Annotated in this window: 44 protein-coding genes (2 of these 44 running past the window's edge); 30 read left to right on the forward strand and 14 right to left on the reverse strand. The window is 35.1% G+C overall.

The window, feature by feature from the left end:
• Positions 1-1,327, forward strand: the 3' portion of a protein-coding gene (locus JOD96_RS02075) for a hypothetical protein (protein ID WP_209562611.1). The gene continues 569 nt to the left of window position 1, outside the view; only the last 1,327 of its 1,896 coding nucleotides appear in the window; the start codon falls outside the window, past its left edge; the stop codon is at positions 1,325-1,327.
• A 174-nt stretch (positions 1,328-1,501) separates the two neighbouring features.
• On the opposite strand, the gene JOD96_RS02080 is transcribed toward JOD96_RS02075, so the two are convergent.
• Positions 1,502-1,903, reverse strand: a complete 402-nt coding sequence (locus JOD96_RS02080) for a helix-turn-helix domain-containing protein (protein ID WP_209562612.1) — start codon at positions 1,901-1,903, stop codon at positions 1,502-1,504.
• A 182-nt stretch (positions 1,904-2,085) separates the two neighbouring features.
• On the opposite strand from JOD96_RS02080, the gene JOD96_RS02085 reads away from it, so the two are divergent.
• Complete coding sequence (locus JOD96_RS02085; RefSeq protein ID WP_209562613.1) at positions 2,086-2,649, forward strand: hypothetical protein; 564 nt, start codon at positions 2,086-2,088, stop codon at positions 2,647-2,649.
• 144 nt (positions 2,650-2,793) lie between these two features.
• Positions 2,794-3,888: a hypothetical protein gene (locus JOD96_RS02090; RefSeq protein WP_209562614.1), complete on the forward strand. Its 1,095-nt coding sequence runs from the start codon at positions 2,794-2,796 to the stop codon at positions 3,886-3,888.
• A 99-nt stretch (positions 3,889-3,987) separates the two neighbouring features.
• Here JOD96_RS02090 and JOD96_RS02095 read toward each other — a convergent pair whose 3' ends face one another.
• Entirely contained in the window at positions 3,988-5,103 is a 1,116-nt protein-coding gene (locus JOD96_RS02095; protein WP_209562615.1) for a PepSY-associated TM helix domain-containing protein, read from the reverse strand.
• A 41-nt stretch (positions 5,104-5,144) separates the two neighbouring features.
• The gene (locus tag JOD96_RS02100; RefSeq protein ID WP_209562616.1) at positions 5,145-7,589 is read right to left on the reverse strand and encodes a TonB-dependent receptor; all 2,445 of its coding nucleotides are present in this window, start codon (positions 7,587-7,589) and stop codon (positions 5,145-5,147) included.
• A 325-nt stretch (positions 7,590-7,914) separates the two neighbouring features.
• Between JOD96_RS02100 and JOD96_RS02105 the strand changes: the two genes are divergently transcribed.
• The 5 genes from JOD96_RS02105 to JOD96_RS02125 all read left to right on the forward strand — a co-directional run bounded on the left by JOD96_RS02105 (position 7,915) and on the right by JOD96_RS02125 (position 11,799).
• Positions 7,915-8,703 (forward strand): SDR family NAD(P)-dependent oxidoreductase, encoded by a 789-nt coding sequence (locus JOD96_RS02105; protein WP_209562617.1) that lies wholly within the window; start codon positions 7,915-7,917, stop codon positions 8,701-8,703.
• Positions 8,704-8,932: 229 nt separating this feature from the next.
• The gene (locus JOD96_RS02110) at positions 8,933-9,739 is read left to right on the forward strand and encodes a phytanoyl-CoA dioxygenase family protein (RefSeq protein WP_209562618.1); all 807 of its coding nucleotides are present in this window, start codon (positions 8,933-8,935) and stop codon (positions 9,737-9,739) included.
• 152 nt (positions 9,740-9,891) lie between these two features.
• Entirely contained in the window at positions 9,892-10,578 is a 687-nt protein-coding gene (locus JOD96_RS02115) for a CDP-alcohol phosphatidyltransferase family protein (protein ID WP_209562619.1), read from the forward strand.
• A 1-nt stretch (position 10,579) separates the two neighbouring features.
• Positions 10,580-11,011 (forward strand): GtrA family protein, encoded by a 432-nt coding sequence (locus JOD96_RS02120; RefSeq protein ID WP_209562620.1) that lies wholly within the window; start codon positions 10,580-10,582, stop codon positions 11,009-11,011.
• Positions 11,012-11,220: 209 nt separating this feature from the next.
• Positions 11,221-11,799: a DUF4833 domain-containing protein gene (locus tag JOD96_RS02125; protein ID WP_209562621.1), complete on the forward strand. Its 579-nt coding sequence runs from the start codon at positions 11,221-11,223 to the stop codon at positions 11,797-11,799.
• A 99-nt stretch (positions 11,800-11,898) separates the two neighbouring features.
• On the opposite strand, the gene JOD96_RS02130 is transcribed toward JOD96_RS02125, so the two are convergent.
• Entirely contained in the window at positions 11,899-12,354 is a 456-nt protein-coding gene (locus JOD96_RS02130) for a hypothetical protein (RefSeq protein ID WP_209562622.1), read from the reverse strand.
• 323 nt (positions 12,355-12,677) lie between these two features.
• On the opposite strand from JOD96_RS02130, the gene JOD96_RS02135 reads away from it, so the two are divergent.
• Both JOD96_RS02135 and JOD96_RS02140 read left to right on the forward strand, forming a co-directional pair.
• On the forward strand, positions 12,678-13,145 hold the full coding sequence (locus JOD96_RS02135; protein ID WP_209562623.1) for a hypothetical protein: 468 nt from the start codon (positions 12,678-12,680) through the stop codon (positions 13,143-13,145).
• A 40-nt stretch (positions 13,146-13,185) separates the two neighbouring features.
• The gene (locus JOD96_RS02140; protein ID WP_209562624.1) at positions 13,186-13,791 is read left to right on the forward strand and encodes a hypothetical protein; all 606 of its coding nucleotides are present in this window, start codon (positions 13,186-13,188) and stop codon (positions 13,789-13,791) included.
• Positions 13,792-14,120: 329 nt separating this feature from the next.
• Here JOD96_RS02140 and JOD96_RS02145 read toward each other — a convergent pair whose 3' ends face one another.
• Positions 14,121-14,675, reverse strand: a complete 555-nt coding sequence (locus JOD96_RS02145; protein WP_209562625.1) for an REP-associated tyrosine transposase — start codon at positions 14,673-14,675, stop codon at positions 14,121-14,123.
• Between the two features lie 516 nt (positions 14,676-15,191).
• Here JOD96_RS02145 and JOD96_RS02150 point away from each other — a divergent pair.
• Positions 15,192-15,695, forward strand: coding sequence for a hypothetical protein (locus JOD96_RS02150; protein ID WP_209562626.1), 504 nt, complete (start codon positions 15,192-15,194; stop codon positions 15,693-15,695).
• 138 nt (positions 15,696-15,833) lie between these two features.
• Here JOD96_RS02150 and JOD96_RS02155 read toward each other — a convergent pair whose 3' ends face one another.
• From JOD96_RS02155 to JOD96_RS02180, 6 genes are all read right to left on the reverse strand, one after another.
• Positions 15,834-16,241: a helix-turn-helix domain-containing protein gene (locus JOD96_RS02155; RefSeq protein ID WP_209562627.1), complete on the reverse strand. Its 408-nt coding sequence runs from the start codon at positions 16,239-16,241 to the stop codon at positions 15,834-15,836.
• A 102-nt stretch (positions 16,242-16,343) separates the two neighbouring features.
• Positions 16,344-17,225, reverse strand: coding sequence for a bestrophin family protein (locus tag JOD96_RS02160; RefSeq protein ID WP_209562628.1), 882 nt, complete (start codon positions 17,223-17,225; stop codon positions 16,344-16,346).
• Between the two features lie 124 nt (positions 17,226-17,349).
• A complete protein-coding gene (locus tag JOD96_RS02165; protein WP_245188321.1) occupies positions 17,350-19,740 on the reverse strand; it encodes an arylsulfatase in 2,391 nt (796 codons plus the stop codon).
• 510 nt (positions 19,741-20,250) lie between these two features.
• A complete protein-coding gene (locus JOD96_RS02170; RefSeq protein WP_209562630.1) occupies positions 20,251-21,723 on the reverse strand; it encodes a serine hydrolase domain-containing protein in 1,473 nt (490 codons plus the stop codon).
• 13 nt (positions 21,724-21,736) lie between these two features.
• Entirely contained in the window at positions 21,737-22,795 is a 1,059-nt protein-coding gene (locus JOD96_RS02175; RefSeq protein ID WP_209562631.1) for a serine hydrolase domain-containing protein, read from the reverse strand.
• A 155-nt stretch (positions 22,796-22,950) separates the two neighbouring features.
• On the reverse strand, positions 22,951-24,093 hold the full coding sequence (locus tag JOD96_RS02180) for a helix-turn-helix domain-containing protein (protein ID WP_209562632.1): 1,143 nt from the start codon (positions 24,091-24,093) through the stop codon (positions 22,951-22,953).
• 187 nt (positions 24,094-24,280) lie between these two features.
• On the opposite strand from JOD96_RS02180, the gene JOD96_RS02185 reads away from it, so the two are divergent.
• The 3 genes from JOD96_RS02185 (at position 24,281) to JOD96_RS02195 (ending at position 27,964) form a co-directional block, all read left to right on the forward strand.
• Positions 24,281-26,689, forward strand: a complete 2,409-nt coding sequence (locus tag JOD96_RS02185) for a glycoside hydrolase family 2 TIM barrel-domain containing protein (protein ID WP_209562633.1) — start codon at positions 24,281-24,283, stop codon at positions 26,687-26,689.
• Positions 26,690-27,019: 330 nt separating this feature from the next.
• Positions 27,020-27,529: a response regulator gene (locus tag JOD96_RS02190; RefSeq protein ID WP_209562634.1), complete on the forward strand. Its 510-nt coding sequence runs from the start codon at positions 27,020-27,022 to the stop codon at positions 27,527-27,529.
• A 243-nt stretch (positions 27,530-27,772) separates the two neighbouring features.
• A complete protein-coding gene (locus JOD96_RS02195) occupies positions 27,773-27,964 on the forward strand; it encodes a cold-shock protein (protein WP_056191739.1) in 192 nt (63 codons plus the stop codon).
• Between the two features lie 315 nt (positions 27,965-28,279).
• On the opposite strand, the gene JOD96_RS02200 is transcribed toward JOD96_RS02195, so the two are convergent.
• Entirely contained in the window at positions 28,280-28,693 is a 414-nt protein-coding gene (locus JOD96_RS02200) for a winged helix-turn-helix transcriptional regulator (RefSeq protein ID WP_209562635.1), read from the reverse strand.
• A 102-nt stretch (positions 28,694-28,795) separates the two neighbouring features.
• Between JOD96_RS02200 and JOD96_RS02205 the strand changes: the two genes are divergently transcribed.
• The 5 genes from JOD96_RS02205 to JOD96_RS02225 all read left to right on the forward strand — a co-directional run bounded on the left by JOD96_RS02205 (position 28,796) and on the right by JOD96_RS02225 (position 35,819).
• Entirely contained in the window at positions 28,796-29,563 is a 768-nt protein-coding gene (locus tag JOD96_RS02205; RefSeq protein WP_209562636.1) for an SDR family oxidoreductase, read from the forward strand.
• Positions 29,564-29,654: 91 nt separating this feature from the next.
• A complete protein-coding gene (locus JOD96_RS02210; protein ID WP_209562637.1) occupies positions 29,655-30,272 on the forward strand; it encodes a TetR/AcrR family transcriptional regulator in 618 nt (205 codons plus the stop codon).
• Positions 30,273-30,327: 55 nt separating this feature from the next.
• The gene (locus JOD96_RS02215; protein WP_209562638.1) at positions 30,328-31,659 is read left to right on the forward strand and encodes a TolC family protein; all 1,332 of its coding nucleotides are present in this window, start codon (positions 30,328-30,330) and stop codon (positions 31,657-31,659) included.
• A gap of 12 nt (positions 31,660-31,671) precedes the next feature.
• Complete coding sequence (locus tag JOD96_RS02220; protein ID WP_209562639.1) at positions 31,672-32,760, forward strand: efflux RND transporter periplasmic adaptor subunit; 1,089 nt, start codon at positions 31,672-31,674, stop codon at positions 32,758-32,760.
• An 8-nt stretch (positions 32,761-32,768) separates the two neighbouring features.
• Positions 32,769-35,819 carry an efflux RND transporter permease subunit gene (locus JOD96_RS02225; protein ID WP_209562640.1) on the forward strand — a complete coding sequence of 1,017 codons (3,051 nt, stop codon included), beginning with the start codon at positions 32,769-32,771 and terminating at the stop codon, positions 35,817-35,819.
• Between the two features lie 512 nt (positions 35,820-36,331).
• Here JOD96_RS02225 and JOD96_RS02230 read toward each other — a convergent pair.
• A complete protein-coding gene (locus tag JOD96_RS02230) occupies positions 36,332-36,694 on the reverse strand; it encodes a winged helix-turn-helix transcriptional regulator (RefSeq protein ID WP_245188322.1) in 363 nt (120 codons plus the stop codon).
• Positions 36,695-36,854: 160 nt separating this feature from the next.
• On the opposite strand from JOD96_RS02230, the gene JOD96_RS02235 reads away from it, so the two are divergent.
• The gene (locus tag JOD96_RS02235; protein WP_245188323.1) at positions 36,855-37,262 is read left to right on the forward strand and encodes a nuclear transport factor 2 family protein; all 408 of its coding nucleotides are present in this window, start codon (positions 36,855-36,857) and stop codon (positions 37,260-37,262) included.
• Positions 37,263-37,982: 720 nt separating this feature from the next.
• On the opposite strand, the gene JOD96_RS02240 is transcribed toward JOD96_RS02235, so the two are convergent.
• Complete coding sequence (locus JOD96_RS02240) at positions 37,983-40,199, reverse strand: T9SS type A sorting domain-containing protein (RefSeq protein WP_209562642.1); 2,217 nt, start codon at positions 40,197-40,199, stop codon at positions 37,983-37,985.
• A 699-nt stretch (positions 40,200-40,898) separates the two neighbouring features.
• Here JOD96_RS02240 and JOD96_RS02245 point away from each other — a divergent pair.
• From JOD96_RS02245 to JOD96_RS02290, 10 genes are all read left to right on the forward strand, one after another.
• Complete coding sequence (locus JOD96_RS02245; protein WP_209562643.1) at positions 40,899-42,884, forward strand: ATP-binding protein; 1,986 nt, start codon at positions 40,899-40,901, stop codon at positions 42,882-42,884.
• A gap of 77 nt (positions 42,885-42,961) precedes the next feature.
• Positions 42,962-43,327, forward strand: coding sequence for a response regulator transcription factor (locus JOD96_RS02250; RefSeq protein WP_209562644.1), 366 nt, complete (start codon positions 42,962-42,964; stop codon positions 43,325-43,327).
• Positions 43,327-44,541 (forward strand): YaiO family outer membrane beta-barrel protein, encoded by a 1,215-nt coding sequence (locus tag JOD96_RS02255; RefSeq protein WP_209562645.1) that lies wholly within the window; start codon positions 43,327-43,329, stop codon positions 44,539-44,541. The genes JOD96_RS02250 and JOD96_RS02255 overlap by 1 nt, the downstream gene beginning before the upstream one ends.
• A gap of 1 nt (position 44,542) precedes the next feature.
• Entirely contained in the window at positions 44,543-45,364 is an 822-nt protein-coding gene (locus tag JOD96_RS02260; RefSeq protein ID WP_209562646.1) for a hypothetical protein, read from the forward strand.
• 11 nt (positions 45,365-45,375) lie between these two features.
• Positions 45,376-46,806, forward strand: coding sequence for a glycosyltransferase family 2 protein (locus tag JOD96_RS02265; RefSeq protein ID WP_209562647.1), 1,431 nt, complete (start codon positions 45,376-45,378; stop codon positions 46,804-46,806).
• A 1,460-nt stretch (positions 46,807-48,266) separates the two neighbouring features.
• Positions 48,267-52,400 (forward strand): DUF5977 domain-containing protein, encoded by a 4,134-nt coding sequence (locus JOD96_RS02270; RefSeq protein WP_209562648.1) that lies wholly within the window; start codon positions 48,267-48,269, stop codon positions 52,398-52,400.
• A complete protein-coding gene (locus JOD96_RS02275; protein WP_209562649.1) occupies positions 52,388-55,999 on the forward strand; it encodes a DUF6443 domain-containing protein in 3,612 nt (1,203 codons plus the stop codon). Before JOD96_RS02270 ends, JOD96_RS02275 begins: the two co-directional genes overlap by 13 nt.
• 12 nt (positions 56,000-56,011) lie before the next feature.
• Complete coding sequence (locus tag JOD96_RS02280; RefSeq protein WP_209562650.1) at positions 56,012-56,347, forward strand: hypothetical protein; 336 nt, start codon at positions 56,012-56,014, stop codon at positions 56,345-56,347.
• Between the two features lie 430 nt (positions 56,348-56,777).
• A complete protein-coding gene (locus JOD96_RS02285; protein ID WP_245188324.1) occupies positions 56,778-57,179 on the forward strand; it encodes a hypothetical protein in 402 nt (133 codons plus the stop codon).
• A 240-nt stretch (positions 57,180-57,419) separates the two neighbouring features.
• Positions 57,420-57,671, forward strand: partial view of a DUF5977 domain-containing protein gene (locus JOD96_RS02290; protein ID WP_209562651.1) — the start only. It continues 3,711 nt past the right edge of the window; only the first 252 of its 3,963 coding nucleotides appear in the window; it begins with the start codon at positions 57,420-57,422; its stop codon lies off the right edge, out of view.

The raw sequence follows: 57,671 nt of genomic DNA on the forward strand, positions 1-57,671 counted from the left end.
AGTTGGACTAGCATCAAAAGATAATTACGGCCAATCGTCTGAAATTAATCAAAGTTATAGCCAAACGAAAGGTTTAAATGTTCAAGAATTTCTAAATAAAATTAGCGATATATTGAAAAAGGCAAAAATTGATGCTACTTATCTATTTCTTGATGAATTTTCAGATATAAATTACAATTATCAAATCAAATTTTCTAAGCTTTTAAAAAGTTTTCTAGGTTCAAAAACAAATTTATTTATAAAAATTGGTGTAATCACAGATAGATTCGATTTTGGAGATAAAATAATAATTGGAAGAGATATTTTTCCAATTCCTTTAGATTTAAATGAACATGTTGAAAGATTAGGGGGACTATCACCCACGATCAAAAAGCTTGAAGAATTTATGCCCCTTTTAATACAAAAACGATTAGATATTTATGCAAATAAAATACAGCTTGAAGCTATTTTAAAGGGTAATAAGGATGAAATTATTTCAAGGATTGCTAGAGAATCTATTGGGGTTACTCGAACTATAGGTTTAATTTTGCAAAATGCATGGAAACAAGCGGAACAGAATGATTCAAAAATTGGACTGAATGAAATTAATTATGGTATTAGGGCTGCAAGAAAGACTTATCAAAAACAGTATGAAGGAGCATTAAAAAGAAAATTAATTCCTGGTTTTTATAATGATTTATGGAATGATCTAATAAAAAAAGCAAACGGAGAAAAAGAAAAACATCCAAGTCGTCCTGCAAGTCATTTTCTTATAGATCCAAATCGAAAAGATTATTTAAATATTTTTAAAGAAAATTTCTTAATTCATCTTTTAGAAGAAGGAAGATCTTCTAAATATGGGGGTAATTATAACTTATACTCATTTGACTATGATATATGTTTAGATTTAAATATAAAATATGCAGAAAACAAAGATGAATATACCGCTGTCAGATTTATTTTCGACTCTGTTTTATCAAATTATGATGGATACTTTACAGATACAAAATTAAAAAGTTATAAATGTCCATCTTGTAGCAAAATATATTCTGAAGATGAAGTTGCAAAATATAAAATTAAAAGATGTTTCGAAGATGACAATATTTTAGAAGAAGTCATACATCAAGAATTTGAAATTACAGCAGGAAACTTTGCTGAAGTTGAAGTTAAAATTTTGGGTTTAATAGCAACATTAACAGAAGAAGAGGCATTAAGCGCTGTTGAAATTGCAAATGCAGTAGGTTGTAGTAGGCAAAAGGTTTCAGGTTGGTGCTCCAGAGTATTAGAACCCAAAGGTGAAATAATAATTGACCGAACGGGTAGTAAAAATCTTTATTACGGAGAATAATATCATCAAAATACCACAACGGATTTTGGCAATTGGTTAATAGGAAAATAGTTTTATTTGAAATAATTGCCAAATCTGATGAATATGCTTATTTAATTCTAAAGCTGTACTTCCAAAACAAAAAAAAGAGACTTTCGAGTCTCTTTTTTGAATTACAATATCTTCTATAAATGTTTATTTATTGATTAATTTCTCAAGCCTCACCATCATTTCATCCTTCTCTTTCAACATCCTTTCATACAAAGCAATCTTTTCTTCATGCAATTGGATAACTTTTTCAATTGGATTATGATTATTAATTACAAACCCAATTGCACTATCATTGTTATTAAACGTATTAGAAATAATATTCACCGCCTGCTCTTCATCAAAATTCTGAAAAGCTTCCACAGGAATTCTCAATGCATCTGAGATTTGTTTAAGCAAATTATCTTCAATTACATATTTTTGCTCCAGCATAGAAATTTTCTTTTGGTTCCAGTCATTTCCCAGATCAAAAGCCAATGCTTCTTGTTTGATGCCAAGCATTTCTCTGAAGCGTTTTACGTTTCTTCCCTGATGTATTTTCTGTTCCATAATGAATATCAATTTTTCTAAAGGCTCAAAGATAAAGCCATTTGGATAAAAATCCTGAATTTCAAAGATAAAAAAATATCCCATAAAACATCACTCTTGTCAGAATATTATATCTGTATTTCCGAATAGATTATCCTTTGCAAAGAATAGAATTTCGCCCGAGAATTTTAAATCCCGGTACTATGAAAAAGAATAAAATATCCTTCGAAACCAGATTTTGGGCAGGATTGCCAGAAGAAAACACATTTAAGGCACTCGATGCCTTTTTTGACTTTGCACATATTGATTATTATTATAAACAGAGTTTAACCGAAGTGGTAATTTACAGCTATAAGAAAGAAATTTACCAAGAGGAAAACCCCTCAGATGCTTTTGTGCTTTATACAGTTGTCCGTTCTTTTCTCAAAGTTTGTTACTGCCTGCAGGAGAAAAGCAAAAAATGGAAAGTTACAGCGTCTTTGCGCTCTGAAACTGTATTTCATCTTTCTTCCCTTACGAAGGAAGAATACGATAATCCTTTTATTGTATTTCAAAAAGCATTTGCCGAAAAAACGCTGGAAGAATTTGAATTGTTTCTATGTCAAATACTGGAGCTTTCATTGTCTCCCAATGCAGAAGATCCTGAATCTGACCTGACGACGCCTTATATTCATTTAATCAAAATGCTCGATGCAGTAGAACTAATCAGAGAAAGGGGAGTGGAGAAAATCAGGAAAAAAAATCCCATTGATGCTGCAACGGAATAAAATATTCTTTTCGGAATGAAAGGGGATTTGATTGTGACGCTAAATCTATATATTTGGTTTCAATTATAGACGATGTTTGTGATACATTACTGCACAAGTAAGGTAGTGCCAGAACATTTGCTGTTATTTAAACGATCCCAAAACATGAAAATTAATCTAGTATTATTATTTATATCATTTGTATCATTATCATTCGGTCAGGAAATGATCGTGAAATCTTCTTTCGAAAACATACAGTATGTTGAAGATGTTGAATGGTACAATGACGATATTTATTGCGCAGGATATTCTTTTAAAACAAAAGTAAATGACGGAAACTCGTCAGATGCTTATTTAATAAATTATGACACAGCATTAAAGCCAAAATGGACTCTCAAAATAAGTGATGAACATTCAAACATAATTTATTCCATAAAAAGACACAAAGACAAGATTTATGCTTTAGTTACACAAGGTAAAGTCCAGCCTTTAACACAAGATGTTAAAATGAGCATATTTGTCATTAATATGGATGGAATTATAGAAAATAAAATAGCAATTGGACGTACATTTTCTCAACCTTCAAACATGTCTATTGACGGAGAAAATATAATTTTCGGGCACACCGTGAGTGAAGGAATTTCGTACTCAAGTAATTCTAAATCCGAAATCATAAAATATAATCTTGATACCAAAAAGATTGTGAGATTTATGAGCAGCCAATATCAGCCAAAGCCCAAAAAAGTACTTCTAAATGGATCTGATATATATTTGTTCGGACAATATATTCATCCTGGACAGACAAATATAATGGCGTACAGAAAGGGAAAATATTCGGAAATCTCATTGAAATCCAAAAAAACTGAATATCTTCTTGATAGTCATATAAAAGATAACACATTGATTGTTATGTGTGTTTTTCCCGGTGTTTATGGAGATATGAAAAAATATTTAAAATATTATTATGTAAATCTAAATACTAAAGCTATTAATTCTGTTGTTATTTCATACGACAAAATGGGCTGGAGTGATGTACATTTCGATGTCTATTCTGCAGGACTTTTATCCTGGATAATTATTAAAGATAAAAAAACAAAAGGATTGAAGTATGTATTAATTGACCAAAATGGAAAAATAAGCAAAACCTTAAACTATGATGAAAGTAATGGTAATGGCTATTGGGAAAACTATATTATTGAAAACGGTAAGCTGCTAAATGCCAATTCCAGTAATATTAAAATATACAAAGTTGAAAATTAAGCAACAGCTATTTTTTTATTCCGGCCTGTTTGCAATCAAAACAAGAAATAAGAATTATTCGATTGAATCCGAAACAACAGCAATGCTGATTCCTATTCTTTATTTAGTTTTTTTCTTCTTCCTTCCCAACCAAATTAGTAAACCGCTCACAGGTAAAGTAAGGGCAAAAAGGCAAACCACAAAGGCGAGTATTTTTGTTGGATATCCAAAAATGCTTCCCGTATGTATTGGATAAATAAGACGCCTTACTTTATCGCCGTCACTGAAAGATTCGTACGGTCTCACCTTTAAAATTTCACCTGTATATTTATCAAAATAAGCCATACTCGAGATATTGGGAATCGATTTTTCGATATCCAGTTTAATGACCATTATACTGTTTATTGTATCAGAGGGAATCCTGATTTGAGTATTTCCTTTGTATTTGTAAATGCTGTCCGTTTTCGAGAATATGTTTTGATAAAAATAAGTTTTGTCCAGATTTGGATCAACTTTGGTTGGGTTTTCAACTTTGGCAGAAGGTTTCTTTGCCGTTCCGTCTGCAAGCAGATAGATCCCGTTTTCAAACCATTTAAAAGACCATGTTAAGCCCGTTAGTGACAATATCAAAAGAAACAAAAAAGAATAAAATCCAAAAGTTGAATGAAAATCCCAATTGACTCTTTTAAACGAAGCTTTCCATTTTACCGTTAACCTTTGTTTTAAGTTTTTCATTTTTTTAGGCCACCATAAAATAAGCCCCGAAAACAGCATAAAAACAAATATAAGACAGCTACAACCCGTAATAAATTGGCCAACATCTCCCATTATTAAGTGACGGTGCAAATCTAAAACGATAGAAAAAAATCTGCTTTTTTCAGCCACTTTTCCCAATATTTTTCCTGTATAAGGATCAACAGAAAAAATCTGATCAGTTTTTTTGTCGGGATCAGTTCCCGTGATAATTACGGTTCTTTGAGGATCTTCAAAAGTTTGTATTCGATCAAATTCTTTTATATTATATTTTTGACGAATCAGCTTAATATGCACATCAACTGGTAATTTTTTTGGGCCAATGGCTGAAACCTTGTAAAACTCCGGATTTATAAAAGAATCGATTTCCTCTTCAAAAACCAGAATGCTACCGGTAAGTGACACAATAAATACAATAAGCCCGGACAAAAGTCCGAGCCATAAATGTAAAAAGCCAATATTCTTTTTAAAGGTTTTATTCATTTTTCAGATTGTATAAAAATGATTTAAATCTAAATTAGCGTTTAAAATGAATAACCAAGTGTTAACAGCCAGTTTGAAGGTGCACCGGGGAACAGACGAATGTAATCGTAACCTCCAACCCAGTACGTTTTGTTCATTATGTTATTGGCATTTACCTGAATTTTAAATTTGTTGATGCTGTAATACAAAGCAGCATTAAATAAAGTATAGCCAGGAAGCGTTTGTGTGGCACTTTGACTTAGATTTCTGGTTGTTACAAAATTGCTCCCTAAGGCAAGACCAAAATCTTTCAAGGCACCGTCTGTAAAGTTATAACGCGTCCAGACATTTCCCTGCTGCACCGGGGTATTTGGTTTTTGTCTCCCAATTTCTTCTGCAAGAGGGCTTTCGGTAATAGCTGCTTCATTATACGAATAGGCTGCGGAAATGCTCCAGTTGCGGGTGATATTTCCGTTAACATCGATTTCAATACCTTTAGATTCTTCCTCTCCAATTGCTCTCATCAAATCCGGGTTTGTTGGATCATTTGCGGGGTATAAAGTGTTTTTCTGCTGAATTTTAAATAAGGCTACAGTCACAAAAAGTTTTTCTTTAAACCAGGAAGATTTTCCTCCAAACTCTATCATATTACTTTCTAAAGGATCAAATGGCCCGCCCGCATTTGGGTTTGATAAAGATGACGCCGTCTGCGGATTGTATCCTTTCACATAAGTTCCGTACAAATTAATGTTTGAATTAAGTGTATAAGTCAAACCAAAACGTGGTAAAAATGAATGTTGTTTTACTTTCTTTTCTGTCGCTTTTTTGTAGTTTTCCTTATCTGTATATTCGTCATAACGAATTCCAATTAAAGCCTGAAAAGCCCCGAATTTAATATGGTCCTGAAGATATATTCCGTACAAGGAGTAATAAGTCGGATCAAAAGGGCGCGCCACATAAAAATATTTGCTTACATCTTTTAACTGCTGTGATGCAGATGGATTTGTCAAGTCAAAATGTGCCACATTGGGAACCGGATTTCCTTTAGAATCCAATAAGTAAGCACTTTTGTTAGCTGGGTTGTAAGTGGCAATAAAGCCTGTATTTGCCGCATTTCTATAGCCGCTTGCCTGCAATTGAGAACCTCCGGCCGGCACTTGTTCCTGTGCATAATCATAACCGGCAATCAAATTATGGTCTATAGGGCCGGTTTTTGCTGCATATTTAAAAAACGTCGAAAGATTATCAATATAACGTTTACGTTTACGCATAAAAACCTGCATTTCTATAGCCGTTGGAATAGTGGTTCCATCTCCTGCAGATGCATATTTATTAGCACCGCGATGTTCTAAAAGATCTTCTGTATAACCCGTACGGATGTATGAGGCAGAAAAAGACAAACGATCGCTGAACTGATGATTTAATGAAGTAGTCACAATATAGGTTTCTTCATTTAAATAATCATTTGTAGAGTTCAGTGAATTTGAAGTTTTTGTTGAATATAAGTTGTTTTCATAAGTGGATTGTCCGCGATCTAAAACACTTTTTGAACCCGTATAAATTAAATCAAAGTTTACACTGGTTTTGTCATTAGGCAGAAAAGAAAGTGAAGGAGCAAAGACAATATTTTTGTCAAACTGTAAATCTCTAAAAGAGTTTGCATTTTCGTAGCCTAAATTTAAACGGTATAACAGCGATTTATCTTCTGTTAAAGGGCCTGTGAAATCGGCTAAAGCTCTTAGAGTATTAAAACTTCCGGTAGAAAAACTTACGCTGTTTGCAGCCTGATCCAGAGGTTTTTTGGTAACTCTGTTTAAAACCCCTCCCGGAGAAGCATTTCCAAACAAAGCTGATGATGGTCCTTTTAAAACCTCAACACGCTCGAGATAATTTGCAAGAGGCTGCTTCCAGAATCCTGTCGAAGTTCTCATTCCGTTAAGCAATTGTGTATTACTTCCACCATTGATTCTAAAGCCTCTAATAGAGATGTCATCGTAAAAAGTGAATTGGCTCACACCGCTAAAGTTTTTTACAACATCGCCTACGCGAATGGATCCCTGATCTGCAATTAACTCTTTGGTCGCATAAGAAACAGCCTGAGGCAAATCTTTTAAGGCGATTTCTGTTTTTGCACCGATAAAAGATTTGGTGTTTCGGTACGATTTCTCTTTACGTCCTGTAATTTCGACGGTCTGCAGCGTATTGATGTTTTCTTGTAAAATTATAGAAAGTTCGAGGTTTTCGTTTTCATGTAGTTCAACCGTTTTTTCCTGAACTGAAAAACCCATGGCAGAGAAGTAAATAGTATAATTTCCGGGTGCCAGGTTGCTGATTTCAAAATTCCCTTTATCATCAGAAATACTATTCTTTTTAAGGCTTTTTATGGAGATTGAAGCATAAGAAACAGCTTCTTTTTTTTCGGAAACTAATCTTCCGGATATTTTTGCATTTTGCGCAATACCAACGTGGCAAAAAGCAATTAGCAGTAATAAATAATTGAACTTCATGGCGGTTATTTAAATTTAAGCTGCAAATCTACATTTATTTAGATTAATTACAAATAATATTTATTATAAAAACATCTTTACTGCTATTTCCTGAAGCTACTGCACTCTTTTTCTTACTGGCAATTACATATTATACTGCTCTTTAAACTTTGGAGAAGACCACTCAAAAAAGTAGCGTTAGAACCAATACCAATTTAAAGAGAGGATTTATTGAACTCAAGGAAAAAGTCCCAAAGGGTGGGAGGGAGTAGGTAACCATTATGCACGCCTGCAAAGCCAACGGTTTACAATAAATCTCTATATTTGGATGATTAAATGAATAAAAATGAGCGAAAAAACGAAACCGTATGCCTTAATAACTGGTGCCAGTAAAGGCATTGGAAAATCTATTGCTTATGAATTGGCCAAACAGGGTTTTCCGTTATTGCTTGTGGCAAGAAGTGATGAGGAATTAAAAGTACTATCTGATGATCTTCATGCTAAATACGGCATCAATGCCGCTATTTTGTCGATTGATCTTTCGATAAATGGTGCATCGCTAAAAGTAACAGATTGGATAAAAACGAATAACTATCCGGTTGGCTTATTAGTTAACAATGCCGGTTATGGGGTGTGGGGTGATTTTAGTCAGTCTTCTCTAACCGATCAGCTTGGCATGATGCAGCTTAACATGAATGTAGTGGTAGAACTTTCGCATTTATTAATACCCATACTTTCACAAGAAAAACAAGCCTATATTTTAAATATATCTAGTACTGCTGCATACCAGGCTGTACCTACACTGGCTGTTTATTCGGCTACAAAGGCTTTTGTTTTATCTTTTACCCGTGCCCTGCGTTTCGAACTTGCCCAAACTTCGATTTCAGTAACCTGTTTTAGTCCGGGCCCGGTTGATACTGGTTTTGCTGCGAGAGCTGGTTTAAGCGCTCTAAACAAAATGGCTGAAAAGTTTAATATGCAGCCAGATGAAGTTGCAAAAATGGCACTAAAAGCCATGTTCAGCAAAAAATCAGAAGTTATTCCAGGTTTTACAAATATCATTTCGGTTTACGCCAACCGTATACTGCCAAAGGCTTTTATAGAAAAAACTGCAGCCGGGATTTATAAAATTTAATTTTTTCAAAAAAAAATAAAAAAAAATTTGTTTGTAAAAAAGAAATTATATTACATTTGTATAAATGTCTATTAATTCCATAGAGTATGTCTAATAAAAGAAATATTTTTAATTTTACTAAAGGCCGAATGCACGCAAACATGCGAATGTGTTGTTGCTGTTGTTGCTGTTGCTAACATTTAGATAAAATTACAAATACTATTATTTCATTTATTAAATCTATATTATCATGGTATCTTCTTATAAAACTTTTACCCTTACTGGGCAATTAACTGCTGAGCAAATTGACTTTTTTAACGAACATGGCTTCATCCATTTCAAAAAATTTATAAATCCGGAAACTGTTTCATCCATCATTGATGCCTCCAAACAAGTGGAGCAAAATTGGATTGACAATGACCTTCAAAAAGTAAATGGTGTTCCAATTAAATATGGAAAAGATTTAGATGGCTCTCCAATAGTACAACGTTTTGCTTTTATCAATCAACATCATCAAACCTTAAGCGGTCTTTTACTTGATCCAAGATTTAATAGCTTATTGCCATTGGCAGGCGAGGGCGCGAGATTAGGTACTGAAGAAAAGGACGGAATGGTTTTTAATCATTATATCAATGGGCCGGAAAGTAAGTTTACTAAAATGGGCTGGCATACCGATGGATTGAGAGATATTTTTTATGGAGGAAAATTAAACCCGATGCTAAATGTGGGAATCCACTTAAGCACTTTACAACCCGAAAACGGCGGGCTCAAAATCATTCCGGGTACGCACAAGCAGAGTATTTATCAAATGCTTTTTCGTAAAAAATACTTTTTAGATAATAAACCCGATCCACAGGAGGTTTCCATCAATCCTGAGGCTGGAGATTTAACCATTCACGATGGCCGTTTGTGGCACAGAGTTGCAGAATCAACTATCCGTGGCGAAGAGAGTAGAAGAAGAGTTATTTATATTCCCATTATAGCAGGAAAATATGCTCCTAAAAATGAGAACAGCCCAACGGTTTTCTATCAACGTTTTGCAAGCATTGTTAAATAATATGCTGTTTATTATCGCATTTAGTTATCTGGTTAGATCAGGTAAACTAAAAAGTACCACCGATTTTTTTAAAAATACACAACGAAAAATAAAATTGAAAATTATAAAACTAGAATTGGCTAGATTATAAGCTTACTAATATCGGGGTATTAATGGGAAAAGAAACACAAATTGAAGGTTATAGTGCAATTGCACAAAGAACATTTTCTGACCGTAAACGAACTAATATTTTAAAAAAAGCAGAACAGTCAACGATTGTGTTTTTGCTTCCAAAGGTGCCTAAATTTATTTCGCCAAACGTACTTACCTTAATTGGTACAGTTGGTTCGGGATTGGTTTTTTTAGCTTTTGTTTTAGGTACTTATTTCGCCAATTGGTATTTGCTTTTGGGAATTATCGGGTTGGCTATAAATTGGTTAGGAGATTCTTTAGACGGAAGATTGGCTTATTACAGAAATATTCCGCGTCGTTGGTATGGTTTTGCACTCGATATTATTGCCGACTGGATTGGTATTGTACTTATAGGCTTTGGCTACTACATTTATGCTAAAAATGGCACACAAATAGTAGCCTTTGCTTTTGTCGCATTGTATGGCTGGTCTATCATTATCAGCCAGTTACGCTACAAAATTACAAATGAATACAGTATAGATTCCGGTTTTGTTGGCCCAACAGAACTTCGGTTTATTATTGCTTTCATTTTAATTACAGAAGTTTTATTTCCTGAATCAATTACCTATTTGGCCGGTTTAATCACTATTGTTCTGTTGATAATCAATATTATAGATAGTGTAAAGCTTTTAAAGTTGGGCGATTTAAAAGACAAAAACCAAGTCTGATATGTTCCCGAAAAAATCGATAATCACTTTTCTACAAGCACAAGTTGCGGCATTTTTAGGCGGTATTACCGATTATGGATTAATGATTTTATTGACAGAAGTATTTAAGTTGCATTTTACCTTTTCTATTTTAATCTCCGGAACCGTTGGCGCGATTATCAATTTTAGCATCAATAGATTTTGGGTATTTAAAAATCAATCCGGTTATAGCAGCCACATCAATCGTCAGCTTTTTAAATTTGCGTTGGTGGTATTGGGAAGCATTTCCCTAAAATCATTTGGTACGCTTATTTTTCAAAAAGTATTTCAAATCGATTATAGAATCGGAAGATTAATCACCGATTTGTTTGTTTCTTATGGTTTTAATTATCCACTCATTAAATATTGGGTTTTTAGGGCAAACGAAAAAAAGAATGTAGTCGAATCAAATTAGTATGTAAATGACAAATCAAATCCGTTTTTATCCGCGTTTTTACGAAGTAAATCTGTTTTTTATCCGCGTCAAAATTAGACGCTGATTTTACTGATTCGCTAAAGCGAAAACGCTGATAAAAACAGATTTTTCTAATTACTTTCCTGATTAAACTTTTAAATAGTTTTATAGTTTTTCCCTTAATTTAGGGGTTATAAGAAAATTTCGTTATGAATAAATTACCATTTAACTATTTTACAAAAGCACTAATCATCATTACGATCTTAGTAAGTATGTTTTCCGAAAATCTATTGGCACAATCTAAAAATCCATCGCCATTACATTTTCCAACGCCGAAAAATATTGATAATATGCTGTTTTACATTCAGCGCGACCCCAATACAAACACTGCTATCTATGCCATAAACTACCAGGAAAATGGAAAAATAGACAAAAGCAATCCTATAAAAGCGTATTGGATTCGATATGCTGAGAAAGGAGAAAAAAAAGATTTTACTTATATACAACGCAAATTTGCATACGGAATAGAAAGTAAGTCCTTGAACAATGAGGAGTTTGAACTTCAATTTGTATCGTACAAAAAGCTACCCTTAACCTTAAAAAAACTAGATTCAGATCAAAAATATCATGTTTTTGTAAGTGTAAATCAGAAAAAAATACAGGTAGAAAAAATATTTGTACGCATTGAAGGAGGTTCTTTTTGGCTGCCCAATGTAAAGTATGCCGAAGTTACCGGAATTGATGCTTCTTCTAATAAAATAATTACTGAAAGGATGTTGTTGAAATAAGATGTCTATATATTTATTTCATTTAATAATAAACCCGATTCAACCAATTTGAATCGGATTTATTGTGATTTAAAACAAATCAATAAATTGAAGCAATTATCAATAGTCATGCTTTATAAGGTAACTATCAATTACCATGTCAAAAATATTATCTTCAATTACAACTTGTTTGAATATATCTACTTGAGCCTCTGCATCGAGTTCGTCCTCATTCATAGATTGTGCGTCAGCAATATAAAGATTCCATGAAATCAAATCCATTTTATCTTGATGCTCAAATAATAATTTCGCAAGTTCCAACTCTGACTCTGATAGTTTTATCAGAGTACCCCATTTATCAAAGCCTGCAATATTGGCAATTATGTGCTGTGCTTTCATGAGGGTAAAATTTTCCTCATCGATATCAAAATCCGAAATGATGTCATAAATTTGAAAATACTTCGGCGAATACTCGTACCGAAAACCACCTATCGTTTTGTCAACAAGGGGAGTTTGTGTCTTAAAATCTCTGTGTAGATTTTTTGCTTGAAGTTTGAAATAGTCAATAGTATCCATAATATAATCTTTTAGTTCAAAGATTATTATCCTGAGATTTTGCGTTCGTATGCTGTTGTCGGATAATAAGCTCTGAAGGTTATATTATCTAGTTATTGGTTGATGAAATCTTTGCACGAACGAGCAGGCATACCAAAAACACCTGATACAAATATATAAAAAATTAAATTATTTGAGAAAAGTTAAAAACAGGTATTTATACTAGATGCATATATTTATTTAAAAACTATTTTGCAACTTTTAATGATAAGCTATGGAAAACCGTAAAATATAGAAATAATGGTTATATAACTTTGTTATTCCGTAGTAAAATAATAAACTTAATGAAACTATCAAAACAATTATGTGGAGTAGCTGGCGAATATTATGTAGCTGCTGAACTTTCAAGAAGAGGATATTTAGCTGCAATAACATTAAGAAATTCTGAAGGAGTTGATATTTTAGTTAGTAATCCAGAGGGTAATAAATTGGTGTCAATTCAAGCAAAAACTACACAGAATAAACGCAAATGGATTCTTAACCAAAAAGTTGAAAATGAAAAATCAGAAAATAAATATTTTGTATTTGTAAATATTCCGGAAAACATTAATTCACAACCTGAATATTTTATAGTTAGCTCAAGAAATCTTGCGAAAAATATTTTCGATGGTCATAGAGGTTGGTTAGCAAACCCAGGTAAAAATGGTAAAATAAGAAATGATTCAAGTGTTAGACAATTTGACCCTAAGTATTTTAACGAAAATGAACTATTGAGTTGGGACAATTTAATTGAATTAATCAACAAACAATAGATACTGAATTAAAAACTATCAAAATAAAAACATATTTGAAATGATATACATTGACTTTCCAGAATATTATCCGACAGAAAAGATACAAGAAGATATCAATCCATTTATTGAAAGTGGAATTTTAGTTGAATATAAAGTTATAGAAACAAGAGCCTACGCTGCTCTTGAATGGACAATTCCAACAGCAATAGTTGCATATATTGTAAAACCATATTTTGAAGCTTTTTTACAAGAAGCAGGAAAACAACATTTCGAAATATTAAGTAAAAAGTTAAAAACATTGATTAATAGAGGTAAACAAATGAATGTAAGATTGATATCTGCATCAAAGTCAACCGAAAAGCTTAATAAAGCTTATAATCAATCTATGGCAATTTCTATTTTGTTCGAAATTAAAAATGGAAAAATTATAAAATTACTTTTTGATAACGATTTAGAAAAAGAAGATTGGGATAAAGCAATTGACCAAATTCTAGAATTAGTAATTGAAAATTACGAAAATGAAAATTTTAACAAATTAGATTCTAAAATTAAAGATTTTGATAATAAAAAAGCTTTTAAAATATATGCTCTAATTAATAAAGAATCTAAACTTGTTGAATTTTATGATGACAGAACTTTAGTAAAGAAAACACATAAAAAGTAAGTATCTACTAAGACACGCTTGTACTTTCTGCAATGCTGAATTAAAATGATGCTGAAAATAATTTTTGTTTAGTTAATGAAAAAAGTGTCTAATAGAAGATAATGCTTAAAGCATTTGAATTGAAAGATATTCCAAAATAAACAAGGCCTCATTGCAACCACATTACCAGCAAAATTATAATAACTATGCTTAAAACAAGAAATATTTATATTGACACAGAAATATTTGTCGTGAGTAATTATTTTCACAATGAAAATTTACGACGTATCCCGCTAGCGCAGATTTGCAATCTGTGCCCGCATAGAAGAGTAAATACAAAAGTTAAGCATTTAAAATAAGTCTAACAAAACAACATCTAAATCATTTTCTAATCCTGAATAATTCCTTGCCGAACTAAAATAATAATCTTCAGCCGAACTAACAGTTTTATCTTTTACGGGATTATTATGGATGTAATCTATTTTTTGTTTAATAAATTTATTGCTGTAAATATGTTCCGCATGATAACCATTTTGCCAAACTTTATAATTCTGATCCTTTTTTAAATGCTCACATGACTTTTGAAAATATTCCAGCATCCATTCTCTTCTGCTTTCAGGTTCATTTATTATAGTCTGTATCATTTTTTTTGATGTAAATTTTTTAAAATCTCTAATAATATCAGATAATATAAAACCATTCGTCCCTTTGCAGAGTAAATGAATATGGCTGCTCATAATGCAATAGGCATAAATTTCTAAACCTTTATTTTCCTGACAATATTTTAAAGCATTTATTAAAACATTTTTTTGATTTAGTCTGGTAAATATATCTATCCATCCTACAGTAGTTATAGTTAAGAAATACGCTTCCTCAGTTGTTGTTGCTTTGTATTTTGTCGACACGTGCTTTTTTCCTACAAAAATAAAAGTATAGTGGGAAGTTTTACTTTTTATTTATGGGTTTTTGAAGGAATTACTTTGCGGGCACAGATTGCAAATCTGCGATATCTTTGCGGAAATATATCCGTGCTAACGTTTTTTTACAAAGAGAACTAACCAAACCAATCTTTACGTGCACGGATTGCAAATCCGCGCTATCGTTGCATTATTTTGCGGGCACAGATTACAAATCTGCGATATCTTTGCGGAAATATATCCGTGCTAACGTTTTTTTTTACAAAGAGAACTAACCAAACCAATCTTTACGTGCACGGATTGCAAATCCGCGCTATCGTTGCTGAGATAAATCTGCGCGATCGGAGTTTTATTAAAATAGCGCTTGAATTATAAAATAATTTATTACACAGATTTTATATTATTGATACTAATCAAGCAAAGCCAAACAATTAAGGGCTGACAAGAATGGTTTTGTCAGACGTATATACAAGTTAGACGAAATTTTATTAAAGCGAAAAGCATATGAAAGAAAATGTTATAAAAATACCAGCCAACAATAATGAAATTAATTTGTATTGCTTCCTCGGTGAAGCTATATTGAAAACCCAAATAGTTGAACAAGCGTTGAGTTATTCAATTACTCTTAAAATGAATCCCCAAGAAACAAAAGAACGAGCGGATGAATTTTTAAAAAAATACCAGAGTTATACTTTAGGCCATGCTATTAAAATTGCAACTAAAGAGAGGCTATATAATTTGTCATTGCAAGATGAATTAAATGCTTTTTTGCAGCAAAGGAATTGGTTGGTCCACAAAGTTATCTGTGGAAACGAAGAAGATTTAAATGCCGGAAACATAAAAGAGGAATTATTTCATAAAATTAAAACTATTTCAGACAAAGCAGAAAGTATTAAATGTGTAATAGAATATGATTTGATAGATTTTTGTTCTTCTAAAGGAAAAGATATGTCAGAAACTCTCGCATTATTAAAATTACAAGAGCAAGGAATAAGAATTCGAAAGTAACATTTAACCAGCTCTCCAAAGATTTTTATAAAGCCCTCTAAATGTCTCCTGACTTCGCAGCCGTAAAATAATGTTCTAAAACAAACAAAAAAAGAGACTTCAAAGTCTCTTTATAAAATAATATATCTTTATAAATGTCTATTTATTAATCAATTTTTCAAGCCTCACCATCATTTCATCTTTCTCTTTCAACATACGCTCGTACAAAGCAATTTTGTCTTCATGAAGTGAAATCAATTTTTCAATTGGATGAATATTAATTGTTCCATAATTAAATGAATTGCCAAAAGCGTATTCTCCAAAAGTATTAGAAATAATATTTATCGCTTGTTCTTCATCAAAATTCTGAAAAGCTTCAACAGGAATTTTTAATACAGCCGAAATTTGTTTCAGCAGGCTTTCTTCAATTACATCTTTTTGCTCCAGCATAGAAATTTTCTTTTGGTTCCAGTCTTCGCCCAGATCATAAGCCAATGCTTCCTGTTTTATGTTAAGCATTTCTCTAAAACGTTTTACGTTTCTTCCCTGATGTATTTTCTGTTCCATAATGAATATCAATTTTTCTGAAGGCTCAAATATAAAGCTATTTGTATAAAAAGTCCTGATTTCAAAGATAAAAAATATCCTGCAAAATATCCTTTATTGACTTTAGTTGATGTAAAATGACTTTGGCTTTGCCATTATTTCAACTTTTTCATCTGTGATAATTTCCATGATGTTATTCTCAATGGTATTAGATAAAGCCGTCATAGGTACATCGGTTGGCCTGTTTTCGAATGGGTCCTGCATAATAATCGCGGTTTCTTCTACGGCCAACAGAATTAGAGGAATGATAATAGCAATTGCAATCTCTGTAAAAGGAAAAATGTCATCCAGGCCAAAAGGCAGTATGGAAGCAAGTACATATATTAAAAAATGAATTAAAAAGCTGTATGATCTTGGAAAAATGGTGTTTTTAATGCGTTCACATTTACCCATTGAGTCATTGAGCCGACTAATTGTGCTGTCTATCTGTGCCTGTTTAATAGGGTCAAGACTTAGATTATGAGATGCTTCTTTAAGATGTTCCGAATGTTTGGTTAAAAGTTTGGAAGGAATGTTATTGGCACTGATTTTTTGTGCATCTAAGTAGGCTTGAACTTTAACTGAAAAAGTTTGTTTACGAAGGCTTTCTGATAAGGCATAACACCAAATAATCTGCCTGTTTGCAAATTCTGTAACTGTATTATCTTCTGCAGGAAAAAATTGTTTGACTTGTCTTATAAGGGTTCGTGATTCATTTACAATTTCTCCCCATACCTTGCGTGCTTCCCACCAGCGGTCATAGGATTGTGCCGTGCGAAATGCTAAGAGTAATGCCACAATGGTACCTGTAACTGTTGTTATGGATAAGGGAATAGTTAGCAAATGGAGATAGGTATAAAGGTCAATAGTGGTAATAATTGATGCATACAAAATAATAAGAAAAAGATCTGTCCATAAATGTTTTAGAAAGAAAAATATGGCTTTGTAATTGTTTTTAACTAACATATTTCAAGTTTCAGATTATTGGTTTTGAGTGTTTACGTTTTATCACTTTTTTAATAATAAGACGGTCACCATAATAGTGACCGTTTTATTAAATGCTGAATACGGCTTTAAATTCATTTAATCCTTATTCTTTTCTAAAAGCTCTGGCCGCATCTCTTTCTAAGTCAAGATATTGTTCTTTACCCGTATTCACTGTAACAAAAGAGATAGTTCCTCCAACGAATTCACTTGTAGATGATGTATACTGTTTGCTTACCGGATCACCACTATCATAACCCACACAAAGACCATCTCCTACAAGTGTAAATTTACCTACCTGAGCTTTCATTGCACCTGTTGAAACCTGTTTGTCATTGATATACAATTTTGCAGTTCCGATTGATTCGTGGTGTTCACCGGCTTTTTCTTTGGTGAATTCCATTCCAAAAGTATATTTACCAGGTTTTAAAGGCTCAGCAGAAACCAATTGTTGTTCTGTAATACCAAGGAAATTATAAACATAATACAATTTATGATCCTTGATAAATAAACTGTGACCTCCAAAACGGGAGCCGTGGGCAAAAATTACCCCGGCGGTATTGGCATCAGTTAGCTCTACATTAGCTACAATTTTATATGATTTTCCTCTGATATTAACAGCCACTGCTTCTGGAACCTGACTGGTGTGAGGATAATAGGTATAGCTATCACGCACAGATTCTTCGGTAGGTCGTTCAATACCAGCCTGAACAACTGCAGGATGATCATCTAATGGTAAAGCATTATTTTTCAATGCTTCTTCCATATATAATTTCTTCAATGCCTCCAGCTTTTCCGGATTTTTTTGTGCTAAATCAACAGACTCAGCACGATCTGTATCGGTATGATACAATTCCCATTTATCCTGGTCAAATTTACCAACACCTGTAAGGGGCGCATGGACTGCTACTGCTTTCCAGCCATCCTGCCAGATAGCTCTGGTTCCCAGCATGGTATAATACTGCACTTTCTTTTGCGTAGGTGCATCTGGTTTTGCATCGAACGTATATTTCATCGAAATACCAGATATTGGATACTGGTCAACTCCTTTATACACTTTTGGCATTTCAAGTCCACAAATATCAAGAAGGGTAGGAACGATATCAACTGCATGATGGTATTGATTGCGCACTTCACCACGGGCTTTTATACCCTTAGGCCATGAAATTACCAATGGATCGGCAGTACCTCCGGCATAATTGGAATAACGCTTGAACATTTTAAAAGGAGTTGAAAAAGCAGCAGCCCATCCTGTTGGATAATGCTCATAGGTGTTTGGCCCGCCCAATTCGTCAATTAGTTTCATATTCTCCGCTAAATCATCGGGATAACCATTGAAGAATTTATTTTCATTTACAGAACCACTCGGGCTTCCTTCTCCTGACGCACCATTGTCGGCTGCATATAATATTATGGTATTATCATACTGCCCAGTTGCTTTCAAATGGTCAATAATGCGTGCAACCTGATCATCGGTATATTCAGAAAATGCGGCATACACCTCACACAAGCGAGAGAATAATTTTTTTTCATCGGCATTCAGTGTATTCCATGGACGCACAGCATCAGCCGGATTTGCCTGATCTGTTGGCATTGGGTTCCATTCTGTCAGTTTGGTCCCTTTTGGAAAAATTCCTTTATCAATCATGCGGGGCAAAACCCATTTGCGATACGCATCATACCCATCATCAAATTTTCCTTTGTATTTTGCAATATAATCTTTAGGTGCCTGGTGTGGTGCATGATTAGCCCCCGGGCAAAACCACATAAACCAGGGCTTGGAAGGATTCGCTGATTTTTGATCACTCAGCATTTTAATTGCCTGATCAGCAAGATCCTTGGATAAGTGATAGCCTTTTTCAGGGCTATAGGGCTGTTCGATAGCGTGGTTGTCTTCTGTTAGATCCGGATAGAATTGATTGGTTTCTCCTCCAATAAATCCATAAAACCGATCAAATCCTTGTTGTAATGGCCATTGGCTTTTACTTGCTCCTGCCGAAAGATCGGTTTCCGGCACATTATGATCTTTTCCTAACCAAAAAGTACTCCATCCATTCTCCTGTAAGATTTGAGCCATCGTCGCGGTCTGAGCCGGCAGCAAACAACTGTATCCCGGAAACCCATTTGCTCCTTCGGTAATAGTTCCCATACCATTAAGGTTATGATTTCGTCCTGTAAGAAGAGAAGAACGTGTTGGAGAACAAAGTGCAACCGTATGCCACTGGGTATAAGTTAAGCCCTCGGCAGCCAATTTATCCATAGTTGGCATACTGATTCTTCCGCCATACGGAGACCAGGCCGCCAGTCCTGTATCATCATAAAGGATAAAAAGGATATTGGGTGAGCCCTCCGGGGCTTTCTTACGGATGAAGGGCTTCCAGTCTGGTGTTGATTCCCGGACATCCAATTTTATAACCCCTTTGAAAGGTTCCTGAGCATAACCGCAATAACCTAATAATATTACAGTGAGAATTGAGAACAGTATTTTTTTACTCATAATCATTAAATTTTAAATTAATAAATCCTGAACGTTAAAAAAGAACTAAATACAGAAGCAGTAAAAAGTATGAAATAATGAATTAATTATTTTTTAATACTCATAAAATCAGTTTCTTACATTGTGATTGATAATTAAATATATAAAGCTGAATTACATAGCTTTGAAAGAATCAAATAAAAGTAGCGATTAACAAAACAGCTAAAATGCAAACTGTGAAATAAATGGTTGCAACTTATAATTTGAAACCAAACTTGTTCAACTCAGTTGATTAATAGTTTTATATATACTTATTTTAAATGTCCTAAAAGCTAGTTATGTGTACAGTTTTTTTGACTCTGGCAGATGACTGTATTCAGGTTTGAAATTTATGTTATATAGTTATTATTCTAACTCCGTATCGACCACCATAAAAAAACTCCTTAAGAAATTAAGGAGTTTTTTTATGGTATATTTTCAGGATATACTCGCGCCGCCAGAGTTGTTTATAAATTCTGATTTTCGAATTACTTATTTTTCTTTACGAATAAGTTCAATTTTAGTATCCATATTTCCTCTTATTAACTTTACAGAAGTAGCTTTTCTATCCATAAAATCAAATTGTAACAAGTTTGGATAATCTATAATTTTAAATAAACCATTTTTCAAATACACCAACTCGTTATCATTTTTCCCTTTAAAATGCTCCAATATTACTGATTCAGCATAGAGACGGTTATTTCTTTCTACTATTTTGGTTTCTACACCTTGTCCATAAAGAAAATCTTCATAAGTTCCAATTAGTTTTTCCTTTAGAGATAGAGGCATTTCCTGAATGCTTTCATTAGTTGTTTCATTGTTCCAATCCATCAGCTTCAGAATGGTTTTTTGAGTTTGCGCCATTACAGGGAAACGATTGGGTTTTTCGCCATTGGCCAGAAATGCAAAGCCGTTTCCATCTGTCATGGTAGCGCCAACATTACCGCCGACTCCTGTATTAGAACCGTTGCAAAAGAACCAGTCATAGTTGTTGTAACCAAAAGACTTTTGCCATCCGTAGCTCCAGCCTCCAACAGCATTTTTTAGAGCTGTTACTGCTGTTACTTTTTTTGCTACATTATTAGAAATTACTTTGTTGTTTTTATTGCGTAAGGCATTTTGCATTTCAATAGCCAATTTAGCTAAATCAGTTGGCGTAGACCACATGCCTGATGGGGCAACTTGTGGCGTAATGGGCAAACCTGTTTTAATCACTTTTCCGTCTTTATCATGGACAAGAGCCACATTTGTTAGAAATCCATTTTCATTTGGCTGGATCATTGTCGTATTTTTCAAACCAAGAGGAGAGAAAATATATGCTGCCGCAAGCTCTGCCATAGGTTTATTAAACGTGTCTTCTAAGGCCATTTGAATAATGGTATAACCACCGCCACTGTATTGCCAACTGGTTCCCGGCGTAAACAAAAATTCTATTTCTTTATCATATCTCGAAATCTGCCCTAAAAGGCTTTGTTTTATTGTCGGAATTGCTTCTCCTTCATAATAGTCTTCAAAACCATCCTGAGTTGTACCAGCGGTATGATTTAGAAATTGTCTCCACGTTGGGCTGTTATTTTCTGTAAACTTGCTTTTTGGTAAATGCCAGCGTTTTAGAAAAGGGTCTATTGGATCATCTAAATTAATTAATCCTTTCTCTTCGAGCATAAAACAAAGAAGCGCCGTGATGGGTTTTGAAATTGAGGCTGTAGAAAAAGCGGTATTCTGGTCTATTTTTTCTTTCGAATCTGTAGATTTTACACCAAATTGCTTTGAATATACAATCTCGTAATTTTCAAAAACTACAACACTAAATCCGGGAAGTTTGTATTTTTCTAATTGTTTGTCAATATTTAAACTGTCTGTCAAAAAGCTATAGTTTTTATTTTTTGACAATGCTTTATGGCTTGTCTGACAATTTGCATTTGTAACTATAAGAAGTACTAGTATATAAATAATATTTTTCATCGCTATGTTTTATTTATTTTAAAATTGTACCATAAATAACATTCAACATGTCTTGTCTCAATTTTGAATTTCTTTGGTTTAGTAATAGTATAATACCCCAATTTTTAGTTCTGCTGTAACATATAATAGAAGATTCTCCCATAGAATCGCCGGATTTTAAGTAAATAGTATCTCCATCACTCGTTGAAATGTTTACCGCTAATCCCATTTCTCTTTTTTCATCTTTATAAAAGATTTTTTCTGTAATGATGGCCGCTTTTCCTATTGTAGTTTCTTTATTTAAAACCGCTTTCAAATACGTAATCATATCAAAAGCATTCGATTTTATTAATCCCGCTGGTGCTGTCACATTCCAGTTCAGGAATTCCTGATTAACGCCTTCGGGGCTGTGCCCCACTGTTTTGTTTTTTACGCTATACTTTTTTGTCAATGTCGTTTTCAATTTTAATGGCTCAATTATTTTTTGGGTAATAATGGCATCGTAACTTTTGCCATAAACCGTTTCTAAAATTTGTCCTAATAATGTATAACCAATAGTAGAATAGCGGTATTTTCCGTAATCAATTAGTTGCGTAGAATTATTAACCAAAGTGGTCAATGAATTTTCGTTTACGCTATTTAAAGGCTGTTGCACATTTATTTCTATCAATTTACCAAAATCAAGATCAGGCAAACCAGATTGGTGTGAAGCCAAATCTGAAATTTTTATTTTGTTTTTAAGATTTTCATGCAGCACATATACTTTTGGAAGATAGTTATCAATATAATCATCTAGTTTTATTTTATTCTCCAGAACCGCTTGTGCAATTAAATTTGAAGTCAAAATTTTTGTAATCGAAGCAATTTCAAACAGTGACTTTTCATTGATATCAATTTGGCTTTCCTTACTTAATTTACCATAAGCGGTAAAATTTTCTTTATCGTTTTGGATAAAACCAACGCTTATTCCCAAGCCTGGATTTTTTTGATAATTATCCTTTATTATAGAATCAATCTTTTTAAAATTCTCTTGTCCAAAAGAGAAGTTGTATAGTAATAAAAGTGTTGCTAAAAATGGTATTGAAGTTTTCATGGTATCGAATTTTTTTTGGTTAAAAATTATTTCGATACAAAGATGTGGAAGAAGCAAGTGCTGTGCGACCGAATGAAAAGATTCGAACGCATTTGTCTGAAAAAATAAGTACGAATCGTTTCAGCTATAAGTACGAGTAATTACAAAAAACTGAATTACAATTGCTTACGATACGAAGTTGGCGTGTTTCCGGTATGTTTTTTAAAAGCGGTATTAAATGAAGATTTCGAATTAAATCCCACTTCGTACAGGATTTCAAGAATAGTTACTTTACTTTTTGTATCATCTTTTAAAATTTCCATCGCATTTTCTATTCGATACGTATTAACGAAATCGTAAAAATGCTGTTCTAATTTATGATTGATTAAAAGAGATAAATCACGAACAGGAATTTTGATTGCCACAGAGACATCCTGAATGGTCAAGGAAGGATTTAAAAATGGTTTTTCCTGAACCATATACTGCTTCAATTTTGATAAAGCGGCGTTGTATTCTTTTTCGTTTACGATTGCCGGTTCATTATTTTTTTCTTCTAAAACAATATCAGAAACGAGTTTTAGTTTTGAATCGATATTTCTAAATAAATCGGGATGATTTAATGCCTTATATAAATACCAGCAAATAATAAAAAGCTCTAATACTAAAACTACAATTTTGATCCACTCAGAGATATATGGATAACTTGAAAATTTAAAAATGTTTTTTAAAATGACAATCAAATATAAAATTGAAAGGACACTTGTAAACTGAAACAGCCAATTATAGGAATTAATACTTGCGCCGGCATTATTTTCAAGATATAGTTTTTTTGCTTTTCTTAATAGCATAAAAACAGCAAAAACATATACAACAGTCTGAAGATGAAAAAGAATATGATTGAACTGCAATTCTATCATACTTTGACGATGTATAATAAAATTAATTTTAGAGGCATTATCTACCGTATAAAAACGAGGCAATAAGACAATATTAGCAATTAAAAAAGGAAGCAAATGCAGGATGTATTTCGGCTTAAACTTAAAATCAGAATAACAAACTGATAAAACATACAGATAAAAAACAGGAATTTGTAAAAAGGCAAGTGTATTTCTTAACATTCCCAGATTTGAAGGGCCATCTGATATTATTTCAAATAAAGGCCCGCTGACATCGATAGCCGTTAGGCATAAAAAAGCAGCAAAAAGATAATTGCTTATCTTGTATTTTGTTTTAACTGTCACCAGAAAAAAGGCAAATAATAACGAAATGAACAGGGATATTATAGTTATAATAAGCAATACATTAATCTTATCATTCATTATTTTTTTGTGGTATAGTTAGGGTTTATAGTGTTTTAAAGGCGAATATAAGAAATATTATTACTACAATTTAGGAACTTTTGAAATTGAGTCAGAAATGGACTAGCGGCACAAATACCAACATCCTTTTTTAATGTAAAAACTTTAAATTATTTCAGTATATTTAAGAAGTATTAAAGCTTAACAAATGAATAAAATTATTGTTTTTTTGCACCTGATGCTTGCCCTGTTTAGCATCAGCATGGATTCTCAAACAAAAAAAAGTATAGACAGGAAAACTAAGTTTGACTACGACTGGAAGTTTAAATTGGGCGATCATCCTGATGCTTCGCATGTAAACTATAATGATGAAGGCTGGCGTAACCTTGACCTGCCCCACGACTGGAGCATTGAGGGTGCATTTGATGCCAAAAACCCAATGGGTAAAGATGGTGGCTATCTGCCGGCCGGCATTGGCTGGTATCGAAAAACAGTAAATATTCTGGCGGTGGACAAAGGTAAAAAACTGAGCCTTTATTTTGAAGGAGTTTACATGAACTCCGAAGTGTTTATAAACGGTACATCGTTAGGAGTTAGGCCTTATGGTTTTTCATCATTCTCTTATGATATAACCCCCTATGTAAAATTTGGGCAAAATAATGTTATTGCAGTACGTGTAGACAACTCACAGCAAAAAAATTGCCGATGGTACAGCGGCTCCGGCATTTACAGGCATGTTTGGCTCACGGCTACAAATCCTGTGCATACAGATCCATGGGGTATAGCCATTAGTACACTCCAGACAGACGCCGAACAGGCTACTGTGAATGTAAAAGCCGTGTTGCAAAACGAAACTTCTTTACCTAAAAGTGTACAATTGGCTATCCAATTATATGACAGCAATAACAAAAAGGCCGGTAAAAAACAATTGTCTGTAAGTATGCCCTCCAATTCAATTAAAGAATTTTCTGTTGATATTGCAGTTAAAACACCTAAATTTTGGTCGCCGGAGATGCCTTACTTATACAAGGCTGAGATAAGTATATTGGAAGGCAAAAATGTTGTTGATGAAATTTCACAATCATTCGGGATTCGGGCAATAGAATACAGCGCAGATAAAGGCTTTTTATTAAATGGCAAACAGACAAACATTAACGGAAGCTGTGTACACCACGATAATGGGGCATTAGGGGCTGCTGCCTATGACCGTGCCGAAATAAGAAAAGTAGCATTACTAAAATCAGCAGGTTTTAATGCGGTAAGGACCAGCCATAATCCGCCATCTGAGATATTTTTAAATGCCTGCGACAGTTTAGGTCTGTTGGTGATGGATGAGTCTTTTGATGGGTGGAGGGAGAAGAAAAATACATACGACTACTCCGTTTATTTTGATGCATGGTGGCAAAAAGATATTGAAGCCATGGTTTTAAGGGACCGGAACCACCCATCTATTGTTTTTTGGAGCACGGGCAATGAAATTATTGAGCGTAAATCGCCCGAAGCAGTAGAGACTGCCAAAAAGTTGGCCAGCCTGATACGAAAACTTGATCCTACACGCCCCGTAACTTCGGCTATGACCACCTGGGATGAAACCTGGGAAATATTTGATCCCTTATTTGCAGCGCATGATATAGGCGGTTATAATTATCAAATGCACCATGCCGAAGAAGACCATAAAAGGGTTCCGAACCGTATAATTATACAAACAGAGTCTTTTCCAAGGGATGCTTTTAACAACTGGAAAGCGGTAAACGACCTCCCTTACGTTATAGGTGATTTTGTATGGACAGGCATGGATTACCTTGGCGAATCAAGTATCGGGAGGTATTACTACAAAGGTGAAATAGAAGGTCAACACTGGCAAGCAGAATTTTTTCCATGGCACGGCTCTTATTGTGGCGATATAGATCTAATTGGCTGGAGAAAACCTATTTCTCACTATAGGGAGATCCTTTACAGCAGCAGCAAAAAAATATACCTCGCTGTTAAGGAACCCGACGGTTATTATGGCGAAATTAAAGAAACAATGTGGTCTGTTTGGCCTACTTGGGAAAGCTGGACCTGGCCCGGGCACGAGGGCAAAAGTATTGAAGTCGAGGTATATTCTAATTATGATAAAGTGCGGCTTTATTGCAATGGTTCCTTAGTTGGTGAAAAGCCAACCACCCGAAGTGAAGAGTTTAAAGCCGTTTTTAAGATGCCCTACCTGCAAGGAGAATTAAAGGCTGTGGGTATGGTTAACGGTAAAGAAACAGAGATAACGACATTGAAAACCGCAGGAGAAACAGCTAAAATAAAATTAAGCCCGGATAATACCACACTTAAAGCAGATGGGCAGGATCTTATTCATGTAATGGTCGAGCTTACCGATGCGCAGGGCATACCACAGCCTAATGCAGAAAACCAACTTACATTTGAGGTTACAGGCGCCGGGACTATTGCTGGTGTGGCAAACGCAAATTTAAAAGATATCGACCCCTATATCTCTACCCGCCATAAAGCCTGGAAAGGGCAGGCATTGTTGATTATAAAAAGCAAAAGGGAAAAAGGCACCATACAGCTTAAAGTCACTTCGCCAGGTATACAAAGCCAAATTCTAACCTTAAAGTCAAAATAAAATCAAAAACGAAAACAAAAAAAATATAATATATTGATTAATATTTTTTAAATAAAAAAAGGCGCCAATTGAAGACAATTGGCGCCTTTTGGCTGTAGTGACCTCTTTATATGTCTTAAATATTTTGGTTTGTGCTAAGGTAGTGTGCTGCCCAAAAGTTATGTTATACAATTTAAAGTAATCATTACCCAACTACAATGTAATTAGGGTATGAGCGATTATTTCTATGAATGTCAAATAAATAAAATCCACATATTTTAAGATTAATGCTTTGTCTAAATTTTATTAAGTATTTATATAGTACTTTTGGAAATTATAAAGCGCTTCAATATGACAAGTCCTAAAAATTCAACCGTAACTTCTAATAACCTGGAAGAAAATGAGCCATTAAAAATTATACTGGCCGAAGATGATCAGGATGATCAGGAATTATTTATGGAAGCGCTGAATGCAACAGAAGTCCCTTCTGAAGTTATTACAGTAGAAAACGGAGAGGAATTGTTGAACACCCTGAAAGATCCGGCTGAACCAAATCCAGATATTGTTTTTATAGATATCAATATGCCCGTTAAAGGAGGTAAAGAGGCACTTGCAGAAATAAAGAGTGATGAAGAACTTAAGGAGATTCCTGCAGTTATGCTCTCCACATCCAATCATCCTCAAGATATTGAGGAGACTTTTAACAAGGGAGCAAACCTATATGTACAAAAACCAAGTTCCTTTACCGGTTTTATCCTCATTCTAAAAAAAGTATTCGTTCTCCACTGGACAAAAGCTTTGATGAATCCGGTAAAAAATATATTTTTTGTTTCTGAAAAGAATATTTCTCATAAGGATTAAATAATAGTCTTTCTCTTGCGTATGATAATTAGATACGCTTTTCTATTTATTGGTGAATCAGTGTGCTTGCCGATAGCATTTTCTTTTCCAATAGAAAATCTCTTTAAGCCTCAATTAAACCTCTAATTTTTCTACAATGGGGGTGTCTTTGAGATGCAGAATTATATTAATGTAAAATAAAAAACTCAATTTCAGTAACTTCTCATTTTAAAGTGGTACATTTGAGCAATTAAATACATTAAAATGCAAGAAGGTACAGTAAAATTTTTCAATGAAGAAAAAGGATTCGGATTTATAACTCCAAGTAATGGAGGAAACGAAGTTTTTGTTCATGTTTCAGGTCTATCAGAAAACATTCGTGAAAACGATGAAGTACGATATGACATCGAAGAAGGCCGCAGAGGTCCAAACGCAGTAAACGTAGTAATAGCATAATATACTATAACAGTTAACTTAAAAAAGGCATCTGCTCAGCAGATGCCTTTTATTGTTTATATAATGGTGTAATATTGATTTTTCTTAATAATACATAACCAATGACTATAAATTTAAATTGTCCGATTTTAAACGTTATTGGGATCGACGAATTGTTCAATAGAAATTATAGTTATTGAAATTTGTTTCAGATGTAAAATAGTGATTTTCGCAAATCAGGGATGATTAAAGAAACAAACTATATAGGAAGTATAATATGAAATGCTGCTCCTACATTCTCTTTGTGGCAAAAAAAGCAGCTACATGTAATAGACACTATAGATCTGATTCAAGTTCTTTAAAAGCGTTTTTAATAAATCCTTCCTTATCAGCATTCATCTGTGCCAGTAACTCCTTTCTTTTTTCAGGAATGTCGGTATATTTTTCCGCCCAAAGATTAATTTCAACAATTATTGGAATTAAATCCATTCCTTTCTGTGTCAATTGATATAATACTTTAGCTTTACTGTCTGGATGCCCCAGTTTCTGAATAATTCCGTTTTCTTCCAATGAAAGCAGTCGGGCAGCTAAAATGTTAGTTGCTATCTTTTCATCAGATTTGGCCAATTCGCCATAGGTACATTTTTTTTTAAGCATTAAATCCCTCACAATCAACAGCGACCACTTGTCACCAAAGGCTTCAAGTGAAAAACTTACCGGGCAGTCTGATCTCTTTTTTTGAGTTTTCATAAAATAAACATAAAATCACTTGCGTTTTGCAAGTAAATGTTTTTATATTTGTACTTGCAATTTGCAAGCAAATATACAAATAATAATTTAAGCTAAGAAATAATGGAATTAAAAGAAAAAACAATATTGATTACCGGTGGTTCTGCCGGAATCGGATTAGAGGCTGCCAAACAATTTATTGAAGAAGGAGCTAAAGTAATTATTACAGGAAGAGATCAGAAAAAATTAGATCTTGCCAAAAAAATGTATCCATCCATTACGACCATTAAAAGTGATGCGTCCAGCCGGGAAGCTGCGGTTGCTTTGTACAATCAAATTAATGAAATGGGTGGAATAGATGTACTTTATAACAATGCCGGAATTATGAATGGACAGGATAATTTAGGTTTCAGTAATTCAAAACATTTTGAGAAAGCTGCCATAGAAATTAATACTAACTACTTAGGAGTTATTCTCTTAAATGACCTTTTTCTGGATATGCTTAAAAGTAGAAAAGAAGCAGCTATTATCAATACATCATCGATATTGAGTTACACGCCATCTAATCTTGTACCAACTTATTCAGCATCAAAAGCTGCGGTACGTTTTTATACCGAAGCATTACGAGATCATTTACAGATAATTGGAAGCACCATAAAAATATTTGAATTATTGCCACCGTTGGTAAAAACAAATATGTCTGAGGGAATGGAAGGTAAATCGATAACACCAGATGTGCTAATTGATGCTTTGATAAAAGGATTAAAAAACAATACGTACACTATCCGTGTTGGCGATACAAAAGCGATTTATCTGTTAAATAGATTTTTACCAAAGTTAGCTTACAAGTTATTGAATCATAAAGGTATTACAGCCAGATTGCAATCTTAATTTGTATAAAAATATTTAACTAAACATAAAATGAACAGTGTTCATTTTATTTTATACCTTTGTGCTTAGTAAGCCTGGAAAAGAAATAAGTATGAGTATAGTTGATAGAAAAGCAAGAGAAAAAGAAGCTTTAAAAGCCCTTATATTAAAAGGTGCTAAAAAGCTTTTTGTTGAAAAAGGAATTGAACAGACTACCATAAGAAACATTGCTGAAGAAATTAACTACAGTGTAGGCACTGTGTATGTTTATTTTAAAGATAAAAACGATATTCTCCATGATCTTCATACAATAGGTTTTGAGGAATTAGATAATTATTTTATGGAGTTATATACTATAGAAGATCCGAAGGAAAGATTAAAGAAAATGGGGTTTACCTATATCAAATTTGCCATAGAAAATTCTGAAATGTACGATTTGATGTTTAATCTAAAAGCTCCAATAGAATTCCTGAAAGACTCCGAGAATGAAGAGTGGGATGAAGGATGTACAGCATTTGGATTAGTGAAAAAAACTATTGAAGAATGTATTAACAAAGGTCATTTTAAAGGTCATAACGTAGAACCATTGGCATTTATGGTTTGGAGTTTGGTACATGGTATGTGCTGTCTGGAAATTCACCAGAGAATTAAAAACGTAAATTTTACGAACCCGGATACCATTTTGTACGACGGATACAATGAATATTTGAAAATGATCGAAAAGCTTTAAAAATTTTTTAACCAAAAAAATGAACGATGTTCAAATTATAAACAATGTATAATAGATGAAAATTAAACTAACTTTTGCATTACTCTGTCTAGGATATTTAGGGTATGCACAAAATAAGCTCGAAAGTTATATACAGACTGGCTTAAAAAATAACGAAGTAATCAGGCAGCATAATTTTGACATCAATAAAAGCATGTATGCCTTAAAAGAAGCACAAGCTTTATTTTATCCAACAGTTTCCTTAAACGCAAATTACACCAAAGCAGATGGCGGAAGGACAATCGATATTCCCATTGGAGATATGCTGAATCCGGTGTACAACACTTTAAATCAGATTACCAATTCTAACGCTTTTCCAATATTAGAAAATCAGTCGGTTTTGATAAATCCGGATAATTTTTATGATGCTAAAATTCATACTACGATGCCATTGCTGAATTTTGAAATTATTTATAATAAAAGAATCAAAACCCAGCAGACTACACTTCAAAAAATAGAACTCGAAATCTACCAAAGAGAGTTAGTAAAGGAAATTAAAATTGCCTATTACAAATACCTGCAGTCGGTTGAAGGAATTAAGATTTATGAAGACGCTTTGGCTTTGGTAAAAGAAAATCAAAGGGTAAATCAGGCTTTATTTAGAAATGAAAAAATAAACAGGACTGCCGTTTTACGAAGCGATAATGAGGTAATCCGCATTCAGGCCAATTTAGAAACCGCCCAACAAACCAGTAATAATGCCAGATCGTATTTTAATTTTTTATTGAATCAAAAACTTGATACCGCAATAGAAACGGATGAGAATGAAGCAGCTCCAATAGAAGTCTTTTCAGAAAATACCCAAAATAGAGAAGAACTGCAAAAGCTGATGCAGGCCAAAGAAATCAATGAAAATGTTAGCAAGCTGACCAACTCATACTGGCTGCCAAAAGTAAATGGCTTTGCTGATTTTGGAATTCAGGATTTTGATTTTGAAGTTGATAAGCAATCACGCTATTATTTTGCCGGTGTGGGTTTAGAGTGGAATATTTTTTCGGGAAATAAAAACAAGTATAAATTGAAACAAGTCGAAGAGGATCAGAAAAAAATAAGTTCCCAGACTGATAATGTCAAACAGCAATTACTGCTTCAGTTTCAGGTTTCACAGAACAATCTAAAATCGGCCTTGGAGCAGTTCTATGCAGATAAAAATCAAAAACAGTCGGCCAAAAAATACAACGACGATATTACCAAACTATACAAAGAAGGTCAGGCGATTTATATAGAGCTTCTGGATGCACAGAACCAATGGGTAAATGCACAGCTTAATACCAATATTTCGCTTTATAATTCCTGGATTGCTTTTGCAGAATTAGAAAGAGCCAACGCCACTTTTACTTTTAACTAAAAACAAAAAATAATGAAATCAACGATTCAAAAATACCTAAAAGGCAGTTTTATACCAGATAGTAGAAAAAGCCTGATTATATTGCTTGTTTTATCGCTTTTTTGCGCCTGTAAAGAAGAAAAAAAAGAAAAATCACCCTTTGAAACCGCAGATGTTATTCCGATTAAAATAGCCTCAGTTCAATCTTTGGCGCTTAATAATACCATAAGTGCATCAGGTTTAGTAACAACAGAAAATCAGGCAAATTACGGGTTTAAAATCGGAGGCATCATCAATCGTATTTATGTAGAAGAAGGACAGTTTTTTAAGAAAGGACAGCTTTTGGCATCATTGGACGAAACAGAAATTAATGCCGGTTTAAACCAAACCGATTTGAATCTCAAAAAGTACGAACGTGATTATAAACGAGCAGATAATTTGTACAAAGACAGTGTTTATACATTAGAACAGCTTCAGAATACAAAAACAGGCCTTGACATTGCTAGAAAACAGAAAGATGCTGTTGCTTTTAATGCACGTTATTCTAAAATTTATGCTGCTGCGGATGGTTTTGTTTCGAAGAAAATAGCAAGTGAAGGAGAAGTAGTCGGTGCAGGATCGCCAATTCTGGCTATAAATGAAACTAGCCAAAACAATAATTATCTGCTAAAAGTAGGATTGACAGACAAAGAATGGGCCACGATAAAAGTAGGGCAGAAAGCCACTGTAACGCTTGACGGTTATCCTGACGAAAAATTTGGCGCTTTTATTTTTAGAAAATCGCAGGCGGCAGATGCAGCATTGGGTTCTTTTCAGGTCGAATTAAAACTGAGCCTTAAGAAAAGTAAACCAGCAGTCGGAATGTTTGGAAAAGCCGAAATAAAAGCAGAACACTCAGAAGATTTTATGATCATTCCATACAATTCACTTATTGAAGCAGACGGAAACAAAGCGTTTGTTTTTATTGTAGAGAATAACAAAGTAAAACGCCAGCCGGTAACAATTAATAAATTTGAGAACAATAAAGTATTCATAGAAGAAGGTCTTCAGAAAACAGATCAAATCGTAATCTCCAACAGTGCTTATCTCAACGAACAATCAACCATCAAGATCATTAAATAATCACTATCATGAAAATAACAAACTTTGCTGTTAAGAATTATCAGTTTACGCTGATTATATTTCTGCTGGTTGCTGTGGTAGGTTATCTTACCCTGTTTACCATGCCAAGGGCTGAAGATCCTGCAACACATCCACCGCAATATTTAATTACTGTAATTTATCCCGGCACAAGTCCGAAAGATATGGAGGAACAGGTCGTAAAACCGATCGAGAACAAAATTTACGGACTCGAAAATATCGAAAAAATATTAACCACAGTAGAAGACGGTGTTGCTGCTTTTCAGGTGAAATTTAAATACGGCGTTGATGTAGATAACAAATATCAGGAAATTTCTACGGAAATGAATGCGCTTAAAAACAGTGAACTTCCCAAAGATATTTATCAAATAAAAACCGAAAAAATTGCTTCATCAGATGTAAAAATCCTTCAGTTGGCTTTGGTTTCTGAAAATGCATCAGACAAAAAACTGCGTGATGAAGCGGATAAGCTTAAATCTAAGATTGAGAAAATAACCAATCTTAAAGATGTAAAATACGTCGGAATTCCAGAGCAGGAAATTCGCATTGACTTACAGTTGGAAAAACTGGCGCAGCTAAAAATTCCGTTAAACATAGTCATGGGAAGTCTGCAAAGCGAAGCAGCCGATATTCCGGGAGGAAGCATAGACTTAGGCAGTAAAGTATTTAATGTAAAAACCAGCGGTAAATTTAAAAATGCCGATGATGTAGCTAATACGGTAATTTATAATGCAAACGGAAAAATAATCTATATGAGAGATGTAGCCGAAGTAGGCTATAAGTCCCAGGTTGTCGATCATATTACACGCATCAACGGACACCGTTGTGTGCTCGTGACAGCCGGAATGAAAGATAATGTAAACATTACTGATGTACAAAAAGAATTCATGCCAATTGTAGACGAATTTTCTAAAGAATTACCGTCAAACATAAAATTGGTTAAAAACTTCGATCAGGCGAATATGGTATCGCAGCGTCTGGGACATTTAGGTTTTGATTTTATGCTGGCAATTGTTTTGGTAATTGTTACATTACTTCCATTAGGTTTAAGAGCTTCTGCAATTGTGATGATTTCTATTCCGTTATCGCTCGCATTAGGATTAATTGCAATGAATGCTTTTGGTTTTTCTTTAAATCAGTTAAGTATCGTTGGCCTGGTGGTAGCTTTGGGATTACTGGTGGATGACAGTATTGTTGTTGTCGAAAATATAGAACGCTGGTTACGAGAAGGACATTCAAAAATGGATGCAGTCCTTAAAGGCACCAAACAAATCGGAATTGCCGTAGTGGGCTGTACTGCAACACTTATTATCGCTTTTTTACCGCTGACTTTTCTGCCGGATGTTTCGGGAGAATTTATCAGAAGTTTACCGATGGCGGTTATTACCAGTGTATTGGCATCGATGATTGTAGCTTTGACATTGGTGCCGTTTTTAGGAAGCCGATTTTTAAAAACACACGATCATGCGGGAGGAAATATTTTTCTTCAGTATCTTCAAAAATTCCTGACCAGAGCGTACCGTGATATTATGCCAAAAGCATTAAAATATCCGAGAACAACTATTGCTATTTCTATCGTTTTAAGCATCACCGCGTTTGGACTGTTTAAAGTAACCGGTTTTAAGTTATTCCCGACTTCAGAAAAACCAATGTTTCTTATCAATATAAAATTACCGCTTCAGGCCAATATTTTAGAAAGTGACCGTGTGACCAAAATTGTAGAAGCCGAGCTGAAAAATCATAAAGAAATTGTTTATTACACTTCGAACGTTGGTAAAGGAAATCCGCAGATTTATTACAATGTGCATCCACAGGACAGAAAACCCGATTTTGCCCAGATTTTTGTCCAGCTCGAAGATGAAGCAAAACCAGCGGAAAAAACGGCATTAATTGAAGAGCTGCGAACTAAATTTAAAACGATGCCTTATGCAAAAGTGGAGGTAAAAGATTTTGAACAGGGAACCCCAATAGAAGCTAATATTGTCGTAAGATTATTTGGTGAAGACCAGGAAGTATTGCGTAAGCTTTCTTCACAGGTAGAAACTATTCTAAGAAATCAGGAAGGAACCGTGTATATTAACAACGAGTTGAATACGTATAAAACAGACGTTAAAGTTAAAATCAATAAAGAAAAAGCTAGAACATTAGGCGTACTGACAAGCGAAGTAGATAAGGTAATACGCCTTTCTGTAGCAGGATTAACGGTCGGTGATTATATAGATGACAGGGGTGATGCCAGAAATGTAACACTAACATTGCCACGAGATAAATTTTCGAATCTTGATGCCTTGAAGAATTTATATGTAAATAACCTTCTGGGAGCGCCGATCGCACTGAATCAGATTGCTGAAATTTCGTTTGAAACTTCTCCAACCGCAATTAATCATTTTAACAAATCACGCTTTTCAAAAGTAACCGCTTTATCAGCAAAGGGTTATTATGCCAATGATTTATTGACGCACATTGTTCCAAAACTGGATCAATTGAAAATGCCAAAAGGATATTATTACAAATTATCAGGTGAAAAAGAATCCGAAGGCGATGCGCTGGGTGGTAACTTTCTGGCAGTAATTATTTTAAGCACCTTTTTGTTTGTTGCGGTTTTATTGCTGCAGTTTAAAACTTTTAAAGGAATTATTATTGTATTATCTATTATACCGCTGGGAATTTTGGGCGGTGTGTTATTATTGCTTCTCAATGGAAGTCCGATGTCTTTGGTTGCTATAATCGGTTTTATTGGTCTTTCGGGAATTCAGGTAAAGAACTCTTTGCTGCTGGTAGATTTTACCAATCAGTTAAGACAGGAAGGATATTCGATAGATGAAGCGATTGCCATTGCAGGAGAAACCCGTTTTCTGCCAGTAGTGCTGACATCCATCACTGCAATTTGTGGTTTGATTCCGATTGCCTTAAACTCAAATCCTTTGATCGCACCATTAGCCATTGTTTTAATTGGCGGTTTAATCAGTTCTACAATATTATCACGAATTGTAACGCCGGTGATGTATAAATTGATTCCTCCTAGTATTGAAAAGAAGTAAAGAAACAGAAAAATGGGATTTTTTTAAATTAAGATTATTTTTAAAGATCAAATAGGTGTAACCAGACATTTTTTTTTCATAATTTAAAGGTTTAGAAAGATGAAACACTTATTTTTATGTAAATACATATTTTTGCAGTTTTTTTTTCTTTGCTTTTACTGTGATTCTAAAAAAGGAAATAAAAACGAAAAATGAGTTAACTCTGTTTAATAGGGTATATGAAAAAAAGCGCCAATTGTCTTCAATTGGCGCTTTTTCGCTGTGTTCAATTGAGGATTTGCTGTCAAAATGAATGATAATCTTAATTCTGTTTAATTTATTCTATATTTTATAGGGCTTCATAAAGATATATAATAAAACAATACACACTTACAGAGAACAATTTAGATTAGAATTAATTCTAAAGTATTACAATCAATTAAAATTGAATAATGCTGCTCAAAGCATTCCGAAACTACTGGTCAAATTATACCGAAAGTATATGGTGTGACAAACCAATTTTTTGACTATTCTCATTTTGTATATAAACTTTTGTGCCGTTTTCCCCACTGCTCCATATGCTGGATTATCGGTCTTAATTCATAGCCAATTTCTGTTAACTCATATTCTACTTTAGGAGGGACTTGAGCGTATACATTTCTCTTTATAATATTATCTTGTTCCAATTTCCGCAGTTGCAGCGTTAGCATACGTTCTGTAATATTTGGTATAGATTTCCTTAGTTCGCTAAAACGCATTTTGCCTTGTAATAGCCAGGAACAAATTACAAGTGACCATTGGCCGCCAATTATGTTTGCCGCGTATACTTCTGAACACTCATCTCCTAAGATTTTCTTATTTTCAAAATTTGTGCTTGTAATCTTAACTTTCGACATAACTTACATTTTTGATAGTACCTTACAATTGGTTGTCAATAAAGCCAATATGACTTTTATGTTATAGCTTCGCAGAACTATTCTATTTAAATAATTAAAGTTTAAAATTAAATCAAAAAAGGTAATGATGAAAAAAGACTTCACAAATATTTTATTATTTATGGCAGTACTCAACATTTATTCTAAAAATGAAAATGTAAAACTAAAAAAGACAATGAACATGAAAAACACATCTATATTAGTTAATGCAAACGAACATGTAAGAAAAGGAGAATACGAAGCGTACTTATCCTATCTCACTGAAGACACCAAATGGGTATTTGTGGGTGAGAGAACTCTTTTAGGAAAAGAAGCAGTAAGGCAATATATCAAAGAATTCTATCTGGCACCACCAGTATTTGATATGGAAAAAGCGATAGAGGAGGGCGACTTTGTAACTGCAACAGGTAACATTGCCTTAAAAAATGTGAATGAAGAATATGATCATTACATTTATTGTGACATTTGGCGATTTAATAATGGCAAAATAGCTGAATTAAAAGCATTCGTAATTGAGAAAAAGCCCTGACTTCAATAAACCACATAACAATATGGAGCTTATGCTGTACAATAATTAAACTTTACAATTTTATTTAATTGGCTATTAAATAAAATTTAGTTTAGCTGAATTTGTATTGATGTAAGTGGATTTCACTGCTATCGGGGCTAAGACTGCTGAGGAGCCCCGCTCTTTAGACTAATAGAAATAAGTAAGGTTATAAAAAAATGGCGCCAATTGTCTTCAATTGGCGCCATTTGGCTTTGTGACCTCGACGGGACAAATTACTATAAAATTTATGGAAGATTTAAAGAGATTAGCTTACTGGATGTAGGCGATGTCTTTCGTTGGCTTTATGAATTTGGTTTGGATGTCCTGTTGGGGATGAAGATAAAAGTTAATTGATTGCAAGAAAAAGCAATTGAATAATCTATTTGAAGTAGAGCAAACTTCCTTAACTTTTTGTGGCAAATTTAAAAGCACCTTAGTTTTAGATTTTTTTAAACTGTGTCATGTTTTTTAAGTATGATTATGGCGGGTGATGGGGGATGTTAGTTTGATGAGACGAATTTATTTGAAGATTAATTCTGACTTAATTTCTAATGATCAAATCGCTTTGATAGAAGCTACTTTCAGCCTCCTGTTTCAGCAAAAAGAAATAAAAGCTTCAGAGTAATCTGAAGCTTTTATTTTTTGAATTAACTTTACAATTACCACGAATATGGCAGTTAGTCAGCCCACTGTTTCTGATTATTCGATAATGATCTTTTTGGTGCTTTTTTCTGCTTTATCTTTTAAGGTCACAAAGTAGATTCCTGCAGCGAAACGTTGCGTGTCTACAGTAATACTGGAGCCTTCTATTTTTGATGAAAAAACTTTTTGGCCTAATATATCCGTTACGATGACTTCTGCATCATTGCTTCCTTCCAGTTCAATATTTAATTTATCATTTGCCGGATTAGGGAATGCCTTCCAGTTAGACTTGGAGTACAGGATTTCATCCACACTGAGAGTCTCTTGTGTTATCTTTCTGATCCTGGAATTGACAAGATCTGCTACATAGATATTTCCTTTAGCATCAGCACAGATACCCCTTGGATTGGAGAACTTGGCAGATAGCGCAGGTCCGTCCAAATAACCATCTGTGGAGCCGGCCAGGGTGCTTACTGTTCCCGACGGGCTAATTTTTCGGATGATATGATTGGCAAGAGAATAATCTGTCACATATAAATTATCATTGCTGTCAATTCCTATCTGCTCAGGATAGGAGAACTGGGCAGAAGCGCCGGGACCGTCTGTATACCCTTCGGTTGAACCTGCCAAAGTGCTTACAGTGCCGTTAGGGGTAATTTTTCTGATTCGGTGGTTGAATCTGTCCGAAACATATAAATTACCATTTTTATCAATGCAGATTCCTTTAGGCTGCCAGATTTTGGCCGTACTGGCTGGTCCGTCTTCAAAACCGAAAGTGGAACCGGCGAAAGTGCTTACAGTGCCATTGGGGGTGATTTTTCTGATCTTATGATTATAATTATCAGCAACGTAAAGATTGCCGCTTTTATCAGCGCATATTCCGTCTAAATCGGTATTAAACTTGGCTGCACTTCCAGGCCCGTCAGCAAATCCGACAGTAGAGCCGGCAAGCGTGGTTACAACACCTTGAGGGGTAATTTTTCTTATTTTGTAATTACCGGCATCTGTGACATAGATATTGCCAGCTGCATCAGAACAGATTCCATTAGGAAAACTGAATTTCGCATAAGGGCCGGTTCCATCTGCATAGCCTTCCTCATGTCCTGCCAGAGTACTGGTAACGCCTTCAGGGGTGATCTTTCGGATTCTAAAATTAGTTTGGTCCACAACATAAATATTTCCGGAAGGGTCTGTGCACATTCCATACATTCCAGAAAATTCGGCGACTAATCTCAACCCGTCGTCAGCCCCTGGTCCTGAACCGGCAAAAGTGCAGATGACACCTTCAGGACTAATTTTTCTGATCTTATTATTGGATGCATCTGCAACATAGATGTTTCCGTCGGAATGTACGTGCAGACCATGAGGGTCATAAAAACCAGCTTTTGCTCCTAGATCGTCAGAGGAAGGGCTCCCGAATCCGGCAAATGATGTGACAGCACCGTCGGGGGTGATTTTTCTGATCCTGTCATTATACATATCTGCTACAAATAAATTCCCATTTGCATCAATATCAATTCCAATGGGATGATGAAATTTTGCAGCTGTTCCGGTGCCATCAGCATAACCTGTAACTGAACCGGCAATTATGGTTACCTGTTCGGCAGGCGTAATTTTATATATTGCATCAGAGCCTAAAGAAGTTATGTAAAGGTTTCCGGTTTTATCTACGCATATTCCTCTTGGAATATGAAGGTCCTGTGACGGGGCAATTGTGGTAACGTTACCCGACAGCGTAATTTTTCTGATCCTGCCATTACCGGAATCAGAAACGTAAAGATTGCCGGTGGGATCAATGCAGATAGCGTAGGGAATACTGAATTTTGCTGCGGCTCCGTTTCCATCAGCCTTGCCCATAACTGATCCTGCCAAAGTGGTTACAGATCCATCGGATGTAATTTTTCTGATTTTATTATTTTCAGAATCAGCCACATATAAATTTCCATTCGTATCGATACAGATCCCCGAAGGTCTGTTGAACTGTGCTGCTGTGCCCTTTCCATCGGCATATCCGCTTAGTGATCCTGCTATAGTGGTTACAAAACCGTCAGGCGAAATTTTTCTAATCCTGTGATTGTAGGTGTCTGCTACATAAAAATTGCCTGCGGCATCAGAACATAGGTCTTCAGGATTTGTAAATTGAGCATCTGGTCCCGTTCCGATACCCTCTGAGAAATTGCCCAGACTACGTCCACCGCCAGCAAAAGTGCTAACAGTTTGCGAGCTGCTAAATAATGATGATAGAATAAAAAGTAAAATTAAAGTTTGCTTCATGCTTATGCAATCGTTTTTTAAGTTAATAAATCAGGATAAAAGTAATTTATTTAATTAAGAAATTACGTATTTTTTTTAAATGTGAAAGCAATTCTTTTTGGGTTTGGCGAGTTTGTTTTGGGGATCTATTTGTTAGAATGGCAGGACGATATGTTTTATTTATGTTAAGACTTTTTTTGTTTTTAATTTGACCTGCTGTTTGCGGAGTTGGTTAGAGTTTATTCTTTATTTAATAAGAACAATTAGTTGATTTTTTCAGTAACGCAATTATAAGAACAATTATTTTTTTGCTAAATCCCAACTTTTACCCTGGATCCATTTTCGTGTTGATTCCTGTAAAGGCTTGAAAAATCTAGAAATTTGTGTATAAAAAAAAGAGACAACTATATAATAGTTGTCTCTTTAAGTGACCTCGATGGGACAAATTTCTACAAAATTTATGGAAGATTTGAAGATATTGGCTTACTACTGGTAAAGGCCGTCTTTCGTTGGCTTAAAGTATTTGGTTTGGATGTCCTGTTGAGGATGCTCTAAATAAAATTTAAAAAAGTAATTTTATTTAGAGCAGAAATTATTATTTCATTTTATTATGCTTGACTAAAACTTAATCTATTTATCTTTAAAATGAATTGTAATGGTTAATTTTTTTGATATGGTTTAATTAGATTTTTTATATTTATGCATTTTACTTTTAAGAGAATGAATACAGAAATTCCAATACCACACAACGAATTAGCGCGTTTGGCAGCTTTAAAGCGCTATAATATTCTGGACACTTTACCCGAACATGCTTTTGATGATGCAACTAAACTTGTTTCTTATATCTGTGGCGTACCAATAGCGCATATTTCCTTTATTGATGAAAGCCGTCAGTGGTTTAAATCTGAAATTGGAATTGGTGTACCAGAGGTGCCGAGGGAAATTAGTTTTTGCCGATACACCATTTTGGAGTCGGATATGGTTGAAATACCGGATACGCATTTAAACGAAAGATTTAAAGATGATCCCAATGTTACTGGCGGTTTTAAGGTGAGGTTCTACGCAGGAGTTCCGTTAACAACACCCGACGGTTATAATATTGGAACTATTTGTGCCATCGATCATGTTAGTAAAGAACTTAACGAAAACCAGCGTAATGCCATTTCTATAGTAGCAAAACACGTGATAAACCAATTGGAATTAAGAACAAAAAACATTGAACTTGACGCCCAGAAAAAGATAGCCGAACGTGCTGTCTTGGCAAAAGATAGTTTTTTGGCCAATATGAGCCACGAAATCAGAACTCCGTTAAATGCCATTATTGGTTTTACAGACCTTTTAGCCCAAACCAAATTGGATACGGTTCAACAGGATTACATTGGTAGTGTTCAGATAGCAGGAGAAAATTTACTTTTGATTGTTAACGACATTTTAGATCTTTCTAAAATAGAATCTGGTAACTTGGTTATTGAAGGGCAGTCCTTCAATTTAAAAAAGACTCTTAAACATATTTATAAGCTGCTAAAAGTAAAAGTTCCGAAAGACATTGAATTTAATCTTTTCCTTGATGCTGATATGCCCGACAATGTAATTGGTGATCAGGGAAGACTAAATCAGATTTTGGTTAACCTTACAGGAAATGCCCTAAAATTTACCGAAGAAGGAGAAGTTACGGTTTCTGTAAAATTAGTTGATGAAACAGAGGATCATTATGCGCTCCGATTTTCAGTTAAAGATACCGGTATTGGTATACCTGAGGATAAACTTGCAACTATTTTTGAACGATTTAAACAAGCAGAAGAAAGTACAACCAGAAGATTTGGCGGTACCGGTCTTGGTCTCAATATTGTCAAACAGCTGGTTGAATTGCACGGAAGTGAAATTCAGGTGAAAAGCAAACCAAACAGAGGCTCGGAGTTTTTCTTTGTGTTTCAGTATAAAAAAGTAAACCATGATGAAATAGCTGCAGAAGCAGTTTCAGAAGATAAACTGGGTAAACTTAAAATACTGCTTTGCGAAGACAATCTTTTAAACCAGAAATTGGTAAGAAGTGTTATTCAAAATTTTGGTTTTGAATTGGATATTGCCGAAAATGGAGAAGAAGGAATAGCATTGTTATCCAAAAACAGATATGATCTGGTACTGATGGATCTTCAGATGCCCGTTAAAGATGGTTATCAAACGACAGAATATATCAGGAATGAAATGAAATTAACCATTCCGATTATCGCCATGACAGCGCACTCGCTGGTAGGTGAGCAGGAACGTTGTTTTGATGTCGGTATGGATGCTTACGTACCAAAACCATTTAAGCAGCCGGTACTTTTAAAGGCTATTAAGACGGTAATGAACAAAGATCTAAATGCTGTAAAGAAAAGGAAAATCGACTTTTCTTATTTAGACGAGATGGCGTGTGGTGATCCGGCGTTTAAAAAAGAAATGATAAGTCTTTTTATAGAAAAAATCCCGGCCGAATTGGAGCATTTAGAAGAAGCATTCAATAGCAAAAGTCATGATAAAGTAAAGAAATTATCGCACAACATGAAGTCTAGTGTAGACATGTTTATGCTAATGGATCTTAGTCATTCTTTGTCTATTATTGAGGGAGATGCTACAATGGGACAGTTCACTTCTGAAACGGCTAATCAAATTAACCTGTTAAATTATGGCGTTAAAGAAGTAGTTAAAATTCTAAATGAGCTATGAAAAGAGAGAAATATACTCTAGCTTTACGTTAGATCCAAAAGCTATAAAAGCAAATTTGCCTCAAAATTAAGTAACCTATGAGAATCATTTTATCTGAAGATAATGATATGCTGCGTAAATCATTATCCTTTTTCCTGGAGTCGAAGGGATTTTCCGTTGACCAGTTTTCTGATGGAAAAGAAGCATTAGATGCAATTGAAACAAATAATTATGACTTGATCCTGACAGACATCAACATGCCAGGCATAAGCGGAATGGAAATTACGCAATATGTGAGAGAAACCATAGGCTCTGATGTTCCGATCATTATTTTTACTTCTTCAGGTATAGAGCAAACGGAACTCGATTCATTTGATCTTGGCGCAAACGAGTTCATTGCGAAACCCGTTAGTCCGGCCGTGCTTTTAGTGAGAATTAATAAATTACTAAAAACACGTGCTTAATGAAGTTTCTATATTATACAATTTTCCTGCTGCTTATTTCTCCTGTCGTATTGGCACAGAAAAATACTATTGATGATGTAATGAGGCACGCAAAGCGTGAAGCAGAGAAAGGTAACTATGATGCTGCCTTAGCACTCACTGAACCTTTAAGTGTAAAATTTCCTGAGAATGAAGAAATAAAAATTTACAACGGACGTATTTACAGCTGGAAAAAAGACTACAACGCTTCCATTAAAATTTTAGAGCCAATGGTAGACAGGATCAATCCAAGTCCCGATGCTTTATTGGCGATTATCAATACGTACTATTGGTCACAACAATTCGATAAGTGTATTACGTATTGCGATCGGTATTTGGCTATTGAACCCAATTCGCTTGATGTTTTACGGATTAAAGTGAACTGTCTTGAAAAACTAAATCGCGACAAAGAAGCTTTAGCCATTATCGAAAAAGTATTAATTACAGATAACAGTACTCAGGCCTTTAGAGGAGTGAGAACACTGATTGGAGAGAAGGCAACTAATGCAATATCGGCTTCTTATTTAAATATTTCTACGTCGAGTCCCGGACAATCACCATTGCATTATGTCTATGTCGAGTACTCTCATAAGTTCACCAAATCAGCACTTGTGGGACGCGCTAATGCAGGTCATGTAAATGGCGATTCACAAATGCTGTTTGAAGCAGACTATTATCAAACTTTCGCTAAAAAGAACTATTTGTATGTGAATGGTGGGGTTTCAACAGGAGAGACTGTGTTTCCTGTAGCAAAAGCCGGTGTTGAGTATTATTTTGTTCCGCATAAAAAGTTTGACTATGCCTTGGGTGTTCGGTATATGCATTTTGAAACAGAAGATGTAACCTTATTAACAGGACAATTGGCATACCATATTGGTGCCAATACAATTTCCTACAGACCTTATTACGATACGACAAACGAATTATTTTCTCATGTCTTGAGTTTTCAGAACACAAATGAAGAAAAAGAAAGCATCATAAGGTTTGAACTGCAATATGGAAATGTCCCATATCTTTATCTTTACAATAACCTGACGCAACCTTTAAGGTCATACAGAGCAGGTATACAATACCAACGCCGTCTTGGTAATTCCTTTTTTATCAGACCTGTCTTTCTTTACGAGTACGAAGAGTATCTGCCTGATGCCTACAGAAATAGATTCAATGTTCAGGTAATTCTAACGAAACGCTTCTGATATGACGAAACTATGGGAACTTTATAAGAGCGGAACCTGGGTAGAACCTTTTTTAATTCTGTCCATAGGCCTGTTTATACTAACATCATTTATTCTATATTTAATAATAATAAGCAGCCGAAGCAGGAAGATAAGAAGAAACAGACGCCTTACGGAATATATTATCATTATTGAAAAATTAATGTTTTCGGTGGTTTTTCAGGACATGTCCTTTTCAGAAGTTAATAAGGAGGAAAATTTTAATAAACCCTTTCGTAATTCCTTTTTCAGGGAAGTTATGATCGATTCGATTATGAATCTTCATAAAAATTACGAAGGAAATTATGCCGAAAAGTTAGAGCAGTTTTACAAAGATTCAGGATTGATAAAAGATTCCTTCAAAAAACTCAGGAGCCTGAGGTGGGAAGTAAAATGCAAAGGAATTACAGAATTATCAGAAATAAATTGTACTGATGCTTTTGATAGTATCGTTAAAGCTTCTAAAGGCGGAAATAAAATTTTAAAAATCACAGCTGTGAATGCTGCTATAAAGCTTGGAGGTACAAAAAGCCTGCCGTATCTCACAGAGCATCCAGATCCAATTGATGACTGGACTCAGATCAATATCATACATGCTTTCAAAAAGCACGATATTGGCGATATTAAAGGGGTTGAGTTATTACTTGAATCTCAAAATACAACCGTAATTGCACTGGGCTTAAAACTTATTAAGGAGCTTAAACTAACACAAAAAATTCCTTACCTGACAAAGCTGGTTGCTAATGCACCCAATACATTAATAAAGTACGAAGCGCAAAATGTACTTCAGCAATTAACTGTTTAATAGAATAAAGAATGACTTTTTTTACTACTGAATTAGCACTGTTTTTTGAGGAATATCTGATCCTTATAATTGGTTATGCAGTACTGATTATGTCTTCTTATTTTGTACTGGCTCACTTATCTACCAGAGAACTTAGGGAATATCTTAAAAAGAATAGTTTTGTTGATTATGATGTGCTTCTGACAAGTGAATTTGCGCCAAGCCTCTCTCTAATAGCTCCTGCTTACAATGAAGGTTTTACAATTGAAGAAAATGTAAAATCACTACTTTCCCTTAATTACAATAATTACCAGGTTATTGTGGTCAACGACGGAAGCAAGGACAATTCTATGGAAATCCTGATTAAAAAGTACGATCTTGTCCTGACAGAACTTGCTATTCATCCAAAAATAGAAACAAAAAAAATTAGGGGAATTTATAGTTCCAGAAATGCTGCTTTCAAAAAACTAATCGTAGTTGATAAGGAAAATGGAGGTAAAGCCGATGCACTAAATGTCGGACTTAATATCGCCCAGAATCCTTATGTGGTTTGTATTGATGTTGATTGTATACTGGACAAAGATTCGTTACTCAAGCTGGCGAAACCTTTTCTGGAATCTTACGGTAAACGTATTATCGCTACTGGTGGCGTAGTCAGGATAGCAAACCAGTGTGTTATTAAAAACGGTCGTTTGGTTGAGGTAAATATTCCAGATAAGATGCTCCCGAGAATACAAGTGTTAGAATATTTGAGAGCGTTTCTTTTAGGCAGAATGGCATGGAGCAGGCTGGATGGCTTATTGCTTATAAGTGGTGCATTTGGCGCTTTTGACAAAGAGATCGCTTTACTGGCTGGTGGTTATAACACAAAAACAGTTGGTGAAGATATGGAACTGGTGGTGAGAATGCGCCGTTATATGCTGGAAAATAAAATACCCTACTGTGTTAGTTACATACCGGATCCGCTTTGCTGGACAGAAGCACCTGAAGATTTTAAAATATTTAAGAAACAGCGCAGCCGCTGGATGAGAGGGACAATTGAAACACTTAGTCTGCACAAAAAAATGTTTCTGAATCCGAAGTACAAATTGTTGGGTATGATTAGTGTGCCTTATTGGACATTGTTTGAATTCCTAGCTCCCGGTATAGAATTTATTGGCCTTGTAATAACATTTGTATTTATTGTAATGGGCTTACTCAACTGGCATTTTTTCGTATTGCTGGTTCTTTTTGTTTATTTTTTTGCTGTTATGTTTTCGGTTATAGCACTTTATAGTGAAGAGTATTCTTATCACAAATACCCAAAACAAACCGATTTTTTTAAACTTTTGATTGCTGCTCTCATAGAACCTATCTATTTTCATCCACTAACAGTTTATGCCGCCTTAATTGGTTATAAAGAAAAAATCATGGGAACTAAAGGCTGGGGAGAAATGACAAGAAAAGGTTTTACGAAGAAATAAAAAAATGATCTAATATAATGCTAAATAGTTTTTTTAAATAAAAATGGCGCCAATTGGCGCCATTTGGCTTGTTTGTGACCCCGACGGGACAAATTTCAACATTTTTTTTGGATGATTTGAAGAAATTGGCTTATTATATGTAGATATCTGTCTTCCAGTGTCTTTGGTAATTTGGTTTAGATGTCCTGTCGAGGATTGATGCCAATTTATAACTAATAATTACTGAAATCTCGTATTTGAAAATGTTATTTTTATTGAAAAAAAAAATATTCGGATAGCTGCAGATTTGAACCTAAATCTGTCAGGCCTTATTTTGCTTACTTTTTAGTTATTTCAAATTACTTAGTGCTACGCTTCTGCCACGAAACTTCAACATGTAAAATATTTTTAGAAAACCGCCTTAACTTTTTGTGGCAAAAAATGTATCCACTCTAAACACCATTTGCCACGATTATGCCACAAAATTTTGAACAATAATTTATAGCATTTTTTTATTATAAAATTCTGTTTTTTATACTAGCGGAAAGCATCCAATTAACTAACCAGATTATTGAAAACTATTACAGTACTTTTGCATGCACATCTTATTTTTTTTTCTCCTTTTGTTTGTATCGCCACTCTTATAGGTGCTAAAAAGCATTAATCAAATTAAAAGTCCTTTAGTTTGTAGTGAAAAAATTTCATCATTTGATGGGTACCAAATAAGCGGTGGACTGGTACTGATTTACTTTTCTACTTGTAATACTTCGAGAGGCCTGCGGCCTTTCGTGAAGATCTCGAAATCCCGGATGATTTAGGATATATTTAATAAATCTGTGGTTGCCTTATATTTTCGTTTCTTTTTTTTTGAACTACGCTGAGTCATATAATAATGTACCTGAGAGATACAAAGCTTATAGCCACGGTTCAGAAGTTCTTTAAAAATTTTCCCGACCCATATTGTTTTTTTGGCTCTATAAAAATAGCAGTGATTTCTCTTTCAGGTATAACGATCCTTTGTTCTGTTTGGGTAAGACCACTTCTCAGATTTCAAAATAACTTCTTATGGATACACTCAACACCATGCACATTGTGTTTACGGAAAAACTTTTCATTGTATTTGAAAGAAAATTATACGACGATGAATTTATAACAGTCTCTTTAACAGCTTCATCTACTATTGTAAAGTTTACAAGAAATATTTTGTTAATTTTTACAAAAAAAATATAAAAATTTCTTTAATATTGGTACGTAAATAATAGATGAGGTCTTAAAGATTAACATCTTTAAGACCAATGTTATACAAACTAAGCCTTACGCAAAATGAAAAAAGTTAGTAAAAAAAATCGCGAAGCTCTGTCGTAATTAAATTTTCGTAACATTAAATATAAAAGACGATGATATAATATTAACCATACTTCAGTTATTTTTCACAAATGACTATCATTATTCACAATCAATTAAAACTACAATTTTAAAGAATGAAAATAAATTATTTTAAAGCCACTATAAATATCCTTTTTATATGCTGTGCTTTATTAGCCACGACCATTGTTGTAAGTCAGGAAACTATCTTTTCCCGTCTTAATATTAAATCCCCAGGTGTTACTGATTTTATAAGGTATGGAAATATACAATCCTCATCTTATACCGGTACTATTGATTTAAAAATCCCATTACTTTCCTTTCAAAACAGCAATCAATCCCCAATGGATATAAGTCTTATTTACAACTCGTCAGGATTTACGCCTACTAAGAGATCGGGAATTGTTGGACTTAACTGGGCCTTGAATATGGGTGGGGTTATCACAAGGAGGATAAAAGGCGTGCCCGATGACTATGTAGGATACCTAAACGAACTTAACCCTTCCGTAACGGGTGTATACGCTACAAATGGTTTTATTGTGGGACAGAGAAAAAACCAGACCTTTCCAATGGATGATATTTTTAATTTTAGCTCCAATACAGGTTTCTTGCATGGATCAAATATGTGGATGTTAGGTACTGCCGGTAGTGCCAATGCTTACGAAGCATCGCCTGATCTATTTGAATTTAATTTTAATGGTATTTCAGGGAAATTCCACATGGGTAATGACGGAAAGATTAAGGTTGTAACGAATCAGCCTAATAATTTAATAGTTGATGTGACGGGCTTTGCGCAACAAAATGGGACAAGCTGTGCACCCATACCTTCTGAAATCAAAATCACGGATAATCAGGGTAATCAATATTTCTTTGGCGGAAGTTTAAACAATTTGGAGTATACTCTCTCCTTGGGGGACCGTTACACACGATTTGTGGGTATACCTCCTAAACCTATAATAACTTCATGGTTTTTAAGAAAAATAATATATGCAAATAACTCCCAACTAGTCTTCACTAACCGGGTAGATACCCTTATACCAGACGACCTTGGAGATGGACCTACATCTAATATCGTATCTAATAGAGATTTTTTAGCACTTAATCAGTATATTTTCCAGCAGAAAAATTTCAGCGAGAGAAATATAAAATTTTTCGGTCAAAATATAAAGGATTATAGCAATAGTGCAACTACCGGAGTTAGGTCTTCATACGAATTACAAAAAAAAGTAATATTAGATAAAATTGAGGGTGATAACTTTATAGTTAATTTTAAATACAGCCCGCAAAAATCAAAATTCAACAGAATACTTCCTGCACCGTCATTATTTGAATATGAAGAAATCAAATTGGACAATATTAAACTTACCGATAAAAGCAGTAATCTAATAAAAAGTATTGATTTTTCGTATGATTATCTTGGAGGTCAGTATGACAGGATGTTTCTTGTCCAGCTAACTGAAACGGGAAAGTCACCTTACAAGTTTGAATATAATGTTACAGATAATCTGCCGGACCCATCTTCAAGGGGAGTAGATTACTGGGGATTTTGGAATGGTTTGGATGCCCAGACAACACTGATACCCGAAATAAATTACACAATTAGTGAAGACTTTACCTATACCTCCAATACAAGGGAGCCTTCTTTTGCCAAATCCAAACAGGGATTATTGGCCAAAATAAATTATCCTACAGGTGGATACACAAAATTTGAATATGAGCCAAACTATTTTAGTCAACTTTTGGAAAGACCGAGTTCAAATAAATTTTTACCTATACTGACACAAAAAAATGGTACAGGCGGCGGGGCAAGAATATTCAAAATAACTGATTTTGATGGAAACACGGATACAAATATTAGAAAATTTAGCTATATTAAAAATTATTCCCCTTCTACTACATCAAATACTGTTTCGAGTGGTATATTGATGCAGTGGCCCCGCTATGCAACGCATTACGATAGTAATACCAGCACTGAAAATACATCTACCATTCATATTCAGTCAAATTCTGTTACAAATAACACTGATGACAACGTCATAACCTATTCAGAAGTTGTAGAAACAAATGAAGGAACAGGATACGTTGTCAATAAATTCAAGGACTATTCGACAACCCCAGATCTTGATGTTTATAATAAGATAATTTATTTTGGTAACCAAGTGTATGGAGCAGAATCTAATATAACACCGTTAGAGTTGTTTAAAAACGATCCGGGTGTATTACTTGATGATCGCAGTTGGGAAAGGGGAAAGCTGTTGTCAAGAAAATTATATGATAAACCGGACAATTTAATAGAGGAAGAAACTTATACATATAATAATGTGGCGGACAGGTTTAACCGATATTCAGTATCCATGCATCAGACCGGTCTTTATTTCCAGGCAAACAGACAGTATTATTATAATGATTACTTAACCCAAAAAATACGTGTTTCATACATTAACAATATTGCTGTCATAAGCAGTACAGAAAGATATGAGTACGGAACCGGTACTTTATCTGATAACTTAATAATGCAGTCGAATATCAAAAGTCAGACAGGAACCTTAGTATCCAAAAATTTCTACCCGCATGACCCTTTGATGGCTGCTGAACCATATAATGCGCAGCTTATAGCGAAGAATATCATTGGTATGCCCCTGAAAACGGAATCTTTTAATGACAATACCAAGGTAGCAGAGAGCATAACTAAATATGGAAGTTACGGCTCTACGGTTGCTGGGCAACCGCTATATCTGCCTCAATATGTCTATACAAAAAAAGGGAATGTGGTACCAGATCAACTGGAAAGGAAAGTGACTTATGACAAATACGATACTTGGGGGAATATTTCACAATATACTACTGAATATGGAAAACCGGTATCTGTGATCTGGGGCTACAATAAGACACTTCCTGTAGCTAAGATTGAAAATGCAACAAACTCACAACTGCAGGCGTTTATGGGTGTCACCGATATAAACAGTTTAAACGAAAGTGATTTGGCCTCTATTAGTGCAGTGCGTACGAATAATGCTGCGATCAATTGTATGGTTACCAGTTATACTCATAAGCCTATGATTGGGATTAGCAGTATTACAGATCCCAAGGGTATAACAACCTATTATGAATATGACAGTAATGGAAGATTGATGTTTGTTAAGGATCATAATTTAAATATTTTGCAGCGGTATTGTTATGGTTATAAAGGGCAGGTGGTTGACTGTGCAGCTGACAATCCATATGCTGAAGTGTTTAAAAGTATAGCCAGAAGCGGATCTTTTACAAAAAACAACTGCGCTTCAGGAGCTGTTGGTTCCAGTGTGGCCTACAGTCAGCCGGCCGGTGCTGCTACATCGACAGTTTCTCAGGCCGATGCCGATGCAAAAGGTCTTTCCTTATTTAATGCCCAAGGCCAGGCGAATGCTAATACTACTGGTACATGTGTGTATAACAGTATTGCCAGAAGCGGTTCCTTTACAAGAAATAATTGTGTTACAGCAACAGGCTCTAGTGTAACTTACAGCCAGCCGGCCGGTGCCCAAACCTCGACAGTTTCGCAGGCGGATGCCGATGCAAAGGGCTTAGCTTTATTCAATACCAAAGGCCAGGCCAATGCAAATGCTTCAGGGACTTGTACCTACAGCAGTCCGGCTGAGAGCGGCAGCTTTAGAAAAGGCGGCTGTCCATCGGGTTCTGTGGGCTCAACGGTAGTTTACAGCCAGGCTGCTGGAGCTATAACATCGACTGTTTCCCAAGCGGATGCCGATAATCGTGGCCATCAGAAATTCCTGTCTGCAGGAGGTCAGTATGCTACATTGACGGGTACTTGCTTATACAATAGTATTGCTTACAGCGGAACGTTCTACAGAAACAATTGCGCTGAGGGCCAATACGGTTCAGGAGTAGCGTACAGCCAGCCTGCAGGTGCGTCCACAGGTACCAGCCAGTCAGCGGCAGATGAGGCCGGGCTTGCCAAGTTCAATGCCGACGGACAGGCAAATGCCAACCTTACCGGCAGCTGTACCCAGATGATTACCTATCAATATGCGTGGAACCAATCCATTACAACCCTGTTGATTGTAGCCAAGGCAGTCTCTAATCCTACGGGATATACCCTTCGTTTTAATGTGACATTTGCAGATGGTTATAATCTTGATCCGCAAATTGTCGAGATAAGTATGGCGGCAGGTGAGTTGTCGAAGAGTGCCACTTTTAAGTTGCCTGCACCTGCTCAGAGTGTTCAGTTGGTTACCATTTGGAAAAATTAATAAATTCATTTACCTGTAAAGAGAATATACACGTGATAAAAAAATATATAGCCTCATTGATTTTGCTGTTTATGGCGGGTCAGCGTCTCACGGCGCAGAGTTTTAGTGATGATAACTTTGTTCATACCGTTTCACCCAAAAAGCCGGTAAGTTCCTCTAACTTCAGTACATTAAAAAAGGAGGAAAAAGTGCAGAATGTAACCTACTTCGACGGCCTTGGCCGCCCTGTTCAGACCACGTCTATAGGGCAGGGAGGGGATGGTTCGGACCTTATCAAACCTGTGGAATATGATGCTTATGGCAGGCAGGTAAAGGATTACCTTCCTTATGCCCTTACCAACAGCACTACTTTGTATCCGCGTATTGGCATGGCCGCGTCGCTGACTTCCCTTTCAGGTCTTTATAAAACGGCAAAATACGACAATACCACCAACCCATACTCGGAAAAACAGCTTGAGTCTTCCCCTTTGAACAGGGTATTGAAGCGGGCCTCCCCGGGAGTATCGTGGGAAATGGGCAAAGGGCACGAGATAAAACTGGATTACCAGTCCAATGTGGCCAGTGAGGTCCGCTTTTTTAAGGCAGTTACCACTTGGAATGCCACCTCGGAACTGTACGATATCAGCCTGACTGATGCCGGTGATTATGCGGCGGGCGAGCTCTACAAGAACCTCACCTATGATGAGAATACGGCCGCAAGCCCTTCGGAGAGTTCCGGCTCGACCGTAGAGTTCAAAAACAAGGAAGGCCAGATGATCCTGAAAAGGACTTATGGCACGGTAGGTGCCGGTACGGTCAATGAAAAGCATGACACCTATTATGTATATGACAGCTACGGTAACCTGACCTACGTGCTGCCTCCCAAGGCAGAGGGTACCATTACGGCTGCTATCCTTAACGATTTGTGCTATCAGTATAAATATGACCACCGCAATCGTCTGGTGGAGAAAAAACTTCCGGGCAGACAATGGGAATTTATCATTTACGATAAGCTGGACCGCGTTGTGGCCACCGGACCTTCCGCTTCCCCATTTTCGAACCTTACCTCTCCAGGCTGGCTGATCACCAAGTATGATGTCTTTAACAGGGCGGTTATTACCGGGTGGATGCCGGCATCTTCTGTAACTTCGCTGGAGCGGACCAGCATCCAGAAAGATAGAAACAGCGCAACGGCAAACTTCAGCGAAGCAAAATCGGCAACCCTTGTTTCTGTTAACGGTGTGGATACGCGTTATACCAATCTGGCATGGCCGACCAACTCCTCTGTGGCACCTTTAAGTGTTTACCATATCCTGACAGTGAATTATTATGATAATTATGACTATCCGGGTGCTCCGACTGTATTTCCAACCGTAGCGGGACAGGTTGTTTTCTTTAATAACAGTACATCAAGGCCAGTGGGCCTTGCAACAGGCAGCTGGACCAGGGTACTGGAGAGCAGTACTGCCCCGATAAGGTCAGAGGCAGGATATATTCTTTATGACGATAAAGCCAGGGCCATACGCAGTTATACGTCCAATTTTCAGGGAGGTAGCAAACAAGTGGATACCAACTTTGATTTTACAGGAAAAACCATTTATACGATCACAACCCACCAAAGGCTTTTAGGCGGGACAGTAACTTCCATCCGGGATGATTATTCCTATACGGATCAGGACCGCCTGGAGTCCGTAAAGCAGACTATTGCGGGATCGACACAGCTTCTCGCTTTTAATGAATACGATGCGTTGGGGCAGCTGATCTCCAAAAAAACAGGGAATACACAGGGGGCACCATTACAGAAAGTGGATTACACGTACAATATCAGGGGATGGCTTACGGGAATCAATAACGTCAACCAGCTGACCATCGGAACAGAGCCGAAGGACCTGTTTGCTTTCCAAGTCCAATATGACGGTATCTCAAATGCATCTAAGAAGCTTTACAATGGAAATATTAGCCAGACCCTTTGGGCGAGCGACAATAACGATAAAAGCATCAGGAATTATACTTACGGCTATGATGCCCTGAACAGGCTTAAGAGCGCGGTGGACAACGCGGGATTGTTCAACGAAGAGAATATCCAGTACGATAAGAATGGGAACATACTGAAGTTACAGCGCAAGGGAGCTGTAGTACAAAACCCTGTTGTGACACAGACTACCACCCATTACGGGATGATGGACGACCTGAAATACGATTATGATTCGGGCAACAAACTAATGAAGGTCTCCGATGTGGCAACCATAGACCAATTCGGGTTTAAAGACGACGCAGTCAACGCGGCTGCCGACACTGCTGATGACTACACTTATGATGCCAACGGCAATATGCTTACTGATGCCAACAAGGGAATTACTACCAGTATAACCTATAATCATTTAAATCTGCCTGTTAGAATAGTGCTTCCAACAGGGAATATTACTTATCTTTACAATGCGGCAGGGCAGAAGATTCAAAAGACGGTGGTTGAAAACTCCCCTTCCAGTACCACGATAACGGAATATTTAAACGGTTTTCAGTATAAAAAAGTGAGCGGAACCTTCACTCTGGAGTTTTTCCCAACACAGGAAGGCTATGTGGCCTACAAAGGTGGATCGATATCATATGTATTCCAGTATAAAGACCACTTGGGCAATGTAAGGCTGAGCTATGCCAAAAATACGAGTTCAGGGCTAACTGACATAATTGAGGAGAATAACTATTACGCCTTTGGGATGGAGCACCAGGGGTATAACAATGTTCCTAAAATTACATATGCAAGTACGGAAGGTGAAAAGTATAAGTTTCTTAGTCAAGAGCGTCAAGACGAGCTGGGATTGAACTGGGACACATTTAGACATAGGAATTACGATTATGCTATTGGTAGATTTTTTGGAATTGACCCTGTTTCTGAAGAATATATGTCAATATCTACTTATCAATTTGCACATAATAATCCTGTGTGGAAAATTGAAATAGAAGGTTTGGAAGGAGCTCCTTCTAATGGGAAAACTGATATTACTAATCATGAGCCTATAAAAGTTAAAAATACGCCAGTTTTAGGTTTGATTGGTACCGTGTTTAAATCAGAAGTTGTACAACAATCTGCTCCAAAAGTTGTTGAAAAAACGATTGCTGTAGAAACTGCAAAAAAAGCAGGAGGTGTTTTAATGAAAGGTATGGGCACTATACTCGCAGTATTGACAGATTATATGAGCCCCAATTATGGAGGGCGTACAAGCGAGATACAAAAGCCTCCAACATTTACCATTGATGAAAAATTTAATGTTAAAGACTATAAAGTTGAAGAAAAAACTATTGAAGAAACGGGAATAAAAAGGCATGGAAACGCTAAAGAGAAAGAAAATCGATATAATCATATTTTTGGAAAAGAAGAGCATGATTTAGATAGTTTTGTGCAAAAGGCAGGTTCAGAAGATAAAGCTTATAATGCTGTTCAGAATGCGGCAAACGAGGCATTAGCTAATGGAGAGTTAAGTCAGAACTCAAAAGGAATATTGCCAAATGGAGACAAAGGAAATATAATAACAGTAAATGGCATGCAAATAAGACTTATTGGTGGTCGTGTATCAGGAGACAAAGTGATTATTTCATCTTTTAGTAGAAAAGGTTTATAGAATATGGAAAAAATGAGTGAACTTGAATTAGCAGTTTTAAATAGCATCGCAAGAGAATATCCTTTCATTAAGGAGCATATTCCTTATCTCACAATTAAAAATAGAGAGAAAACAGGTGTCGGAATGTATGTAAATTTTGCTTACAGTAGAGACATTAAAATTAGAGATTCTAATTATACAAATGTATCATTAAGTACTAATGAAAATATTGAAATGGAAAAATTAGAATATGGATTAGGTTTTGAATTAGATATTACAGATGGTAAGGTAAATTTTATTGAATTTATTACTTATGGTGAAAATTGGGATGGTATTGTAAATGATTTCAAAATAACCAAAGATGATTAATAACTTAAGTCGATGAGCATCTTTTTGAAGTAATCAAAGTAAATTGCCATTCCATAGCGGAGTGGCTTTTTGCTTTTATAGCATTTTAAAGTGTACCAAACTGTTAAAATAGAATTCATGTTAGCCTGCATCTGCTGGGGAATCTCAATTGATTTGAAAAAAAACACTCAGAACATCCTCCCTACCGTATCGACTGTTTTGATACCAGAGACCGAGATTGTAATGTCAAGTTACCTCCCCGTACTGTAAACTTGTGTAATTATAACAACCAGTTATTTACCCATCAAAAAAAAATATTTTTGAAAAAAAGTGCCAATACGCTACACTTTTCGAGATTCGTTATACAAGAACTCTATACAAGGGAGGTTAGTCAAGCATCTTTACAATAAATACTATCTAAAAAATCACGAGATACTAACCAATCTAAAAAATGAAATATGAAATCCTAAAGAAATTTATAATAAGTACCAAAGCAAGCAAAAGCACCATCTATAGATTCTACAAAAAGAATGAGGACCTATTTGCTGAAACCAGTCTAAGAAATGGAAAGAGAATGTTCCCTGCTGACCATGCAAGATATTTTGACAGCGAAATCATGTTCGATGAGAACAAAGCCCTAAGACAAGAAAACCAATCTATTAGAAACCTTATTGACTGTCTGGCAGATAAAGAGAGCCTGCAACACACCTTCTGGCAGATGGATTGGAGCTTTTTCTTTACGGTAGCCTACAAAGCAGACCGTAACAAGACAAGCTGTTTTAAGCAAATGCATGGTCTGTATGATTGTCTGAACCAAAAATACGGAGCATCAACAGAAATCCGACTGTTCTAAAGTGAAGAAATACCTTTTTTATGAAGAAAAATGAATTGATAGCGACTTCAATAACTCTTTTCAAGATTAATTAAAGTAGTATTTAACTTTCAGATTAACCCATATGATATTAAAGATCAAATTGTTAAAACGTAATAAATTCAACTGGATTTTCTTAAAAATAAACTTGTTAAATTTTTTAGTTTATGGTAATATTGCTGTTAATTTTTTTTAAAAACTTCGTCAAGTACAAACTAACAAATGAAAAGATTTAAATATATTATAACTACAATAACTATTATAACTCACTGCTGCGTTTTCTTTGGACAAAATGGAATACCTAATTTAGTTCATCCTACACCGGAGGCATCAAATTTTCTTAAATATGATTTTTATCCAACAGATAATACATCTGGGGCTATGAATGTACAAGTACCTATCTATACCATTAAAAGCAATGGTATGGAACTGCCAATTTCACTTAGTTATCATACTTCTGGAATTAAAGTAGAT

Source organism: Flavobacterium sp. 1355, assembly GCF_017833415.1.
In the GTDB taxonomy this organism is placed as follows: domain Bacteria; phylum Bacteroidota; class Bacteroidia; order Flavobacteriales; family Flavobacteriaceae; genus Flavobacterium.

Coding starts and splice junctions, on each gene's coding strand:
- JOD96_RS02105 (WP_209562617.1), top strand. CDS start 7,915: ATGAGCGAAAAAACGAAACCGTATGCCTTAATAACTGGTGCCAGTAAA.
- JOD96_RS02210 (WP_209562637.1), top strand. CDS start 29,655: ATGAGTATAGTTGATAGAAAAGCAAGAGAAAAAGAAGCTTTAAAAGCC.
- JOD96_RS02120 (WP_209562620.1), top strand. CDS start 10,580: ATGTTCCCGAAAAAATCGATAATCACTTTTCTACAAGCACAAGTTGCG.
- JOD96_RS02265 (WP_209562647.1), top strand. CDS start 45,376: ATGACTTTTTTTACTACTGAATTAGCACTGTTTTTTGAGGAATATCTG.
- JOD96_RS02135 (WP_209562623.1), top strand. CDS start 12,678: ATGAAACTATCAAAACAATTATGTGGAGTAGCTGGCGAATATTATGTA.
- JOD96_RS02115 (WP_209562619.1), top strand. CDS start 9,892: ATGGGAAAAGAAACACAAATTGAAGGTTATAGTGCAATTGCACAAAGA.
- JOD96_RS02095 (WP_209562615.1), bottom strand. CDS start 5,103: ATGAATAAAACCTTTAAAAAGAATATTGGCTTTTTACATTTATGGCTC.
- JOD96_RS02150 (WP_209562626.1), top strand. CDS start 15,192: ATGAAAGAAAATGTTATAAAAATACCAGCCAACAATAATGAAATTAAT.
- JOD96_RS02270 (WP_209562648.1), top strand. CDS start 48,267: ATGAAAATAAATTATTTTAAAGCCACTATAAATATCCTTTTTATATGC.
- JOD96_RS02190 (WP_209562634.1), top strand. CDS start 27,020: ATGACAAGTCCTAAAAATTCAACCGTAACTTCTAATAACCTGGAAGAA.
- JOD96_RS02185 (WP_209562633.1), top strand. CDS start 24,281: ATGAATAAAATTATTGTTTTTTTGCACCTGATGCTTGCCCTGTTTAGC.
- JOD96_RS02170 (WP_209562630.1), bottom strand. CDS start 21,723: ATGAAAAATATTATTTATATACTAGTACTTCTTATAGTTACAAATGCA.
- JOD96_RS02285 (WP_245188324.1), top strand. CDS start 56,778: ATGAAATATGAAATCCTAAAGAAATTTATAATAAGTACCAAAGCAAGC.
- JOD96_RS02195 (WP_056191739.1), top strand. CDS start 27,773: ATGCAAGAAGGTACAGTAAAATTTTTCAATGAAGAAAAAGGATTCGGA.
- JOD96_RS02205 (WP_209562636.1), top strand. CDS start 28,796: ATGGAATTAAAAGAAAAAACAATATTGATTACCGGTGGTTCTGCCGGA.
- JOD96_RS02125 (WP_209562621.1), top strand. CDS start 11,221: ATGAATAAATTACCATTTAACTATTTTACAAAAGCACTAATCATCATT.
- JOD96_RS02160 (WP_209562628.1), bottom strand. CDS start 17,225: ATGTTAGTTAAAAACAATTACAAAGCCATATTTTTCTTTCTAAAACAT.
- JOD96_RS02155 (WP_209562627.1), bottom strand. CDS start 16,241: ATGGAACAGAAAATACATCAGGGAAGAAACGTAAAACGTTTTAGAGAA.
- JOD96_RS02165 (WP_245188321.1), bottom strand. CDS start 19,740: ATGAGTAAAAAAATACTGTTCTCAATTCTCACTGTAATATTATTAGGT.
- JOD96_RS02180 (WP_209562632.1), bottom strand. CDS start 24,093: ATGAATGATAAGATTAATGTATTGCTTATTATAACTATAATATCCCTG.
- JOD96_RS02225 (WP_209562640.1), top strand. CDS start 32,769: ATGAAAATAACAAACTTTGCTGTTAAGAATTATCAGTTTACGCTGATT.
- JOD96_RS02255 (WP_209562645.1), top strand. CDS start 43,327: ATGAAGTTTCTATATTATACAATTTTCCTGCTGCTTATTTCTCCTGTC.
- JOD96_RS02130 (WP_209562622.1), bottom strand. CDS start 12,354: ATGGATACTATTGACTATTTCAAACTTCAAGCAAAAAATCTACACAGA.
- JOD96_RS02260 (WP_209562646.1), top strand. CDS start 44,543: ATGACGAAACTATGGGAACTTTATAAGAGCGGAACCTGGGTAGAACCT.
- JOD96_RS02085 (WP_209562613.1), top strand. CDS start 2,086: ATGAAAAAGAATAAAATATCCTTCGAAACCAGATTTTGGGCAGGATTG.
- JOD96_RS02245 (WP_209562643.1), top strand. CDS start 40,899: ATGAATACAGAAATTCCAATACCACACAACGAATTAGCGCGTTTGGCA.
- JOD96_RS02100 (WP_209562616.1), bottom strand. CDS start 7,589: ATGAAGTTCAATTATTTATTACTGCTAATTGCTTTTTGCCACGTTGGT.
- JOD96_RS02250 (WP_209562644.1), top strand. CDS start 42,962: ATGAGAATCATTTTATCTGAAGATAATGATATGCTGCGTAAATCATTA.
- JOD96_RS02080 (WP_209562612.1), bottom strand. CDS start 1,903: ATGGAACAGAAAATACATCAGGGAAGAAACGTAAAACGCTTCAGAGAA.
- JOD96_RS02240 (WP_209562642.1), bottom strand. CDS start 40,199: ATGAAGCAAACTTTAATTTTACTTTTTATTCTATCATCATTATTTAGC.
- JOD96_RS02140 (WP_209562624.1), top strand. CDS start 13,186: ATGATATACATTGACTTTCCAGAATATTATCCGACAGAAAAGATACAA.
- JOD96_RS02235 (WP_245188323.1), top strand. CDS start 36,855: ATGGCAGTACTCAACATTTATTCTAAAAATGAAAATGTAAAACTAAAA.
- JOD96_RS02175 (WP_209562631.1), bottom strand. CDS start 22,795: ATGAAAACTTCAATACCATTTTTAGCAACACTTTTATTACTATACAAC.
- JOD96_RS02200 (WP_209562635.1), bottom strand. CDS start 28,693: ATGAAAACTCAAAAAAAGAGATCAGACTGCCCGGTAAGTTTTTCACTT.
- JOD96_RS02110 (WP_209562618.1), top strand. CDS start 8,933: ATGGTATCTTCTTATAAAACTTTTACCCTTACTGGGCAATTAACTGCT.
- JOD96_RS02230 (WP_245188322.1), bottom strand. CDS start 36,694: ATGTCGAAAGTTAAGATTACAAGCACAAATTTTGAAAATAAGAAAATC.
- JOD96_RS02215 (WP_209562638.1), top strand. CDS start 30,328: ATGAAAATTAAACTAACTTTTGCATTACTCTGTCTAGGATATTTAGGG.
- JOD96_RS02090 (WP_209562614.1), top strand. CDS start 2,794: ATGAAAATTAATCTAGTATTATTATTTATATCATTTGTATCATTATCA.
- JOD96_RS02220 (WP_209562639.1), top strand. CDS start 31,672: ATGAAATCAACGATTCAAAAATACCTAAAAGGCAGTTTTATACCAGAT.
- JOD96_RS02280 (WP_209562650.1), top strand. CDS start 56,012: ATGAGTGAACTTGAATTAGCAGTTTTAAATAGCATCGCAAGAGAATAT.